Source organism: Pseudomonas sp. P1_F1_2 (genome assembly GCF_056405815.1).
The window spans coordinates 1-52,596 of record NZ_JBFUBK010000038.1 but is presented as its reverse complement, the minus strand read 5'-3'; the positions used below and the strand labels follow the sequence as shown (position 1 = coordinate 52,596).

Below are 52,596 nucleotides of genomic sequence, written 5' to 3'. Positions count from 1 at the left end.
AGTGCGCTTCGACACCTATTCCTGTGGGAGCCGGGCTTGCCCGCGATGAACGATGACGCGGTCTCGGTCAGAACTCCAAAGTGCTGGAAAACAACACCTGCCGCGAATCGCCCATCGACACAAAGAACCGGCTCGCCGCCGAGGTGTAGTAGGTGCGGTCGAACATGTTCTTCACGTTGAGCTGGAACTTGACCTTCTGCCCTTCGACCTTGGTGTCGTACGTGGCGAATGCATCGGCCACGGTGTAGGCCGGCAGGTCGAAGTCGTTGACGGCGTTACCCGCCCGCTCGCCGACATATCGCGCACCCGCGCCGACGCGCAACTGATCGCCACCGACGATGGTGCCGAAGTCATAGACCGCCGACAGCGAGCCGCTGTTCTTGGCGACGTTTTGCAGTTGCTTGCCTTTGTAGTCCGGGTCTTCGGTGACTTCGGCATCGGTGTAGGCGTAGCTGCCGATCATGCTCCAGCGGTCCGTGAGCTGGCCGGTCAAATCCACTTCCAGGCCTCGGGAACGCACTTCGCCGGCAGCACTGTAAATCGTCACCGGGCCTTCGGCGTTGGCCACCAGTACGTTGCGTTTCTTGATGTCGAACAGCGCGATATCAGCCGTGATGCGGCCCGGCATGTCGAGCTTGGCCCCAACCTCCCAGGACTTGGCTTCTTCCGGCGCAATGCTGCCGTCGAGCACGATGCTGCTGCCGCTCAAAGGCGCAATGGTGGAGTTGGGTTTGAACGATTCGGTGTAGCTGCCGTAGAACGACAGTTCGTCGGTGTAGCGGTACACCAGGCCCGCACGCGGCACCCATTTCTGGCCGTTGTTGTCCGTGTTGGCCTTGAACGGCACACCTTTGCCGGCGTACTGGTCGTATTCCTGGAAGCGCCCGCCCGCGACGAAAATCCATTGGTCGGTGAGGTGGATCGAGTCCTGAAGGAAGATCGAGTTGCTGCGCAATTCATCAGTTTGATTACTGTCGGCCGCACTGACGGTGGTGCCCGGCACTTCAAGGCCGTAGATCGGGTCGACGTAGCTGAAGATGCTCCGGCTTTTCTGGCGGATCAGGTCTTCGCGGTAAATCTTGCGGTACTCGTCATCGAGGCCGAACACCAGGTCGTGTTTCATCCCGGACCATTCGACATTGCCTTCGAGGTCGACGGTGGTGAAGCGGTCGGTGCTGATGGCGTTTTGCGTGCCGTCCATGCTGCGGGTCAACGTGCCTTTGTCGGTGTCGATGGCGGTCACGCGCACCTGGCTGGCGTCGTAGGTTTCACGGTTCCAGCTGTAGCCGAAGTGAGCTTTCCAGTTGTCGTTGAGCTCGTGATCGGCCTCGAAGTGGTAAAGGTCCGAACGGCCTTCCATGTTGTTGAACGGCTCGTCGAGGCGCAGGTTGCGCGAGATGTCCAACGGATGATTGGTGTTCGGATCGATGACTGTGCCACGGTCAAACGGGGTCAGAAACTCACGGTGTTCATAGGAGAACAACAGCGTGGTGCTTTCGCCGAACCAGGCCAGCGACGGCGCGATCATCGACTCGCGGTGGGTGCCGAAATTGCGCCAGTAATCTTCGTCTTCATGGTCCAGCACCATGCGATAAGCGAGGCCCGATGTGCCCAGTGCGCCGGTGCTGTCGAGGGTGCCACCGCTGCCGTTCTTGCCATCGTCGTAGGTCGAACCGCGCAGAGTCAGGGCGTTGTACTGTTCCAGTTCCGGCTTCTTGCTGACCATGTTGACCACGCCGCCCGGGTCCTGGATGCCGTACAGCAAGGACGCCGGCCCCTTGAGCACTTCGACGCGTTCGACACTCTCACTCAGGCCACGCCCCTGCACGATCGGCATGCCGTCGCGCATGATCGAGCCGTTGCGGTTGTCACCGAAACCACGCGTCATCACCGAGTCCTGGGTGCTCGCCAGTGTGTTGCCCTGGGTGATGCCGCTGACGTTGGCCAGCGCGTCATCCAGATTGCGCGGCACCTGATCGCGAATGACTTGGGCCGGGACCACATTGACGGTCTGCGGGACTTCCTGGAGCAAGGCCGAAGAACGCATCACCGAACTGGTGGGCGGCGGCTGATAACTCATGGATTGATCGGCCACCGAGGTGATGGTGGTGGCGCCCAGGTTCAGGGTGCCCGCCGTCGGCACCGGCTCAAGGATCAGGGTGTTGGGGTCGGTACGGCGGAAGGTCAGTCCCGAACCGCTGAGCAAACGCTGCAGGGCTTGTTCGGCGCTCAACGGGCCGTTGATCGCCGGGGCGGTGACGCCGTAGGGCGCTTCATCGGTGTAGACCACACTGATGCCGGTCACCCGGCTGAAGTCGCTCAGGGCCTGGGGCAGCGGTTTGGCGGCAATGGCGAAGTTGAACGGCGCCCGCTGTTGCGTGCTGCCCGTGTCAGCGGCCGAGGCGATGCTCAAGGGCAGCAACGCCAGCGCCGACATACTCAGTGCCGAGGCACCCAACCACTGTTTGACCCAACCCGATTTTGCCCTGGACTTCATTGCTCGATAGACCTGTGTAGAACCGCAACGGATGCGAATGACTCGCAGTTTCAGTCACTACACGGATGGGGCTTGGTTTTACCTCATCAAAATGTTGAAAATAATTTTTGTTCTGAAAGATGCGGTGTCTGATCGGTCCTCATCGCGGGCAAGCCCGGCTCCTACAGGGATCGGGTTCCTTCATGAGAATGCGGTCAAGTGTGGGAGCCGGGCTTGCTCGCGATGGGGCCAGCAGCTTTAACGCAAAATAATCAGCTGCCCCAACACGCTGTGCTGCTCAAACCCCAACACCCCTTGCAACGAACTCAACACGACCTGCGGATCCCTGCTCGGAAAGCTGCCACTGATTCGCCGCGCCGCCAGTTCATCATTGAGCAACACGATCCGCCCCGGGAAGTAACGCCCCAAATCCTGCACCACCTCGGCCAGCGTCGCCTTGTAGTAATTGAGCCAACCCTGGCGCCAGGCCAATTGCGCTTCGCTGTCCACCGCATGGGATTGTTGCGTTGCGCCGTTGCCATAGGCCACTTGCTGGCCGGCGGTGAGGATTTGCTGCTCCGCGTGCTTGTCCGCAGTCACGCCCACCCGTCCGGACAACACCGTGACTTGCGCCCCCTGCGGTTGCAGGCGCACTTCAAACTGCGTGCCCAGCACTCGCGCCTGCCCCTGTTCGGCATCGACCACAAACGGGTCGCCGGTGTGCGTCACGCTGAAAAATCCGGCGCCGCGTCGCAGCTGGACGCGCCGTTCACCGCGACTGAAATCCAYGGCAATGGCGCTGTCGGCATCCAGCGTGACTTGCGATTGATCGGCCAGTGTCACGGTGCGAATTTCGCCCGGTGCCGAGACATAATCGGCGCCCAGATCATCGACCCAACGCATCGGCTGCCAACCGACCCCTACGCCGATCATCAGCACCAGACACGCCGCCATGGCCAGCGCACCCGACCAGCGCCGCACGCTGTTGCGAGGCGATTGATTCATCGCATTGAGATAACCCTGCAAGGCCAATGCATCTTCATCGGCCAGGGTTCGCGCCGGCGCTTCGCTCAATTCCCACACGACTTGCGCCTGTGCATAAGCCTCGGCGTGGGCAGGATCAGCCTGCAGCCAGTGACTGAACGTAAGTTGATCGCCACTGCTGGGCTGGTCATGCAACAAGCTCAGCCAAGTGTAGGCGGCCTGCTCCTGAGCGGGCGTCGGGGTGACGCGTTCGGGCTGATTCACGGTGCTTTCCCTGGCGTGCGCATGGGCGATTCCTGCAGGCTGGCCTTGCAGGCATCGAGGGCGCGCATCATATGTTTTTCCACGGCGCTTTGGGACAAGCCCATGGCCTTGGCGATTTCGGCGTATTTGCGACCGTGGATGCGGTTGAGCAGGAAGATCTGCCGCGTGCGCTCCGGCAAGGCACGCAAGGCCGCTTCGACGTGACGCAAATCATTACCGGCTTCCAGCGCGGCTTGCGGTTCGCTGCCGTGGCTGTCTGGCGCCTCCGGCATCCAGCCTTCGTTGACCCGCACCCGCGTGCCTTCGCTGCGCAAATGGTCAATGGCGATGTTGCCGGCGCAGCGCAGCAAGTAAGTGCTGAGCTCTTCGACTTGTACCAGCGGCCGCCGCCAGAAACGCAGGAACAAGTCTTGCACCAGGTCCGCAGCCGTCGCCCGACACCCCACGCGCCGGTTCACCAAGGCTTCCATCTGCGAACGCTGGGAAAGGAACACCTGCAGGAAATGCGCGCGCGCCCCGCGATGTTCTTCGTCGTGTGGTTCGGGTGGGAGGGTGATCATCGGCTCAGCTCTGCGCAAACGTGGTGACGATAGAGGCACCAACGAGGGCGAGATATTAATGATAAATATTCTCATACGCAAAGAGACCCGATTGCCGGATCCCGTTTTACCGAGGAGGCATGAACCTGTTTCTGATGGTTCCCACACCTGCATGGGAATGCAGCTTGGGACGCTCCTCGTCCCAACAGCGGACGCAGAGCGTCCATCGAGGCGTTCCCACGCAGAGCGTGGGAACGATCAGTATCTGCGTGGGAACGATCAGAAATCAGTGCTCAAACAAAAACGGGCCTGCAATCGCAGGCCCGTTTTTTGGGGAGGGTAAAAGTGAATCAGGCTTCAGCCGTTTTGCGCTGCCTGTTCGTTCTCGAGAAATTCGTCTTCCAGCAGCGCATCGGCTGCGTTTCTCTCGAACGGCACCACCACGGCACGTGGTTTGCCTCGCAGTTTGCCGAACAGGTGCTCTAGCGCGTGTTCGAGTTTTTCGGCTGCACCGTCGATCGCCAGTTCCAGATTGGCGGCTTTATGGGTGACAGAAATCGGTTGGTGGCCTTTTGGCCTCGCTTCCAGTTGGCAGCGTATGTCGTGCGGTCCGGGCTTCTCGCCGTTTTCGTCCCGCAGGTGAACCTCGACGCGGGTCAGGTCCTCTTCATATCGTTCGAGCGTGCTCTCAATGGTCGTACGTACCCACTCCTCCAGTCGTTTACTGCCTTGAATATGGTTATCGCTATTGACTTGGATTTGCATAGTTCTTCCCTTATTTCAGCTAGCTCGCGAGAGGCCGGTCAGCTAAGCCCTTGGGCGTCATCACCGTGACCTCTTAACTACACAATCGGTCTGTACGCTGAACAATTCAACCCCTTAAAAAAGATAAATATCTAATCGCAAAAAAAGCCGGACAACGGCTAAAAGCGCTGCTAAGGTCGGGAGTTGGGTCGCTTCACTTCTTTGTCACAATTACTCACATCTGCTGCTCCGCCAGCGGGTGCACACTTCGAAATATTCCCGCCTCCTCCACCAGCCAGTCATGCACCGCGCGCACGCCCGGATGGCTCAAAGCGCCCGGCGTATACAGCAGCATATAGCGCTTGTGATTGGGCACCGTCAGCCCGAACGGCACGATCAATGTCCCTCGCTCCAGCTCATCGTTGAGCAGCGTACGCCGCGCAATCGCCACGCCCATCCCGGCGATGGCGGCTTCGATGGTCAGGTGATTGCGATTGAAGGTGTGCCCGCGCCGCACGTCCGCGCCCTCGAAGCCGATGGCATTGAGGTAGAACTCCCATTCCGCGTATTCGTAACTGCCGCGCCAGGCGGTGATGTCGTGCAGCAACGGGAAATGCATCAGGTCCGCCGGGCCATGCAGCGGTGGCCGCCCTCGCAACAGGCTGGGGGCACAGACCGGAAAGATCTGTTCGTCGAGCAAGGCTGTGGATAACAGGCCGGGGTAGCTGCCATCGTTCAGGTCGATGGCCAGATCGAAATCCCCCTCGTGCAGCGGCACGCTGCTGTCCTCGGCCACCAGGCGCAATTGAATGTCCGGAAAGCGCTGCTGCAAACGTGGCAGGCGCGGGGTCAGCCATTTACTCAGGAATGACGGAATCGAGCGTAACCGCAAAGTGCCGCTGATCATTCCGGCGTCCAGACGGTGTAATTCGGCATCGATGCTGCCGTACGCCTCGTTGACCGTAATGGCCAGACGCTGGCCTTCTGCACTCAGTTCCACACCGCGAGCGCGACGATGAAACAGGCGAAAACCCAAGCGTTCTTCCAGCTGCCGAATTTGCTGACTGACCGCCCCCGGCGTGATGTGCAGTTCTTCGGCGCAACGGGTGAACGACAAGTGCCGCGCGGCACAGGAAAACACGTGCAGCCAGACGTAGGTCTGGGCATGCAATTGACGACTCATCGTTTAGTCCTGCTAAAGGCTRTCTTAGGAAGTTTCGTTGGTCACGATGGACCGAGGGAGTCAGTATCGCCGAGATTGCGCTTGTCCTACAAAAATGGCAGCGATTTCTCCTCCATTACTTGTATAGGCTTTAGCATGGCTATCAGTGTTTTCGATCTCTTCAAAGTCGGCATCGGTCCGTCCAGCTCCCACACCGTCGGCCCGATGCGCGCCGCCGCGACCTTCGCCCAGACACTGATTGACCACGGTTTGCTGGACGCCGTGCGCCGGGTAGAAATCCGCCTGTATGGTTCGCTGTCCGCCACCGGCGTCGGCCACGCCACCGACCGGGCCTGCGTTATGGGCTTGATGGGTGAATGGCCGGACAGCATTGATCCGGGCAGCATCGACAGCCGAATCAACACGTTGCTCGAAACCGGTGAACTCGCGCTGGCCGGCAAAAGAACCATCGCCTTCAACTGGCAGCGCGATCTCTTGTTGCTCGATGAGAGCCTGCCCTATCACCCCAATGCCATGTCCCTGACAGCCTTCGGCGAAACCGGCGAATTGTCGGAGCAAACGTATTACTCCGTTGGCGGCGGTTTTATCATCGAAGCGGCGCAAGCCGAGTCCGGCATCGCCCCTGCCAGCGATGTGGTGCTGCCGTATGATTTTTCCAGCGCCGCCGAACTGCTCAGACTCTGCAACCAGCACGGCTTGCGTGTGTCCGAATTGATGATGGCCAACGAATTGGCCTGGCGCAGCGAAGCCGAGATCCGCCAGGGTCTGCTGCACATCTGGTCGGTGATGCGTGAGTGCGTCGAGCAAGGTTTACGTCACGAAGGCATCCTGCCAGGTGGCCTGAATGTGCCACGTCGTGCCGCGAAACTGCACCGCAGTCTGTTGGAAATCGGCAAACCGAATGTCATCACGTCCACCCTGTCGGCCATGGAGTGGGTCAACCTGTTTGCCCTCGCCGTAAACGAAGAAAACGCCGCAGGCGGGCGCATGGTCACGGCACCGACCAACGGCGCGGCGGGGATTATTCCAGCAGTGCTTCATTACTACATGAAGTTCAACCCGGATGCGTCGGACGATGACGTAGTCGCGTTCTTTCTGGGCGCGGCGGCGGTCGGGATTCTGTGCAAGAAAAACGCCTCGATCTCCGGCGCTGAAGTCGGTTGCCAGGGCGAAGTCGGTTCCGCCTGCGCGATGGCCGCTGCCGGCCTGGCCGACGTGCTCGGCGCCACCCCGGAGCAACTGGAAAACGCCGCCGAAATCGGCCTGGAACACAACCTTGGCCTGACCTGCGACCCGGTCGGCGGCCTGGTACAAGTGCCGTGCATCGAGCGCAATGCGATTGCCGCCGTGAAAGCGATCAACGCCACACAAATGGCCCTGCGCGGCGACGGTAAACACTTCATTTCCCTGGACCGGGTCATCCGCACCATGCGCGATACCGGCGCCGATATGCATGACAAGTACAAAGAAACTTCACGGGGCGGCCTGGCGGTGAGCTGGGTAGAGTGCTGATTGCACTGTCTGCGGTCATCGCTTCATTCTTGCCCTGAAACGGGCACACGCAATCGCACTTCGTAGCAGCTGGCGCAGCCTGCGTCCGGCTGCGAAGCAGTCGTTAAATCAGACGACGCGGTGTTTCAGAAAGACCGCATACCCAGGTTTTACGACTGCTGCGCAGCCGGACGCAGGCTGCGCCAGCTGCTACAGAGAACGGTGTGGTTTAGTGAGCTTGGATGAGCCAGGACGTCCGTCGCTTTTTTGCCGAGATAGTTGTTCGACAACTTTGTGCGRCATGCCCCTTGCTACGTCACCGATGAGGCAAATGGACTTTTGAAACCTCAGCGAGCGATCTGCCGATGGTCTGGTGGTGCGAACCAACCCGGACATGGCCGGTCAACAACTGCACGTTCAATCAAGCRGTGACGCATCATGGACAACCCCTTTCAGGTCATTACCGATGCCTTTGCACCGGATTACCAGATCAACCTGAGCATTCAGGGTCTGGACGGCAGCATCATGCTGACCCTTTCCAACGCGGGCCGCGTGGTCGCCAAACGCATGATCAGCGCCGACCAGCGCAATGACCCCAAACGCCTCAAACGCCTCGTGCAAAGCATCCAGTTCGGCATTGCCATCGAACAGGGCCACAGTGCCATGGCCATCCTCGAAGCCATGACCGACGGCGACGATCACACTTTGCCGCCGCCCTACATCAATGGCCAGCCCCGACACGCGGTCCGGCTCTAAAGCTCGCCCTTCTCCACTTCCGGATGCTCACCGGACCCCGCACCGATCTTGCGTTGCGGGTGTTCGATTTTCACCGAAGGAAACTGCGACGAAGCGTAACGCACCACCAGGATCGAAAACGCCAGCAGCAAAATCCCGCCGCACAGGTAGATGATCCCCAGGTCCGGCGGGTTATGGTGCGAGACGTTGGAAATCAGCAAGCGCGTCAGCGCGGTGATCGCCACGTAGATCAGGAAACGCACCGGCATGTGGTTGGTCTTGAAATAAATCCCGACCATCGCACCCAGTTCCAGGTAGATGAACAGCAGCAAGATGTCATCGATCTTGATGTGCCCTGCTTCGATCATCCCCATAAACTCCATCACCGCGGCATACGCGGTCACCGCACCGATGGCGAACAGCGCCAGGTAATGGAAGGTTTCGACGAACAGGTTGCCCAGGGATTCGGCCAGTTGGTGCACGTTCTGCCGCAGGTTTTCGGCCCAGTTGATTTTCACGATGATGCTTCCTTAGCTCGGTTCGAGCGGATGATGCGCGATTGACGTGACGGTTGTTCTGCATGCAGAAAAAAGGCCAGCCGCTCTCGGTGAGAAGATGATGAGTTGTTGCTGGACACTTTTGTGGTGAATTCACTGACGCCATCGCGAGCAAGCTCGCTCCCACAGGGGATCTGTGGTGTTCACAAAACCACTGTGGGAGCTTGCTCGCGATTGGGGACAACACGGTTCACCTGACAAACGCCAATTTCGGTCTACATTAAAAAGCCACTACCCAAAGCGCAGGGATTCGCTTATCCTTTTCGCTGTATATAAATACAGTGGTCGAAACAGACAACTATTGTGAAGGCATGTGAGGTGGTGAATGGCCGTCGAAGTGGTATACCGCAGCAGCCGAGATCTGGAGCGCTTGTTCATGGATAAAGCCGAAGCTGACCGTCATGACAAAATGCTCGAACTGGCTGAATTGCTGGCTGAAGTGTTGCAAAAAGCCGTTCCGTCCCTGACCGAGCAGCAAGTGGAAGAAGCCGGGATTTACATGGCGAAGAATCGCGATGTATTTGCCAAGGCGTTCAAGAGCCAGCCGGATGCCTTGTCCGAGCTGCTGAATGCGCCGGCTGAAGTCATTGAAACGGCCGAAGCTGTCGAAGTGGCTGTTGAAGCGCCTGACGCTGCGCCGACCAAGCCAGCCAAAGCGGCCAAGGCACCGAAGTAAGAAACACCCGAATTGAATAGGCCCTGAGTCGAATGACTCAGGGCCTTTTTCATGTCTTGGGCAATAGCAGAATTCAGCGGTACAACACTTTCTCCGCCAGTTCGTCCGCCACCCGCGCAGGCGAGCGTTTTTCCGCCTGGGCATGGGCGAAGACTTCGGTCAGTCGCGAGGCGATTTTCGACAGGTGCGCGGTGATGGTCGTCAGCTCTTCGCCACGGTGCTTGAGCGAAACGTAGATCAGCCCGCCCGAATTGATCACGTAGTCCGGCGCATACAGGATGCCGCGTCGCTCCAGTTGATCGGCGACTTCCAGGTGCGTCAGTTGATTGTTGGCAGAGCCGGCCACCGCCGAGCAGCGCAGTTGTGTCACGGAGTGGCTGTTGAGCACGCCGCCCAGGCCACACGGCGCGAGGATGTCACACGGCGTGCTGAGCAGTGCGTCGTTGGCAATCGGGTGCGCGCCCAATTGTTCCATCGCCAGTTGCACCTTGCCGTGATCGATATCGCTGACCAGCAGTTCAGCGCCTGCCGCATGCAGTTGTTCAGCGAGCGCGTAACCGACATTGCCCAACCCTTGGATGGCCACACGCAGGCCCTCCAGATTATCGCTGCCCAGACGGGCCATCGCGGTCGCTCGAATGCCGGTGAACACGCCCATGGCGGCATGCGGTGCTGGGTCGCCCGCTGACGTGGTGCTGGTGACGTGTTGGGTTTGCTGGGCGATGCAATCCATGTCGGCGACTGAAGTGCCACTGTCGATAGCCGTGATATAGCGGCCGTCGAGCTGGTCGATGCAGCGCCCGAAAGCTTCGAACAATGCACCGCGATTTTCCACATGGGCCGGGCGAACAATCACCGCCACGCCGCCGCCCTGGGCCAGACCGGCCAGCGCAGCTTTGTAACTCATGCCTTGTGCCAGGCGTATGGCATCCTCGACCGCCGATTCGTCGCTGGGGTAGGCAAGGTAACGACAGCCGCCCAGGGCAGGTCCCAGCCGGCTGTTATGAATGGCAATCACCGCCTTCAACCCGGTGACCGGGTCGACGCTCAGATGCAGCGATTCAAGGCGAGTGCTTTGCATGAGAGCGAACATCGTGGGGCTCCCGAATCACTTCTTGTAGTCGCCAGTATAGGCTTGCGCCCAAAAATTGCAGAAGCGCACCGGAATAAGCGGCGCTACTTTGCAGGCTTTCGGACATAACCTGAAACCGCATGTGTGCAGCACTGGACGAATGCCGGAGACGGGGCTAAAACGAGGCATCCGCCGGAGATTTTGATGACGCCCCGACAATGCTTCTTCGATTGCCTGCAACGTTCACCGCCCGCGCTGTTCGAGGCAGGGCTGTGGATGGCGGTCGAGCACGATGCCAGGCTGGCCCCCGAGGCAGTACTGGCCGACCTCAACGACCTGACACAGCAGGTCAGCCAGGGTTTGCCGATGTTGCCGGTCGCCGAACTGGCCCAGCCGTTGTTGCGGCGGATGAATGACCTGGGGTTCGCCCAGGACGACTTCACTCCGTTACGCCCTCAAGTCGCCTTGCTCAACAGAGTGCTGGAGCTGCGACGTGGCCAGCCGTTGTCCCTTGGGCTGATTGCATTGGAGTTGGCCAAACGACTGGAAATCCCGCTGGTGGGCGTCAACTTCCCCGGGCACTTCCTGTTGCGGGTTCCCGGTGCCGATCATCTGCTCGACCCTTGTGGCGGGCGCCGGTTATACCCCAACGACTGCCGTGAACTGCTGCATCGACAGTACGGCCCGAACATGAAACTCAGCGCTGACCATTTACTGACGGCTGACCCGGTGCAGATGATGCAGCGCCTGTCGCGAAACCTGCGTCAGCTGCACCTGTCCCACGATGACTACATCGGTGCCCTGATCGACGCCGAACGCGTACTGGAACTGGGCAACGCCAACGCCGCCGACTACCTGGCCAGGGCCAGCCTCTATCAACGGCTGGACTGTCCGAATGCCGAGCGATTTGATCTGGAGCATGCGCTGTTGCTCAGCGACGACCCGATCCAGCGGATTCGCCTGACGGAACGGCTGGGGCATTTGCCGCCCAACTCGATCGTCCATTGATTAATCGCCGGCTCCTACAGGGGTCAACATGAGGCTTTATGGGGTATCAGGCTGGTTGGCCGGGTGCGCCGTGATGAACGCTGGATGGGTGGCTGCCAGTGCCGCTACTCGGCGAATTCGTGGATACGCTTCGAGGGAAATATTGAATCGCTCGGCCGCGTACAGCTGCGGAATCAGGTAGACATCCGCCAATCCCGGTTCATCGCCAAAGCAATACCCTTCATCACCGATCAACCGTTCCACCGTCGCCAGCCCCTGGCTGATCCAGTGCCCGATCCACTCCACCACTTGCGGCTCGTCATGACCCAATTGGCGCAGCTTGTTGAGCACGCTGACGTTATGCAATGGATGCACGTCGCAACCAATCACCGCCGCCACACCGCGTTCATGGGCGCGGGCGGCAAGGTCTTTGGACAGCAGCGGCACCTGTGGATAACGTTCTTCCAGGTACTCGATGATCGCTGGCGACTGAATCAACAGATCGCCTTCGTCCGTGCGCAGAGCCGGCACCCGACCCTGCGGGTTGATGCCCAGATAAGGCGGCTGCCGATGTTCGCCACCTTGCGGTGCAATCAGGTTGATCGGCAGCGCCTGGTAGTCCAGGTCCTTGAGCGCCAATGCGATTCGCACCCGAAAAGACGAGGTCGAACGGTAGTAGGTATAGAGTTCCATGACCCGATCCTCTTAGCGAGCCGACAGCACTTTGCCGCGGCATTCGCCGAAACCGATAGAGGCAAAACCTTCACGGCTGCAACGGGCACGCAGGATGATTTCGTCGCCGTCTTCCAGGAATTTACGCACCTCACCCGACGCCAGTTCGATCGGCTTTTTACCGCCCTCGGTGATTTCCAGCAGGCTGCCGAACTGACCGCTTTCGGGACCGGACAAGGTGCCCGAGCCGAACAGGTCACCGGCCTGCAACTGGCAACCATTGACGCTGTGGTGCGCGACCATTTGCGCCACGGTCCAGTACATGTGTTGGGTGTTGCTGAGCGTCAGGCGATGGGCCGGCAACTTCTGCTCGCGCAGGCCTTCGGTGAGCAGCAGCACTTCGAGTTCGATGTCGAAACCGCCAGCGGCTTGATCGCGTTTGTCGAACAGGTACGGCAGCGGCTGCGGATCGCCTTCAGGGCGCGCAGCTTGCGGGCGACGGAACGGCTCCAGCGCTTCGGCCGTCACCACCCACGGTGAAATGCTGGTGATAAAGCTTTTCGACAGGAACGGCCCCAACGGCTGGTATTCCCACGCTTGAATGTCACGTGCCGACCAATCGTTGAGCAAGCAGAAACCGGCGATGTGATCAGCGGCATCACCGATGGCGATCGAGTCGCCCATCTCGTTGCCTTGGCCAATCCAGATGCCCAGTTCCAGTTCGTAGTCCAGACGCGCGCACGGACCAAATGTCGGCTCGGTCTGACCGGCCGGCAAGGTCTGGCCTTTCGGACGGCGAACGTCGGTACCGGACGGACGAATGGTCGAAGCGCGGCCGTGATAACCGATGGGGACGTACTTGTAGTTCGGCAGCAGCGGGTTATCGGGGCGGAACAGTTTGCCGACGTTTTGCGCGTGCTCGATACCGACGTAGAAGTCGGTGTAATCGTTGATTTTAGCTGGCAGGTGCATCTCGCAATTCGCCGCCAAGGGCAGCAGTTTTGCGCCTTGGGCTTCGATTTTTCCGTGCAGGGTGCTGCCTTCGGTGAACAGTTCCAGCAGACGTTGGCGCAAGGTAACGCGAGCGTCGCGGCCCAGTTCGAAAAACGCATTCAGTTGACCGCCACGGGTCGCTTCGACGGCCGCTTTCGCAGTACCATCGAACAGCCCGGCCTCCAGCGCCGCCTCCAGATCAAAAATATGCTCGCCGATCGCCACACCGCTGCGCGGGGCTGAACCGTTCACGCTGAACACACCCAACGGCAGGTTTTGCAGCGGGAAATCGGTGTGGCCGTTGGCGGAGGCAACCCAGCTACGAGTGATGGAAGTCTGAGTCATGGGTTATCTCCGGGTCGGGTCGAAAGTGGCAGGCAGCGTGGCCCAGCAGGCATCGTAGTTTGTTTGCAGTTGCGGGCAATCCAGGGCGAAACGGCTCGGGCGTAATACCTGGCTGGTCTCGAACATGAAGGCCATGGTGTTGTCGATTTTCGCTGGCGCCAGTTCCGCGTTGATCGCCTTGGTGCAGGTTTCACCGTCGGGACCGTGTGCGCTCATGCAGCTGTGCAAGGACGCACCGCCGGGCACAAAGCCTTCGGCCTTGGCATCGTATTCGCCTTTGATCAGCCCCATGAACTCGTTCATCAGATTGCGGTGGAACCACGGTGGACGGAAGGTTTTCTCGGCGACCATCCAGCGTGGCGGGAAGATCACGAAGTCCAGGTTGGCCAGGCCATGCACACTGGTTGGCGACGTCAGGACGGTGAAAATCGAAGGGTCCGGGTGATCGAAACTGACCGTGCCGATGGTATTGAAACGGCGCAGGTCATATTTGTACGGCACGTTATTGCCATGCCAGGCGACCACGTTCAGCGGCGAATGATCCAGCTCGCAGCCCCACAATTGACCAAGGAACTTCTGCACCAGCGTGGTCGGTTGCTTGAGATTTTCGTAATGCGCAACCGGCGTCAGGAAGTCCCGCGGGTTGGCCAGGCCATTGCTGCCGATCGGCCCCAGGTCCGGCAGACGCAACGGCGCGCCGTGGTTCTCGGCGATGTAACCGCGCGCTTGCGGGTCGAGCAGTTCGACGCGAAATTTCAGCCCGCGTGGCAATACGGCGATTTCCAGTGGTTCCAGATCCAGCACGCCGAGCTCGGTAGCAATTCGCAAGCGCCCCTGCTCTGGCACCAGCAGCAGTTCGCCGTCAGCGTTGAAGAAAACGCGCTCCATGGAGCGGTTGGCGCGGTAGCTAAGGATGCTGATCCCGGCAGGTTTTTCCGCGCCCGAGTTGGCGGCCATGCTCACCAGCCCATCGATGAAATCGGTCGGCTCGGTGGGGATGTCCAACGGGTTCCAGCGCAGGCGGTTGGGCGTCACTTCACCCAATGGGCCGCCGGCCAGTTGCCGATCCAGTTTGACGAACGCCGGATGATTGGCCGATGGCTGAATGCGGTACATCCATGTGCGCCGCGCTTCACTGCGAGCCATGGTAAACGCGGTGCCGGAGAACAGTTCGGTGTAGAGGCCATAGGGGGCTTTTTGCGGGGAATTCTGGCCGACGGGCAGTGCGCCGGGCAACGCTTCACTGCTGAACTCGTTGCCGAAGCCTGACTGGTAAGCCAGCGCTGGCGCGGTTGAATCAGGGTTCATGGAGCCTCCTGAACAGGGAGTAGGCAGTGGCCTGTCACTCTGTTGCAGAGGTTCGGCACGCCTGGGTTATTTTTATCGTAATTTGATTACGCATAACGTAATTTGATTGGTATTGACCGTCAAGCTATAAAGACGCCCATTCGTCCCGGGATCAGACCGCCTCCATGGAAACGCCGCGCAACAACGACAAGCAGAAAGTCCGCTCGGCCGAGGTCGGCACCGACATCCTCAAGGCCTTGGCACAGTTGTCGCCATCGACCTCGCTGTCGCGCCTGGCCGAACACGTGCAGATGCCGGCGAGCAAGGTCCATCGCTATCTGCAGGCGCTGATCGCCAGCGGCTTTGCCGAGCAGAACACCGCCACCAACCACTACGGCCTCGGGCGTGAAGCCTTGCGCGTCGGTCTTGCCGCACTCAACAGTATGGATGTGCTGAAAGTCGCTGCCCTGCCGTTGGCCGAACTGCGCGATGAACTGAACGAAACCTGCTTTTTGGCGGTGTGGGGCAATCAGGGTGCGACCGTGGTTCACATCGAACCGGCGGTGCGCGCGGTGACGGTGGTGACGCAGTTGGGTTCGGTGTTGCCATTGCTCAGTTCATCCACCGGTTTGGTGTTCGGCGCGTTTCTGCCAAAGCGTGAAACCGTCGACTTGCGCGAGCAGGAACTGCAAACCGCCAACGTTCATACGCTGGCGGACGATCAGGCCTACACGGCATTGTGCGAACAGATCCGCGAGCGCGGTCTGCATCATGTGCACGGCTTGCTGATGCCCGGTGTCGATGCGTTGTCAGCGCCGGTATTCAATGCCGTCGGGAATGTTGCAGCCGTCATGACCATTGTTGGCCCGGCGTCGTTGTTTTACGCAGACGAAAACGGCCCGGCGGCGCAGCGATTGCTGGCGGCGACGCGGGCCGTGAGTTGGCGGATGGGGTATGAGCCATCCCGTTCTATCTGATCTCTGTCGACCTCAGTATCCAGCCTGCACAGAGTAAAGAGAAAAATTAATGCACTGTGGTTTTGCTGGTATTGACGTCTTGTTCACCCAGCACGTCTTGAACGATTTCGAGCAGTCTTTCATGACCGAGTTTCTGCCCCGTGGCCTTAGATACCATGCTCACAACGGTTTTTGCATCACCAAACAACTGGATCAAACTCTTCTGGGCATTGGTGACCTCTTTTGCACCCCGAGTTGCCTGCCCCAGGCTCACCAGTCCGATCAATGCGTCCTTGAAGTATTTAAACGAGGCATCGTAATCGCCATAGTAATGTGCCTTTACGCCATCGTAGAAATTTTTACCCAGTTCTACAATCGTCACCAACACACCAACAGGAGGAATAACTAAACTAATAACAGTGGCAGCCAACATCACATTATCATAAATCAGGCCCGCAATAATCTCATTAAGACTGGTGGTTTGTTCATCGACATCATCAATGACCCGATTCACTTTGATTTCATATGAAGCTCGCAGATCCCTGACCCTGGACATGTACGAAGGCACAGGCGCCGCAACTGTGTCAGCACGACTCTGAAGCAGATCAAAATAGTCGTTGACCACCTTTTTATCTGCGACTTTTATTCGATTGATGTAATAACTCCTGAACGGACCAAAACGAAGCCTGACAGCGGAAGCAAAATGACCGATGGGGCGAAACGCCGCACCATCCGGTGCATCCGGAGTATAAAGAAAATCTTCAAGTCCTTTAGCGGTCTTAATCCTGAATATATAAACACCCGCCACCTCACGAGTTTTTAAAATATTAAATCTATAGACACTTTCCTCATTGACCACAGGATTCTCATACAATTGTCCTTGCGGAACTTTCAGATCAAGAATAAGTTTTTCAATACTTCTAAACTGATCACCGTCCAATCCAACATCAAAGAACTGAGTCAGTAAAGCCTGATGCATCTCACAGTGCACACGTTTGAAGTTTACTTCTCGTCTGAAGGTGTAGGATGAATGACGCTCAGCCAGATAATCAGATTTCAGAAAGTCAATATATTTTTCTCCCGAGCGAAGTGTTTTAGACCACGAGGCAATATCTCGTATATCGAGCTTGTCGAGGGGTGGGTGGACAGCTCTCCAATAAAATTTAGGATACTGCCCTGGAACGGGTTGAGGACTATTATTAGGCTCAAAGCTACGCCCCTCGACAATCAGTTCCGTCAGACTCATCTGCTCATCCGAGCTTATTTGCACATAAACCATATCGGGATCGACATTGACGTAACTCCCGCGAGAACGAAGTACCGCCTCTACCCTTTCTTTAATAAGCTCTCGGGAATATTCCTCAAAGGAAGGAAACGCCGTTTCGCGGGACTCTACAGTGTAAAGCGCTTTGAGCTCTGTATTTAGACGAGCATGTTGCTGACGCAACAGTCGCGGCACATTTCGGTAATAGGCCGGAGCTGCCTGATTGATTTTCGCTAACGACCAATCATAATTCAGCCCCACAAAACGGGTCAGTGGTATTCGCGTCTCTCTATTTAAAACTATGGACTTGAGGTTACTCAGAATCGGTTTTATAACGTGCTGACGCAGCCTTTCCCCCACACTTGGAACATCATTGGCATTCATAAGCGAAGCCGCATAACCAGAATCGCTATTCATCCATTCCCCAAGTTTTTCCTTAAAGGCATTAAACTCAGCAAAACGAAGGACCTCATATTCCCCTTTTGGGGTTTTCAAGAAGACCAGTTGTGTACCAAACGATTTTTGCGCCCCCCAGAACAGCATGACATCATTCAAACAATGGGACGCTCCGTCGAAGTACACGCCATTAATCTCAACCGCCAATTCACCTTGCAATCCACGCTCAACCAACCGGACATCGTTATCGTTGATCTTTCCGGTGTATCGAGCTATCCACAGTGCGAGTTCCAATTTACTCGACAATCGATTGAGACAGGCATCGTGATAGGCCTGTGACGGATAAAAGGGCGCCGCCTCCACAAAATCGCGTCGTACATCGACAGTCTGCAACCAGTATTCAAGCTTTTCGGGAGTCAAGCCAGGAATTGACTGAGCGCCCTCGAAACGCATCTGGACCCTGTGTCCACCATCGTGCAATCCGAAAATAATCTGTTCTGTCAGGGTCCTTGCGTCCTCCTGAACGATCGTCCGACCACCGATTTTGAGCTCATACCGGCTATGAACTTTTATCGTATCGGGGTTGATTTCAACGCCGAACGCACTGCGGGCCCAATCTTTAACCTTTCTGCGAGCATACAAGGTCAGGGAAAAATGCTCATCGGACTTAACTTGAAACTCGGCGTCGTAATTATCCGCCGATTCTTCAAGTTCCTCATACCGCAGCTGAACGTTCTTGTCCGACGCTTTTAACCAGTCCGGCCAACCGGCACGATTGACTGCCGCCTTCAACACCTCGAATTGAGCTGACCAGTTTGATTTCACCGCGTCCAGTCGCTGAATCGCTTCCAACTCAACGAGCAAATTCGGGCTATGGCTATCACCAAAGTTTAAAAGCCTCGAAAAATCATCGCGCTGTTGCTTTAGACGACTATCGATACAAAAATCGAATATATCCTCTTGCACATTCTTATAGGACACACTGGTTTTCGAGACAGACCATCGCGAACACAATGCCGCATGCATATCATTACTCGTGACGAAAAATTCGAAACCGCTTTCTGGCGTGTACACCACACAAGTGTGCCAGTCGTCATCCAGAGAAAGTTCTGAAGGTGTCAGCCCGTTCATATTGACTACAAAGCTGGAAGGAAACGTCGCCGGAATTTTGTTTGGTACTTCCAATACGATGCGGTATAAAGCAGTACCCTTTCCCGACAGCAGGAGTTCCGAAACCCGTCGCCCTTGGGAAGAGTCCAATACTCCTCCAATAGTACTCAGCGACAGTTGGGCCATCAACGCATGCGCCTGTAATTGCTTCAAGACATCTTTGTTCGTCGAAGCCGGATTATCAATCACTCCGGCATTGGTCAGCCAGTATCGATCAACGCTTGCGCGATGCTCCGATCTGAGATCACTTATTGCTTTTACCAGAATGCGTTCGACCGATTGAATACTGAGGCCTTGAACAGCGTATGCATTATTTGTAGTGTTCGGTCGTGTGTATACACCATCCACCCCAAAAATATAGTTAGGAGATATATTTTTTTCCAAACACTCGAAAAAAACATCCAGCAAAGTACCTGATGGACGAGTTTTCTGCTCAGCTGTGTAAGCACCTCTGGTAATAAAAATATTTTCAGCATTCAGCGCCACATTATACTCATGTACTTTCAGCGCTAACCGGTCACGGGTCATTTCCTTAAATGAAGGAACATCACCCAGAAACGCCAAAAGTTGCTCCCCCACCTGCCGAACCTTCGCCAACTCAGTGGAAGCCTGCACGGTTCCTTGCGGAGCATCGAGCATCAAACTGTTATAACTTGCACTCATCTTAGTTATCCTTGATAGAGACAGACCAGAAGCAACTTCATGTCACTTCACCTGCAGAGGCCCAACCCTAATAACTTTTCACCGCGCTGAAAACACCAAATCCATTTCAAGTAATTTAGTCATCAAACAATAATATTAAAACAACCACCCCCCCACATTTAACACAACCTTAATAACTTCGCCTTTGCCACTGCTTGCGTTCTCCGGGCAACACCCAACTTCCCATGAATTCGGCGCGCATGAGTCTTAACCGTATGTAAGGAGATATAAAGCTGCTCAGCTATTTGCTGATTGGAATTCCCTTGAGCAATTAACGCGAGCACTTCCAACTCGCGTCGGCTGAGCGGGCCTGCGTCCACGACAGACGGCAAATCGCTTACTTCACGTTCAAAATCCGGTTGTCGCAATTTCAATTCACGCAACGCTTGGTGGAGACCATGACGCTTAACCAATTGCTGACCGCACTGTAAAGCACGCTCAGCAAGGGAACTATCCCCCATCAACCAAGCGACTTGCCCCAGTGCCAACTGCAGTTCTGCCTCCAGGCTTAACATGCCTCTCTGTTGCGCCTGATCTATCAATCCAAACAGTTGAATTTGCGGCTGGTTTGCTTGGTGCAAACAGGTTTGCGCTAAAATCAGCAGGTATTCAATGCGTGGTATGAGATCAAGGGTGGCGGGGGGCGCCTGTCGCGCCTGAGGCCCACGATAATGACGCAAGACCCGCGTCAAGGCCTCAACCGCTAATTCGGGACGGCCCTGCTGGAGCCAGATTTGACTGCTGATTTGCAACAGCACACCGCGGTAAACAGTGTCGGGAATCTGCCGCTGTTGCATCAAGCGTTCGGCGTCGCGCAGATGGGCAAACGCCTGGGCATAGTCGCTCTGATTGGCCGCCACCTGAGCCAAACCGAGGAACCCATAAAGCACCCGTTTGTCGTGACTGCGCAGACAGATCTGCATCCCGGCTTCGAAATATTCGGCGGCCTGTGCATCCAGGCCCTGAGACAAGTTCAAGCGCCCACGGCGCAAGGCAATTCGCCCAAGCAAGGGCCCGGCGATCTGCTGCTGTTGAGTGAGTAGGCCATGTACATTCGCGAGCAAACTTTCGGCACGTTGAGGAGCGCCACGTTGCTCCAGTAATTGCGCGTGATCGAGTTCAAGCAGACCTTCGAACACCAGCGAGCCTTGTGCTCGTGCCAGGCACAACGCATCGCGGTTTATCGCCTGCGCCAAATCGAGTTCGCCCCTGAGCAGGGCTTGTTGCGTCAAACCCGACAGGCACATCAAACGTACGGGCCAGAGTTCAGCACCGAGCACGCTTAGCGCGTCGAGAAAATGCGCGCGTGAACCCTCCATGCGCCCTTGCAAATGCAGTAGCCAGCCTTGCTGGGCCTGCCAGCGCGCAATCAATTGCCGCTGAAGGAGCGCCGACGGTTGAGGGGTGAATCGAGACAGATGTTCGATGCATTCGGCCGCTTGCTCGAATCGACCGGCAAACAGCAAGGCTGCGGTGATCAACCCGACCAATTGCGGCGAGCCGAGCGTCAGTTCGTCGCCGTGCTGCTCATGCAAACGCAGCAACAGGACCACTGTCTGCTCCTCGAATAGATGCTCGAAACTGAAGTGCTGCAGCAGGCTGACCGCGACTTCGAATTCTTCGGCCAGCAAGGCCTGCTCGAAGGCGGCTTTCCAGTCCTGTTCAGCCGTGAACCATTGGCAGGCACGTCGATGCCAGGAACGACCGGCTGGCCATTGCTCATTGCGTATCGTGTGAGTGAGCGGAGCGAAAATTTGCAGCCAGTCTGCCGAGTCCTGCCAAGGCTCGATAAAACAGCCCAGTTCCTGCAACACCTTCAGGTACGCGCAGCCTTCACCGGCCCCAAACAGGTGATCGCAAAGGCTTGCATTGAAACGTGGCAAATGCGCCAGGACCCGCCAGACCTCCGCCAATTCCGGGGTCAGCACAGCGAACAACTCGTGCTGCAGGTAATCAAGCAACGTGTCCGTTTGCCCTTGAAGTGTGTTGTTGCGCGACCAATCACATTTTTGCAGCAGCGCAATCCGTACGCCCGCACACCAGCCGCCACTGCGCTGGATGATTTTACTGGCGGCGTTGTTGGCGTCTGCCTGCGGCAGATGGCGCAACAGTGCGGCGATCTCGGTTTGATTGAAGGCCAGCGTCGAGTGCTCACATTCATACAATTCGTCATCGAGCAGCAACCGCGGCCAGTTGCATTGCGGGCGCCGACGAGCGCCCATCCACCAGGTCAACATCGGGCTGCTGACCGCCAGCATGCGATCCAGCAACAAGTCCAGTTCGGGGTTCGGGACGCGGCAATAGTCGTCGAGAAACAGCCAGGTCGGCGTCTGCAATCGCGCCAGTTGCCCCAGCAATTCAGTTTCGCCTGACGAGGCCAGCCCTAGCGTCTCGGCCAGACGTTGTCGAAAATCAGCGGTGCTCATTGCCACGCCAGACAACGGCAACCAACACACACGACACTGCGGCGGTGCCTGCAACAGGCATTCGGCGAGCAGTGCGGTCTTGCCACTGCCCGCTGGTGCGCAGAGCAATTTCACCCGCGCCGTGGAGGCCAGCAGCGGCTCGGTCAAACGCTCACGCGACAGATGATGGGAGGACAGTCTGGGCAAAAATCCAGAACGGTCCAGACACGGAGTCATGGCGGTCATTGCGGCGTGCCTTTTTATAATTGTCCGCCAACCCTAGACCTGTCCAAGCCGCTTGTTGAGAAGTATTCAGCACGCTGATTGGCGCCCATAAAAAAGGCGACCGAGCGGTCGCCTTTTGTCCTGCGAAGGTATCAGCCCCGTTACCGAACCCCTTCGGCACGCAACGCCGATGGCGTGAAGTCGTTAACCTTGGCTTCAAAGGCAAACTCAAAACTGTGTTTCTCTTCGTTCTTCATGCCCAGTGCAATGTACCGGCCGGCAATGATGTCGTAGAGCGCTTCCAGCGTGTAGGCCTGGGCCTGGTGATCGTAGTAATACTGAGCGTGACCCTCCGCCACTCGCCACAGTTGCCCGCGACCGTCGTAGTGATCCACCAGCGCCACTTGCCAGCTGTCTTCGTCGATGTACATGTGGCGCTTGGCGTAGATGTGGCGCTCGCTCGGCTTGACCGTGCCGATCACTTCCCAGACGCGGTGCAGCTCATATCGGGTCAGGTCCTGGTTAATGTGGCCGGCCTTGACGATGTCGTCGTACTTGAGGCTCGGCGAATCCAGTTTGTAGCTGTTGTAAGGGATGTACATCTCCTTCTTGCCGACCAGTTTCCAGTCGTAGCGATCCGGTGCGCCGGAGAACATGTCGTAGTTGTCGGAGGTACGCAGACCGTCAGCAGCGGTGCCCGGGCCGTCATAGGCCACTTGCGGGGCACGACGCACACGGCGCTGGCCGGCGTTGTAGATCCACGCCAGACGCGGCTCTTTCACCTGATCGAGGGTTTCGTGCACCAACAGTACGTTACCGGCCAGACGTGCCGGTGCGGTCACCGACTGTTTGAAGAAAGTCAGCACGTTGGCGGCTTTGTCCGCGTCCATGTCCTTCATCAGTTGCGGGACGGCGATTTCTTCCTCGAAGCGGATCGGCGTGTAGCTGCCGTTGGTTTGCGGGGTCACCTGGGTGATGATGCGTTTGAGGTTGCCGCCGTGGTAACGGGTGATGTGGTTCCACAACACTTCGACGCCATTCTTGGGAATCGGGAATGCGTAGTAACGGTTGCCGGTGAAACCCGCCAATCCGTTACCGTCATTGATGGTGCTCACGCTCAGTGCACTGCGCTTGGCTGACTCGTAGATCTCTGGCGGCACGGCCACAGTACGGTGGGTCGGGTAGACCGGAATCTTGTAGGTTTCCGGGTAGCGTTTGAACATCGCCACCTGGCCTTCCGACAACTTGTCCTTGTACTTGTCGACCGTCGCGGGGGTGATTACAAACAGTGGTTTTTCGTTGCCGAACGGGTCAGCCAGAAAACCTTTGCTGTCCACTGCACCGGCGTTTTTCGGGATGCCGCCGGTCCAGGCCGGAATAGAGCCGTCAGCGTTGCCGGCCTTCTCGGCGCCCAGCGGCGTGAGGCTGGTGCCCAGTTTGTTGGCTTCTTCCGGCGACACCGCCGCCATCACGTTGACAGCCAGCAAGCTCAGGGCCAGGGCGCCACATTGCAGAATCATCTTGCGCATTGAAATCATCCTTTCTCAGCCAGATCAGAAGTTCACGCCGAAGCTCAGCGCCACGAAGTCGCGGTCTTCGAGGACGTTGAAGTCACCACCAAAAAAGTCGGTGTAGCTCAGGCTCGCGGTATAGGTGTTGCGGTAGTCGGCATCGACACCGACGCTGACCGCTTTGGCGCCTTCGTTGAACAGCCCGTTGGGGCCGTAGCCGGCGACATCGTGCGACCAGGACAGGTTGGGTTTGAGGTTGATCCCGGCGAACACGTCGGCGTAATCAAGGATTGCCCGCGCGCGGTAGCCCCAGGAGGTCGAAGTGACAAACCCGTCAGTTTCGCCACCAAAACCGTATTGCCCGTAGACCGAATCACGGCCGTAACGCAAGTGGCTGCGTCCCTCCAGGCCACCGACATGAACCACCGCCGCTTCGCCGACCACGGTGAGCCGCTGAGCCCCCAGTACCTGATCGAAGAACTGCGTCAGCGAGCTCTGGATTTGCGTGACTTCCTTGCGACGGTAGCCTTTGTTGTCGGCACCGGGCGTCGAGACGATCGGCGATGCCAGACCACCGGCAATCGGGTTGAGCATCGCCAGTGTCAGGTCGTTGGTGTTGACCTGTACGGGCGCGTTCGGGCGATAGCTGATCTCGCCACTCCACGCGGTACCGGTGGACAATGTGGTGGAGAAACTCGCGCCATAAAGACGAATGTCCTCCGGATAATCGAGGTAATACTGACCGCGTCCCAGCATCACACTTTGCGCCAGCCCCGAGCCGCTGCCAGGTGCCAGCCGGTTTGCGGTGGCGACCATGCCCGGCAGGCTGGCCAGCGTCGAGGCGCCTGCGGTGACGGTGCCCACCGTCGGTGAGCGGCTGTGGTAGTTCATGAAATACAGGCCGTACTCGGTGTCATCACCGAGCCAGCGCAATGCCGTGCCCCACTGCCCGGAATCCCGCGCATCGCGGTCGCCGCCACGGGGAACGACCACACCTTCGCGAGTCACCAGAATCGGTTGGCCGAACGCAGCGGCCAGCGGTGCCAACGGGGCAATCGCGGGATTGCCGACGGTGTAATTGTTGTTGCAACCATCGGCCGCCACGTCGACCGCGAAGAACGTGCCGCAGTTGTCGAGAACGGTCTGGTCCCACTCCAGTTGGTAGAAACCTTCGACCGAGAGCTGATCCGTCAGGCCTTGGGAAACGTACAACATGTTTACCGGGATCAGGCCTTCCTTGATCTCGGCGCCCGGACGACGAAACGCAGAGACGTCGATCGGGTTGATGCTGTTGATCGAGTTGCCGATGAAGGTACTTTCCCCCCAACTGACCACTTGCTTGCCGGCGCGCACGCTGCCTGGGCGGTCGACAATGTTGTAGTTGTGATAAACGAAGGCGTCGAGAATTTGCCCGCCGGAAGACTTGGCGCCTTCCTTGCGACCCTTGTTGCTGATCGGCTTGAAGTCGCGGTCTTCATCTTCCAGTTCAAAGTCGTACCAGTACTTGCCTCGAACGAACACACCGGTGTCGCCGTATTTCAGTTCGAGGTCGTGAATCCCTTTGAAGATTTTGGAAAAGGTTTCACCCTTGCTGAAGTTCAGCCGCCCGTCATCACCGGTCGATGACTGCCCGGTCCCGCCGTTCACGGTGCCGACCAAAGACTTGTCGGCATCGCGCATGCCCCAACTCGCGCCGATGGACAGCGAGGAGTCAAACGTCCCCTCGATCTCCCCAATGTTGAATGAAACAGCCTGCGCCTGGGCACAGCAACCCAAGGCCACCGCAGCGGCCAGCGCTTGCGGCGTGAAGATGGCGCGCATTGTTGTTTTTGTCATGCGTCTTCCCCGGTGAGTGACAGAAGGCCCCACCCTACTGCCGCAACCCGAGAGCGATAAGCGCACCAAGGAGGTATTCGGGATGTACCTCTAAAGGATGAATGGCCCGCAGGGACGCGGGTTTGCGCAGGGTATGGATGGGCTGGATGGCGGGTTATCAGTCAGATGCATGCGACCACGTAGCCGCCATGAAAATCCGGGACTGTTGCTGGGGCTGCAACACTGCATGTCGCGAATCGCTATTTTTCCTTTTAGGTCAGGGGCTTATTCTTGCCGGGCTTTCAGGGRCAACCCGCTGAAGCACGAATCCAGATGAATCGATGCTTATCGATTGATCGCCCTGTGTACACAGACGTTGTTTTGTAGCTCCTGATCCAACGTCTTATTTGGCCGCTGCGTTTGCAGCGGCCTTTTTTATGTCTGTTGAAAAGCCGATCGTCCTGTTCTACGAGAAACATCCGAAAACCACATGGGAAATTTCTTCTTGTACAGAAGTATTCCGACTCGCTTGCTTTAGCCTGCCGAAACTTCACTCAATCTCACACACACTTACTTACAGCCCAATCAGAATCATGCACCAAAGTTTTGCTGTAACTTGAAACAAGTCGACCGTAAACCGACAAACAGAAATCAGTACAAACCGAATATTTTCACCACCCCATCAATCCCCCATTCAACAAGCACGTTCAAAAGGATATGAATATGCAAAAACCCCCAACATGGGAGTTGACCGAAGCTGTTCACACGACTGCAATTACCCCTTTACACATGCGCATCGTCCCTGCTACTTCATCAGTCATTCCCCACAGCGGCACGTTTGGCCCTCACAACCCCCAACATATTGTAATTGCGAACTCAGATAAAATAGAAACCACCAAAAAGTCGCTTGAACAAGCACATCAAACCCGCACTCGCCAACTACCACAAACCATCGAACATGAACTCGCCACCACAAGACTAGAGTTTTCAAATCAACCTCTTTCTCCAGCAGACGCGATCATTCGTGAACTAGGTGCTCGGAACACTCTTCTGCATCGAAAGACCACTGACTTCCATCAAAAAATAAATCTCGCCAATCAGTTTTATGGCGGTGATCCGCTAGGCCGTAGCTTGGTTGAGTTCTATCAAAAAGCAACGACCATGGAACAACGGGTCATGCCCAGTGGTATTGCAATGAACACTTGGGCTGCCTCGTACGCCGCGGCACACGAGGCCAGGCTACTCGCGCAATCCATTCAGATACTGAACCAGCAACACGTGCAGGTACTTAATTGGCTGGCTGCAGTACAAGCTAATGACCAAACGCAAGCGGCGGCGGCAGAAGCCCAACGAGTAGCTGCCGAAAGCACCAGGATCGTAGCCGAACAGCAACGCCTGAAAGCAATAGCTGATGCAGCACGCCGGGAACAAGAGCAAGTCAGGTTGCACGAACAGGCTCGGCTTGCAGCAGTTGCGGAAACCGAACAGTTAGCTATCGAGCAAGCTAGAAAGGCTGCCGATAAGGCGCGCGCCGCGCAACTTAAGGAGCAGGCCCAGGCTCAAGAAAATGCACGAATCGCAACATTGATAACAGCGTTGGCCGAGGCGCAAGCAAATGCACAAGCTGCCGCAGAGCATTTCGCAGCCGAACAGGCTCGTCTACAAGATGAAATGGAGCAGCGAATCGAGCAGATACAAAAGCAACTAGAAACAAAAAGGCAGAGCCTGGAGATTCGCTGGAAAGTCACTGACAYGGATCTGCGCTACTACACTCATGAGATACGAGAACTAGATCGTTACAGGGCATTCGGATATAGCGACAGCGCATCCCCTTCCGACGAGTCTCAAATATGGAACAATGCACATACGGCTACTCTTGAGGACTACAAGCCAGGAAGCGAACTGTCAATTTTGTATAACGAAGAAGCTATTGCAGCAATGAATGCACAAGACCAAAGAGAGTACGAAAAAGACATGAGGAGTTTCGAATGATGAACACTGTCGAACAAATCATCAAAAACGAATCGGTAGAAGATGTAGTTTCGTTTTTCGCACTTTTCAGATCTGCCCAAGATGTCGACAGAATGTATAGTCGCCACCGTCAGGAGATAGTTTTAAACGGCGAACTGGTAAACACTTACAACTCGCTTTTCAGCAATGGCGTACTGATTAGCGACAAAAATGGAAAAACCGTTAAGGGACCTAACTGGAAGACCCCAAAATTTATGACCGAAAATAAATACTCTTAACAAGCGATTCAGCCACCAAGCCTGAGCTTGGTGGCTCCACGAATTAAAGCGAATACTTCTGCAAATTCCCCATCATTTCCTTCAGCGCCTCAATATTGTCCTTCGGATGCGCCGCGCCCTCGAAATCACAAATCTGCTCCCACTGCGCCGCCACATCTTCCGGAGAGAAACCCACTCGCGGATCAAAACCCGCACCCAGGCTGCGTTCCCAGCGCACCTTGCCCATCCAGCCGCCACCCACTTCAAACAACCCGGAAGTTTCCTTGCAGTTTTCACTGGCCAGATACACCACCAGCGGGCTGACCAATTCCGGTTTGAGTTGCTCGAACACTTGCGGCGGGATCAGTCCTTCGGTCATGCGCGTGCCGCCGGTAGGCGCGATGGCGTTGACGAGGATGTTGTTCTTGCGACCTTCGATGGCGAGGGTTCGCGTCAGGCCGTACAGGCCGAGTTTGGCCATGCCGTAGTTGGACTGGCCGAAGTTGCCGTAGATGCCCGAGGTCGACGCAGTGAAGATCACGCGGCCATAGTTTTGCTCGCGCATGTGCGGCCAGGCGGCGCGGGTGACTTTGTAGGCGCCTTCGACGTGGACGCGGTAAACCAGGTCCCAGTCGGCGTCGTCCATTTTGTGGAAGGTCTTGTCGCGCAGGATCCCGGCATTGTTGACCACCACATCGATACGGCCAAAAACGTCGAGCGCGTGCTGGACGATTTTGTCGCCGTCGGTAACGGAGTCATGGTTGGCTTCGGCGGTGCCGCCCGCCTCGCGAATTTCGGCAACCACGCGGTCTGCCGCCGACGCGTTGGCGCCTTCCCCTTGCGCCGAACCGCCGAGATCGTTGACCAGCACTTTGGCGCCCTGTTTGGCAAACAGCAGCGCGTGTGCCCGGCCCAAGCCGCCGCCAGCGCCGGTAACGATCACGACTTTATCTTCGAAGCGCACAGACTCATTCATTGGAAAACTCCAGCAGGCCAAGGGGACAATGAGTCCGAGTGTCAGGCACGGCGCTGCTGGTCACAATAAACAGGGGTGAGGCTGAATGGTGCTCGATAAGGCAGGGGGATAATCAGGACCACGCGACCCTGCGCGGCGGCAAAATCAGCCGATCGCGAAACTCCAGGTAATGCTTGAGCACTTGCGTCGGCGCCTCGGTCTGCGGGTAATGGCCAATCTCGGCCAGCAGGACCGTGTCCGGATTGGGGATCAGCTCCCGATAGCGTGTGACCATGTGCGCGCCGGAAATCGGATCGACCTCGCCATCAATGACGCGCAGCGGTACTTCACCGCGTTGCATGGCCGCGACCCAACGCTCGCGCTGGACACGCCGCTCCGGAATATAGGCGATAAGCTTGTGCATGATCCGCGGGCCGTGATTGCTCTCGACCAAACTCCAGAAATCATCTATTTCACTTTCAGTTGGCCGGGTCATCCGCCCGAAAATCTGCCGAAAACTCTTCACCAGCGCATCTCGCGTGAACGCGCGGCCAATCATCCAGCCCAAAGGGCTGAGCAACAGTTTTTGCGCCAGCAGCGGGCGATGGGTTTCGGGAAACAGGCCGCCATTGAGGAACACACAACTGGCAATGTGAATGCCGGTTTCGTAATGCCGGGCCAACAGTTCCTGCGCCACGCTGTCGCCATAGTCGTGGGCCAACACATGCACGGGCTGCGTAACGCTCAAATGCGCCAGCAATGCTTGCTGCAAGTCGGCCTGTTCGAGCAGGCTGTATTCGTGATCCACCGGTTTGGACGAGTCGCCAAAGCCGAGCATATCGCACGCGATCACCCGATAGCGCTGCGCCAGTGGCTGCCAGAGGTAATGCCAGTCCCAACTGGCGGTCGGGAAGCCATGAATGAGCAACAGCGGCTCACCCTGCCCCGCCGTCCAGTAGCGGATAGTCTGACCACGAAAGATGAACGTCTGGCCGCGTTTGCGCCAGACACACAGGGGGATCTCGGCGAGTGGCATTAGAGTTTATAACCCGGGTCTTGTTGATCGAGTTTGCGTAGCAGCGCCGGCCAGGCCAGCGCGCCACCCATCCCTTGAGCACTTTTGGTAACACCGGCAATCATCGCCTTGGCACCCGCCAGAATCTGCGGTTCGATGGCGATCAATTCGGCACCGCCGTTTTGTGCCAGCACCTGGATATCGCAGGCGCGCTGGAAGGTAAACATCATCAGGAACGTGTCGGCGATGGTGCTGCCACAGGTCAGCAGACCGTGGTTGTGCAGCATCAGGAAATTGTTTTCACCGAGGTCGGCTTGCAGGCGCGCTTTCTCTTCATGGTTCAGCGCAACGCCTTCATAAGCGTGATAAGCCAGGCTGGACAGCACAAACAGGGACTGCTGACTGATCGGCAAAATGCCCTGCTTCTGCGCCGACACCGCCACGCCGGCCGCCGTATGGGTGTGCAGCACGCAGACCACATCGTGGCGAACTTCATGCACGGCGCTGTGAATGGTGTAACCGGCGGGATTGATCTCGTAGGGACTGTCCATCAGTTTGTTGCCGGCTTGATCGACCTTCACCAGACTTGATGCAGTGATCTCATGGAACATCAGTCCAAACGGGTTGATCAGAAAGTCTTCAGTGCCCGGCACCTTGGCCGAGATGTGCGTAAAGATCAGGTCGTCCCAGCCATGGGCGGCGACCAAACGATAACAGGCGGCCAGATCGACGCGGGTTTGCCATTCGGCGGCGCTGACCTTATCTCTGACACTGTGGGGCGACTGGACGGGGGCAACATTCACGGCAAGACCTCCTGTTCTTATTGTTGTGCTGTCGTTACACCAGTCTAGTCAGCCCCCGGGCTTCGTGTAGTTGCATTGGCAGCCAGCTTGATGGCCGTGCGAGTCAGTGACGCAATGAGCTTGGATCCATGTCAAAGGACCGACGCTGGTAACCCTGTAGTGAACAGATTCAGCGATCTCGTCAGAAGTATGACGAGCTTCATCTTCAGCGCAAAACGCTGACCAATTCCGCCAGCCACGGCTCGGCGTCGGTTTCCGGGGTCACCGTTTCGCTGGCGTCCAGACGCAGCATCGGCAGCACTTCGCGCAGCCCCAGTTCACCGAACAGTTCGCGCATTTGTTCGCCGCCGCCACAGAAAGTATCGCCATAGCTCGCATCGCCCAGGGCGATGACTGCTCCCGGCAGACCGCGCCATGCTGCGGGCAATTGATCGCGAATCATCGAATACAACGGTTGCAGGTTGTCCGGCAATTCACCCATGCCGGTGGTCGATGTCACCGCCAGAAACGCTTGCGGTTCGAAAGCCAGGACATCGGCCAGTGACGCACGCGGGTTGTGCAGGGTTTCGAAACCGGCGGCTTTCAAAATATTCGCGGCGTGACGGGCAACTTCTTCAGCCGTGCCGTAGACCGAGCCGGAAAGGATGGCGACTTTCATCAATCTGATCCTGAAACTGAGTGAAAGACCGGATATTAACAGCACGACCTGTATTGTTCTTTTAGAATGCAGGCTCAATCAAACCGGAAAGGATTCTCCGATGATCAATGCTCAACTGCTGCAAATGGCAATCAACGCTTCCAACGACGGCATCGTGATTGCAGAAAAGGAAGGCGACCAGGACAACATCCTGATTTACGTCAACCCGGCGTTCGAACACCTGACGGGGTACACCAGCGAGGAGATCCTCTACCAGGATTGCCGTTTCCTGCAGTCAGGCGATCGGGATCAGCAAGCGCTTCCAACCATTCGCGAGGCGCTGAGCACGAAAGGCTCCTGCCGGGAAATCCTCAGGAACTACCGCAAGGACGGCACGCCCTTCTGGAACGAACTGTCGCTTTCGACGGTGAAAGATCCGGGCAATGGGCAGGTTTATTTTGTCGGGGTGCAAAAAGACGTCACGATTCAAGTCAAAGCGCAGCAGCGTGTTGCACAGCTGGAAACACAGCTGGCCGAGGCACTCGCCGAACTTGCTGCGCTGAAAGCGACGAACGGTGCAAACAAAACTTCGAATTAGTGGTCATTAACTACAATCACCAATGACTTTGTAACTACTACTTTCGAGCAAGCCATGCAACGTGACGCACTCCTGACCCAGGATGAACTGGACTTCATCCAGACCATGCAACACAACCCGCAACTCAATGTGCGGGATGCGACGTCGAGCTTGCTCGTTAATGGTGGATCGCAGATCCGTGATTTGCTCACGCGCCTCGCGGCTCATGAGCAAGTCACCATCCAGGCCAATTTTGAAAATCAGCAAATGACCTTTCCGCTGCATCTGGTGGAAGACGAGTTTCATGCGCTGCATTTGCGCTTGGGTGTGCCGAGCATTTACGAAGACGGGCCGATGGTCCGACCCTGGCGCCTGGTGCTCGATGAGCCGGTGGCGCTGGAGAATGCCAAAGGCCAGCCCGGCACGATGTATGTGCACGAAGTCTCTTGCAAAGGGGTTTTGCTGGAAGTTCGCAACAAGACCAAACCACCCAAGCACTTCGCCTTGTGGTTCAGCCCCTCAGGCTATGAACGGATTGCGTTGCGCGGCACGTTTGAGCGTGAAACCGAGCACGGTTTCTATGCCTATGAACTGGGCCAGTCCGACAAAGATGAAACCGAGCGCCTGCGCCAGTTCATCCTTCAGCAGCATCGCCTGACACACCCTGCGTTGCATGTCTGAACCTCAGGTATCGAGGTTGCCCGCCAGGAACTGTTTCAGACGCTGGCGCATCACCGCGCCTTCATTGCCCAGACAGCCAATCGACGAACCGGCCAGGCTTTCCTGAGCCAGTTCCGACGTATCCCCGGCAAGAAACAACTGGCAATCCAGGCTCATCGCCAGACGATTGAGCCGTCGTGGCAGATCAGTTGAAGGCACGTGATTGGAAAAAAGCACCAGCGCTTTCGGTTTTAGCTGCTGGCATACCAGCGGCAACTCATCGAATGGCTGACCAATCGTCAGCAGCCGAACCCCCATTTCATTACTGCTCACGAACAGAGCGGCCACCAACAACTCTAGTTCTCGGCACTGACCTGCCAATGCACTGACGATCACCCGCCGGGGTTGCGCGTTACGCATCAGCAGCAAACGTTGCAATACGCGAACTCGCAGAAACCCATCAAAAAACAGCCATTCGCTGGTGCAACCGAATTGATCCTGGCGTTGTAACAACAACTTCCAGAGCGGCATCAGAATGTCCTGAAAAACGACTGCCTGGGAGTAGGTGGAAAAAATCTGCCCGTAGACTTGATCCAGTTGAACATCATCAAAGGAACTCACCGCCGCTTGGACCTGTTGCTGCCAATGGGCGTAATCGGCCTGAACGACTTCCTTGGGAATGAACTGCGCCAGTGCCTTGGGAGGTTCGGTCCTGGCCAGAATCTTGCCAACCTTGCTGACCGCGACACCGCGGTCAATCCAGCCAAGGATGCTGCGAACCTTCTCGACATCGACCATCGAGTACAGCCGATGCCCACTTTCGGTGCGGGTGGGCTGAATCAGGCCATAACGTCGTTCCCATGCCCGCAGCGTGACGGGATTGATGCCCGTCAGGCGCGCCACCTCACGAATGGGAAACAGCTCTTCGCGATTGATGGAAGGATCTGCCTCAGCGGCAGGAGGAGCGTCAGTCAGGACAGGCATTGGATGATGTACGTCCGGTGCGCAAAATTGGATCCCATTCTAACTCCATTACCCCCTGCATGTTCAACACATGCAAACCATGAAAGTCTCTGGTGTATTGGTCAGATTCAGGAATAATCCTTGCTTGTCTCAAGACGCAGTCCGACACCCTGGTGCTGCGTCTGGCGAAACGCCTATCCGGTGTAACGCAAATGCCCTACGGAGATACAAAATGTCTACCTCCCCCGTCACGCTGATGGTGGCGCGTCGCGTCGCCGATGGCCGTTATCAAGACCTGATTGCCTGGCTGCGCGAAGGCGAACAACTGGCCACCGATTTTCCCGGTTATCTCGGCTCTGGCGTGCTCGCTCCGCCAGCCGGTGATGACGAGTTCCAGATTATCTTCCGCTTTGCCGATGAGCAGACCCTGCACACCTGGGAGCATTCCGCCTCGCGTACTGCATGGCTAGGCCGTGGCAGCGATTTGTTCGCCCATCCAACCGAGCATCGGGTCAGCGGCATTGAAGGCTGGTTCGGCGCAGTCGGACAGCGCCCACCACGCTGGAAACAGGCAGTGGCGATCTGGTTGGCATTCTTTCCGGTGTCCTTGTTGTTCAACTTTGTACTGGGGCCTTTGTTGAGCGAACTGAGCCTGCTGTCGCGGGTTTTCATCAGTACGTTGTGCCTGACGCCGTTGATGGTCTACTTCTTCATTCCCTTGTCGACCCGCCTGTTGGCCAACTGGCTGAACACCACACCGACACGGCCGTTGCCCGCCCGGCCGTCCACGCAAAACCGCTAAGCTCACTACCACAATAGGTGCATGCCTCCCGTCACTGGTATAGTTTTGCTCTTACCGCGACGCGAGCCGTTCATGACCCCTTCCGCAGCCCCAATCCTCATCACCGGTGCCGGCCAGCGTGTCGGCCTGCATTGTGCGCAGCGTTTGATTGAAGACGGCCATCGGGTGATCTTCAGCTACCGCAGCGAGCGCCCCGGTGTCCAGGCATTGCGTGATCTGGGCGCCATCGCGGTGTTTGCCGACTTCTCCACTGAAGCCGGGATCCTCGCGTTCATCAGCGACCTGAAAACCCATACCGACAGCCTGCGGGCGATTGTCCACAATGCTTCCGAATGGCTGGCCGAAACGCCGGACACCGAGGCCGAAGCCTTCAGCCGCATGTTCAGCGTGCACATGCTTGCGCCCTACCTGATCAACCTGCACTGTGCCGACTTGCTGCAACGCTCAACTCCGGCAGACATTGTGCACATCAGCGATGACGTGACCCGCAAGGGCAGTAGCCAGCACATCGGTTACTGCGCCAGCAAAGCCGGGCTCGACAGCCTTACCCTGTCCTTCGCCGCGAAATATGCGCCGACAATCAAGGTCAACGGTATCGCCCCCGCCCTGCTAATGTTCAATCCCGAGGACGACGCGGCCTATCGCGCCAAGGCGCTGGCCAAATCCGTCCTGGGCATTGAGCCCGGCAGCGAAGTGATCTACCAGAGCCTGCGCTACTTGCTCGACAACCCGTATGTCACCGGCACCACCCTGACCGTCAACGGCGGACGGCACATCAAATAAGAGGCCTCGCGAGGATATTTCATGACGTTATCCCTGTCCCAGAGCTATCGCGAGATCCTCATCGGTCTCGGTGAAAACCCGGATCGCGAAGGCCTGATCGACACGCCGGCGCGTGCGGCAAAAGCCATGCGCTACCTCTGCCATGGCTACGAACAAAGTGTCGAAGAAATCGTCAACGGGGCGCTGTTCGCCTCCGACAATGATGAAATGGTCATCGTCGACAACATCGAGTTGTACTCGCTCTGCGAGCATCACATGCTGCCCTTCATCGGCAAGGCCCATGTGGCTTATATTCCTACGGGCAAGGTGTTGGGCCTGTCGAAAATTGCGCGACTGGTGGACATGTTTGCCCGGCGCCTGCAAATCCAGGAAAACCTTACCCGGCAAATCGCCGAAGCAGTACAACAGGTGACCAATGCCGCCGGTGTTGCGGTGGTCATCGAAGCGCGACACATGTGCATGATGATGCGCGGCGTCGAGAAACAGAATTCGACCATGAACACCTCAGTGATGCTCGGCGCCTTCCGCGAGTCGAGCAATACCCGCCAGGAGTTCCTGCAATTGATTGGACGGAGCAAGTCGTAATGCCACAACTTCAACCAGGTATGGCGCGCATCCGGGTCAAGGACCTGTGCCTGCGGACCTACATCGGAATCAACGAGGATGAAATCCTCAACAAGCAGGATGTGTTGATCAACCTGACCATCCTGTATGCGGCCCAGGAAGCGGTGCGCGACAACGATATCGATCACGCGCTGAACTACCGCACCATCACCAAGGCGATCATTGCCCACGTGGAGGGCAATCGTTTCGCCTTGCTCGAACGGCTCACCCAGGAACTGCTGGACCTGGTAATGACCAACGAATCGGTGCTGTACGCCGAGGTTGAAGTCGACAAGCCTCATGCACTGCGATTCGCCGAATCAGTGTCGATTACCCTGGCGGCGAGCCGCTGAGTGCGTCTGGCGCATTGGCCGTCAGACTTTTATCATCCGCGCCACGATTTGACCGACAGAGCTCGCCATGAACGATCAACAACGCCTGGAACTTGAAGCTGCCGCCTTTCGCCGGCTGGTGGCCCATCTGGACAGCCGCAAGGATGTACAGAACATCGACCTGATGAACCTCTCCGGTTTCTGCCGCAATTGCCTGTCCAAGTGGTACAAGGCCGCCGCCGACGAACGCCAGATCGACGTCAGCCTCGATGACGCCCGCGAAGTGGTCTACGGCATGCCGTACGCCGAATGGAAAGCCCAATACCAGCAAGAAGCCAGCGCCGAACAACAGGCGGCGTTTGCCAAAGGAAAACCCAATGAGTGATTTGAACACCCTGCGCGCCAGCCTCAAGAGCGGCGAACACGCTTTTGCCGACACCCTGGCGTTCATCGCCGCCGGCTACGACTACCAGCCTCAGGCATTCAACAACGGCGGTGTGGAAAACGCGGCCGGTCAGAACGAAGGCTCGTGCAAGACGCTCGGCCTGTCGCTGCTCGAAGGCCTGAGCGATGAAGAAGCGCTGCTGGCGTTCGGCGAGCACTACCGCTCAGTTGTGGCAACGCCTGAGGGCAGTGATCACGGCAATATCCGCGCACTGATTGCCCATGGGTTGGCCGGCGTGAAGTTCACTCAGCAACCGCTCACTCGCCGCTAAACGCTTTTTCTGTGGGAGCAAAGCTTGCTCGCGATGGCGATCACAGAGACGCCATCGCCGGCAAGCCGCGCTCCTACAAGAGCCACAACACATCCCGACTTTTAAGATTGACCCGGCAACTTTATTTCGTTTGCCGGGCAGCGCTGCTCACGGCTTAGATAAAAAGAAGCATCCCTTCTTCAGAGTCGGTCATCCATGAGCAGCGAATCCATCAGCCGGTCGATCAACATCGTTCATCCTGTCACGCTCAGCCACGGCAAAAATGCCGAGGTCTGGGACACCGATGGCAAACGCTACATCGACTTCGTCGGCGGCATCGGCGTACTCAACCTCGGCCATTGCCACCCGCGCATCGTCGACGCCATTCGCGAGCAAGCCACCCGGCTGACCCACTACGCCTTCAACGCAGCACCGCATGTGCCCTACATCGAACTGATGGATCGCCTGACTGCGTTCATTCCCGTGGACTATCCGGTCAGCGGCATGCTCACCAACAGCGGCGCGGAAGCGGCGGAAAACGCCCTGAAGATCGTTCGCGGCGCCACCGGCCGCACCGCCGTGATCGCGTTCGACGGCGCCTTCCACGGCCGCACGCTGGCCACCCTGAACCTCAACGGCAAGGTCGCGCCCTACAAACAGAAAGTCGGCGTATTGCCGGGGCCGGTGTATCACCTGCCCTTCCCGAGCCAGGACAACGGCGTGACCTGCGCCGAAGCCTTGAAGGCCATGGACCGCCTGTTCAGCGTCGAAATCGACATTGATGACGTGGCGTGTTTCATCGTCGAACCGGTACAGGGCGAAGCAGGCTTCCTGGCGATGGACGTGGAGTTCGCCCAGTCGCTGCGACGGTTGTGTGATGAAAAGGGCATTGTGCTGATCGCTGACGAAATCCAGTCCGGTTTTGGCCGCACCGGCCAGCGTTTTGCGTTCTCGCGGCTGGGCATCGAACCGGACCTGATTCTGCTGGGCAAAAGCATCGCCGGCGGCGTACCACTGGGTGCGGTGGTTGGGCGCAAGGCATTGCTCGACACCTTGCCCAAGGGCGGACTGGGCGGCACCTATTCGGGAAACCCCATTGCCTGCGCCGCCGCGCTGGCGACCCTGGATGAGATGACCGACACACAGTTGCAAGCCTGGGGCGCGCAGCAGGAAGAAGCGATTGTCAGCCGCTACAAAGCTTGGTGCGACAGCAAACTTTCACCGTATCTGGGTCGTTTGACCGGTGTTGGCGCGATGCGCGGAATTGAACTGGCCCATGCCGATGGCACACCGGCACCCGCCCAGTTGACGCAACTGCTGGCGTTGGCGCGAGACGCCGGTTTGCTGCTGATGCCCAGCGGCAAGTCGCGCCATATCATTCGACTGTTGGCGCCATTGACCACCGAAGCGGCGGTGCTGGAGGAAGGCCTGGATATTCTTGAAGCGTGCCTGAACAAATTGGCCTGAACCCAAAATCCCTGTGGGAGCGAGCTTGCTCGCGATGGCGGAGTGTCAGTCAACATCAATGCTGAATGATTAACTGCTATCGCGAGCAGGCTCACTCCTACAGGTTCTTTGATTGGTCACTGAATCGCGGGCATAAAAAAACCGGCTGCGAAGCCGGTTTTTCATTTCAACGATCTCAGAACTTGGCGTTCTGCAGGTCGTCCAGGTAACGCTCGGTGTCCAGAGCGGCCATGCAGCCAGCGCCGGCCGAGGTGATGGCCTGACGGTAAACGTGGTCAGCCACGTCACCGGCGGCGAAGATACCTTCGATGCTGGTCGCTGTTGCGTTGCCTTCACGGCCGCCTTGCACCACCAGGTAGCCGTCTTTCAACGTCAGCTGACCTTCGAACAACGACGTGTTCGGGGTGTGGCCGATGGCGATGAACACGCCGTCGACTTTCAGTTCGTCGAAGCTGCCATCGTTGTTCTTCAGGCGTGCACCGGTGACGCCCATGTTGTCGCCCAGTACTTCGTCCAGGTTGGCGTTCAGCTTCAGGATGATCTTGCCTTCGGCAACCCGGGCATTGAGCTTGTCGATCAGGATCTTCTCGGCGCGGAAGGTTTCACGACGGTGGATCAGGGTCACTGTGCTGGCGATGTTGGCCAGGTACAGCGCTTCTTCAACCGCGGTGTTGCCACCGCCGACCACAGCCACCGGCTTGTTGCGATAGAAGAAACCATCGCAGGTCGCGCAGGCCGAAACGCCTTTGCCCATGAACGCTTCTTCGGACGGCAGGCCCAGGTAGCGAGCGCTGGCACCGGTGGCGATGATCAGCGCGTCGCAGGTGTACTTTGCGCTGTCGCCGATCAGGGTGTAAGGCTTGGAAGCAAAGTCCACGGCATTGATGTGATCGAAAACGATCTCGGTCTCAAAGCGCTCGGCGTGTTCTTTCATGCGTTCCATCAGCGCCGGGCCGGTCAGGCCGTGGACGTCGCCCGGCCAGTTGTCGACTTCGGTGGTGGTGGTCAGTTGACCACCGGCCTGCATGCCGGTGATCAGCAGTGGCTTGAGGTTGGCACGGGCGGCGTAGACCGCAGCGCTGTAACCGGCAGGGCCGGAACCGAGAATAATCACTCGCGAATGACGGACTTCAGACATGACCTGCTCCTGTTGACCGGCCCTGAACATCAGGCGCGGAACGCCGGGTTGCCGGCGGGAATAAAAAAGGACCGTGGTTACCTTGGGGAAGGCTTGAGTTCGACAGTCCTGCAAAAAGATTGGGTGCAGCGTATCGAGGGGGCGAAGATTAAGGAAATACGGTTTAACAATCCAGCTCATAGGTGGTCTCTATCCCACCGCAGCGACTATATAAACGTCTTTGTTACAGTGAATGTCGATTCAGCGACCGCGCTTTCCCCCTTCCGACAAAGCCGGTAAGGTCGGCGCGTTTCCCTCTGCCCGGAGCACGTTATGCCCGCACCCGCCCTGTCCGGCCCGCAATACCTGCGCGAAGGCCTCAAGCTGGTCCTGAGCCCCAGCCTGCGTTTGTTTGTCTTGTTGCCGCTGGCAATCAACCTGGTGCTGTTCGTCGGATTGATTTATCTGGCCGGCCATCAGTTCAGTCTGTGGGTCGATACGCTGATGCCGACCCTACCCGACTGGCTGAGTTTTCTCAGCTACATCCTCTGGCCGATTTTTGTGGTGCTGGTGGTGTTGATGGTGTTCTTCACCTTCACCATGCTCGCCAACGTCATCGCCGCGCCGTTCAATGGCTTCCTTGCGGAGAAAGTCGAAGTGGTGGTGCGTGGCACCGACGACTTCCCGACTTTCAGCTGGGGCGAACTGATCGCCATGATCCCGCGCACCCTCTCCCGGGAAATGCGCAAACTCGGCTACTTCCTGCCACGGGCAATCGGGCTGTTTATCCTGTCCTTCATCCCGGTGGTGAACATCATTGCAGCACCGCTGTGGCTACTGTTCGGGGTGTGGATGATGGCGATCCAGTACATCGACTACCCGGCGGATAACCACAAACTCGGCTGGAATGAAATGCTCGCCTGGCTGCGGCAGAAGCGCTGGCAGAGCATGAGTTTCGGCGGCAGCGTGTATCTGGTGCTGCTGATCCCGGTGGTGAACATTTTGATGATGCCGGCCGCCGTGGCCGGGGCGACGCTGTTCTGGGTGCGTGAGCGCGGGGCGGAAAATCTGGTGGCCCAGCGCTGACCGAGTCACAAATCCATCATCAAAGCGCCACAATGACGACATGGCCTCAGCCGACACTGAGGTCATGACGACAGCTCTGCATATCACTCTGATCACCGAAACATTCCCTCCGGAAATCAACGGCGTGGCCAACACCCTTGGCCGTTTGTGCGACGGTTTGCGCGCGCGCGGGCACCAGGTGGAATTGGTGCGGCCTCGCCAGGGGGGGGATCAGCAGTTGAGCAGTGACGATGATTTGCTGTTGTGTCGAGGCTGGCCGCTACCGGGCTATCCCGGCCTGCAATGGGGCCAGTCGTCGATGCATAAACTGTTGAGGCGCTGGACGCGTCATCGCCCCGACGTGCTGTACATCGCCACCGAAGGGCCTCTGGGCTTGTCCGCATTACGCGCAGCACGGCGATTGGGGATTTCGGTGGTGAGCGGCTTTCACACCAACTTTCAGCAGTACTCCAGCCAATACGGGCTCGGGTTGTTGACTCGTTTGCTGACGCACTACCTGCGCTGGTTTCACAACCGCTCGACCCTGACCCTGGTGCCGAGCCCCAGTCAGCGACTGGAGCTTGAACGCCGACATTTCGAGCGTCTGGCCTTGCTTTCCCGGGGTGTCGACAGCCAATTGTTTCATCCGAGCAAAAGGCAGGTATCGCTGCGCGAACAGTGGGGCTTGGCCGAGGATGACATTGCGGTCATTCATGTCGGGCGCTTGGCTCCCGAGAAAAACCTGGGCTTGCTCAAACGCAGTTTCGACTCGCTGAAAGCCACTTATCCACAGCGCAACATACGCTTGATCGTCATCGGTGACGGCCCACAACGAGCAGCGCTGGAGCAGGACCTTCCCGAGGCGGTTTTCTGTGGCTCACAACGCGGTGAGGCGCTGGCCAGTCATTACGCATCGGGGGACGTATTTCTATTTCCAAGCATGACCGAAACCTTTGGCAATGTGGTGCTTGAAGCATTGGCGTCGGGATTGGGCGTGGTGGCGTACGACCAGGCGGCAGCGGCGCAGCATATCCGCCATGGCTACAACGGCGTGCTGGCGATGCCGGGGGATGAAGAAGCCTTTTGTGATGCTGCGGCGTGGTTGCTGGAAGAGCGCGAAACCTTGCGGTGTGTGCGGCTCAATGCGCGCCAGCATGCGAGTCGCCAGGGCTGGGCCGCGATTATCGAGCAGTTTGAAGGGCAGTTGCGCGGGGCTTGCATGCAGGGGCAACCCCTACCCGATGCAGCGTTTTTGCCTTAAAAGCATCTTGGGCAAGCCTTGCTCCTACGGTGTTGTGTCGATTCACACATTGGTATTCGACAAAGAACCGTAGGAGCAAGGCTTGCCCGCGATAGCGTCAGTGCGGTCGCTGCTTAAACCAGCGACATCAACGCTTCGCGGCTGAACGGCAGGATGTCTTCTTCACGACCGTCGCGTACTTTCTGCGCCCAGTCCGGGTCGACCAACAATGCGCGCCCCACGGCCACCAGGTCGAATTCGTCGTTGTTCAAACGCTCCAGCAGCTTTTCCAGACTGGCCGGTTGAGCGATCTTGTCGGTGTTGACCATGAACTGCAGGAACTCGCCGTCCAGGCCAACGCTGCCCACGGTGATGGTCGGCTTGCCCGTGAGTTTGCGGGTCCAGCCGGCCAGGTTCAGCTCGGAACCGTCGAATTCCGGCTCCCAGAAACGGCGCGTCGAGCAGTGGAAAATGTCCACGCCAGCGTCGGACAATGGCTTGAGGAACTCACCCAACGCTTGCGGGGTTTGCACCAGGCGCGCGGTGTAATCCTGCTGTTTCCACTGCGAGAAGCGGAAGATGATCGGGAAACCTTCGCCGACCGCTGCACGCACAGCCTGAATCAGCTCGATGGCAAACCGTGAACGGTTGGCCAGGCTACCGCCGTATTCGTCGGTGCGCTGGTTGCTGCCTTCCCAGAAGAACTGGTCCACGAGATAGCCGTGGGCGCCATGGATTTCCACGCCGTCCATGCCAATGCTCTGGGCATCTTTGGCCGCTTGAGCGAACGCGGCGATCACGTCCTGGATATCTTGTTTAGTCATGCCGTGAACCACGACCTGACCGTCCTTCAATTTTTCCGATGGGCCGTAACCCGGGACGCTGGCGTCCGGCTCAGTGCCAATACGACGCACACTGCCGACATGCCACAGTTGCGGAACGATCTTGCCGCCTTCGGCGTGGACCGCATCGACCACTTTCTTCCAGCCGGCCAATGCGGCATCGCCGTAGAAATGCGGCACATTGGGGTAGCCGTTCGACGCCTTGTGGCCGACGGTCGTGCCTTCGGTGATGATCAGACCCACGCCGGCCGCAGCACGACGACGGTAGTATTCGATCACTTTGGAATTGGGTACGCCACCCGGCGAAAACGAACGGGTCATCGGCGCCATGACAACGCGGGTCGGCAGCTCAAGGGTGCCGAGGTGGAACGGTTTGAACAAGGCTTTGACGGACATGGGGCACTCCACGAAAACGATATCGACGGGACGTAATTTTATGACGACGATAATATGCGGAGTTGCCAGCGATGCACAGCACTATTGATCTGGGTGATTAAGGGTCAAAAGGCAGGMATAAAAAAACGCAGCCGAGGCTGCGTTTCTTGTGAGTTCAGCTCAACGCTTTTTCGATCGCATGAACGATCGTCGGATCATCCGGCGCCGTGCGCGGGGAAAACCGCGCCAGCACACGACCGTCCTTGCCCAGCAGGAATTTTTCGAAGTTCCAGGTAATGTCACCCGGGAATTCCGCACCCTCGCCCGCCAGCAGGCGATACAACTGATGACGCTCATGACCGTTGACTTCCAGCTTGCTGGACAACGGAAAAGTCACGCCATAGTTGAGGCTGCAAAACTCCTGGATCTCTTGCTCGGAACCCGGCTCCTGCCCGGCAAACTGGTTGCACGGCAGACCCAGAACGCTGAAACCTTTGGCTTTGAACTGCTGATAAAGGTTTTCCAGCGCCGCGTACTGTGGGGTCAAGCCACATTTGGAGGCGACGTTGACCACCAGCACGACTTGCCCCTTGAAGGGCGCCAGCGGTAGGTCTTGTCCATCCAGGGCTGTCAACTTAAGGTCGTGAAAAGCACTCATGACGAACTCCAAATTCCCGTGTTCTTCTCGAAACAGCCACTTGGCAATGCCGCCAAGGACAGCCGCGGACTAAAAAGGCGCCCTAGGGCGCCTCTCCAGTACTCTGAGCTTAGCGCAGAAAATCAGTGGTGATGGCCACCTTCGCCATGGACGTGACCATGAGCGATTTCTTCTTGGCTGGCATCACGGATGTCGATGATCTTGACCTGGAAATTCAGGCGCTGACCGGCCAACGGGTGGTTGCCGTCAACGGTGACGTCGTCGCCGTCCAGATCGCGAATGGTGACGATCTGCATCTGGCCGTCCGGAGCGGAAGCGTGGAACTGCATGCCCACTTCCAGCTCATCAACGCCTTCGAACATGCTGCGGCTCAGGGTGCTGACCAGTTCGGCAGCGTATTCGCCGTAAGCGTCTTCAGGTTCAACGGCTACGGTCAGCTCGTCGCCAACGGTTTTGCCTTCCAGAGCCTTTTCCAGGCCCGGGATGATGTTGCCTGCGCCTTGCAGGTAGACCAGCGGCGCGCCGCCGGCGGAGCTGTCGATGACCTCACCAGCGTCGTTGGTCAGGGTATAGTCGATGGAGACAGCCTTATTGGCGGCGATCAGCATGGGGCGAGACCTTTTGCATAAGAATGATGAAAGGCCAAGTTTAGCGAAGCAATCGCGCGAAAGCGAACACAACCCGGACGGAAGGTTCGCGGCGCAGGGCGTAACGGTCACAGGTTTCCATCAGGATGAGGACGGGCATTGGGTGGCCGAGCTTTCCTGCGGCCACACCCAGCACCTGCGTCACCAGCCGCCGTGGCAATCGCGTGCCTGGGTGCAGGACCCCGCGCAACGTATTGAAAAAATAGGCCAGCCCTTTGATTGCGGTTGGTGCGCACAAGGCTCGGTTAGCGATAACCTTGGCGACTGAATTGCGGCAGATCGTCAGATATAGATGATCGCCATTGCCATGCACCCTTAGAGAATTCGCATGCAAACTTTTTTTATCGCGCCCACCGACTTTGGTGTGGGTCTGACGTCTATCAGCCTCGGGCTGGTGCGCACGCTTGAGCGTGCCGGTCTCAAGGTCGGCTTTTTCAAACCGATTGCCCAGCCCCATCCGGGTGATACCGGGCCGGAACGCTCCACCGAACTGGTAGCGCGCACCCACGGTTTGAAGCCACCGCAACCGCTGGGCCTGGCGCATGTCGAGCGCATGCTCGGCGATGGTCAACTCGATGAGTTGCTCGAAGAAATCATCACCCTCTACCAGCAAGCCGCTGTCGGCAAAGACGTGCTGATCGTCGAAGGCATGGTCCCGACCCGCAGCGCCAGCTACGCCGCACGGGTGAATCTGCACCTGGCGAAAAGCCTCGACGCCGATGTGATCCTGGTCTCGGCACCGGAAAACGAAGTGCTGACCGAGCTCTCCGGGCGCGTGGAATTGCAGGCGCAATTGTTCGGCGGCCCAAAAGACCCGAAAGTCCTCGGCGTGATCCTCAACAAGGTCAAGACCGACGAAAGCATGGATGTCTTCGCCACGCGCTTGAAAGAACACTCGCCATTGCTGCGCAGCGGTGATTTCCGCCTGTTGGGGTGCATCCCGTACCAGCCGGAATTGAACGCCCCGCGCACCCGCGATGTGGCTGATCTGATGGGCGCGCAGATTCTCAATGCCGGTGACTACGAAACCCGGCGCATGACCAAAATCATCATCTGCGCCCGCACCATGCGCAACACCGTGGAACTGCTCAAGCCCGGCGTGCTGGTGGTCACCCCCGGCGACCGCGATGACATCATCCTGGCCGTCAGCCTCGCGGCCATGAACGGCGTGCCCTTGGCCGGCCTGCTGCTGACCAGCGACACCCTGCCCGACCCGCGCATCATGGACCTGTGCCGTGGCGCCTTGCAGGCGGGGTTGCCGGTGTTGTCGGTGAGCACCGGCTCCTACGACACCGCCAACCAGCTCAATGGCTTGAACAAGGAAATTCCTATCGATGACCGCGAGCGTGCGGAGATCATTACCGACTTCGTCGCCAGCCACCTCGACGCCAACTGGTTGCACCAGCGCTGCGGTACCCCGCGTGAGATGCGCCTGTCGCCCGCCGTATTCCGCTATCAATTGATCCAGCGCGCCCAGGCTGCCAACAAGCGCATCGTGCTGCCAGAAGGCAGCGAGCCGCTGACCGTGCAAGCGGCAGCGATCTGTCAGGCGCGTGGCATTGCCCGTTGCGTGTTGCTGGCCAAACCGGCGGACGTCGAAGCCGTCGCTCGCGCCCAAGGCATCGAGCTGCCACCCGGGCTGGAGATTCTCGACCCGGACCTGATCCGCGAGCGCTATGTCGAGCCGATGGTTGCCCTGCGCAAAAGCAAAAGCCTCAACGCACCGATGGCCGAGCAGCAACTGGAAGACACTGTTGTGATCGGCACCATGATGCTGGCGCTGGATGAAGTCGACGGTCTCGTGTCCGGTGTCATCCACTCCACCGCCAATACCATCCGACCGGCCCTTCAACTGATCAAAACCGCGCCGGGCTGCACGCTGGTGTCGTCGGTGTTCTTCATGCTGTTCCCTGAAGAAGTGCTGGTCTACGGCGACTGCGTGATGAACCCGCACCCGAGCGCCATCGAACTGGCCGAGATCGCCCTGCAAAGCGCCGACTCGGCGGCCGCGTTCGGCATCACCCCGCGCGTGGCGATGATCAGCTACTCCAGCGGTGAATCGGCCAGCGGCGAAGAAGTCGAGAAAGTGCGCGAAGCAACGTTGCTCGCCCACGAGCAGCAAAACTCGCTGTTGATCGACGGCCCTCTGCAGTACGACGCCGCCGCCAACGAAACGGTGGCCCGACAACTGGCCCCCAACAGTCAGGTCGCCGGTCGCGCCACAGTGTTCGTGTTCCCCGACCTCAACACCGGCAACACCACCCACAAAGCCGTGCAGCGCAGCGCCGATTGCGTCAGCCTCGGCCCGATGTTGCAAGGCCTGCGCAAACCGGTGAACGACCTGCCGCGCGGTGCGCAAGTCGACGACATCGTCTACACCATCGCGTTGACCGCGATCCAGGCTGCCAACCGACCTATGGATGTTTAAATGCTGGATTTCCTGCCTGCCGCCGTGCGCGGCGTGATTGCATCGTTGTTGTTGGCACTGAACACGATTTTGCTCTGCTCCTTTCTGTTCTGCGTGGCACTCGTCAAGGTTTTGCCGTTTGCCTTCACGCAGCGGATTGCGGGCTGGTTGATGAGCCATACCCATGAAGCCTGGATCAGCCTCAACAAAGGCTGGATGAATCTGGTCCGCCGCACGCGCTGGCACCTCAGCGGCCTGCAAGGTCTGGACTATCAACATTCCTACCTGATCACCAGTAACCACCAGAGCTGGGTCGACATTCTGGTGCTGCAATACGTGCTCAACCGACGTATCCAACCGCTGAAGTTCTTTCTCAAGCAGGAGCTGATCTGGGTGCCGGTCATTGGTCTGGCCTGGTGGGCGCTGGGCTTTCCATTCATGAAGCGCTACTCCAAGGCCTATCTGGAAAAGCACCCGGAGAAGAAAGGCAAAGACCTGGAAACCACCCGCAAGACGTGCGCGAAGTTTCGCAATAATCCGGTGGGGATTTTCAACTTTGTCGAAGGCACGCGCTTCACCAAGGCCAAGCACGCGCAGCAGCAATCACCGTTTCGCTACCTGCTCAAACCCAAGGCCGGCGGCATTGCCTTTGTGCTGGACGCCATGGGCGAGCAACTCGAATCCATCGTCAATGTGACCATCCACTACCCCGCGGGGCGTCCCGGTTTTTGGGACCTGTTGTGCGGGAACGTGGCGGACGTGGTGGTGCATTTTCAGGAACTGAAAATCCCGCCGCAGTACATTGGCAAGAATTACGATCAGGACGGCGATTACCGATTGCAGTTTCAGGGCTGGATCAATCAGCTGTGGCTGGACAAGGATGCGTTGCTGGAGCAGATGCATCGGGAGTATCCGGCCAAGTGAACCAGGTTCCGGAAGGGCCTCATCGCGGGCAAGCCATGCTCCTACAGTTTTTCGTCGTGCCATATGGCGCGGCCACCCGAAATCCGTAGGAGCAAGGCTTGCCCGCGATGGCGATCTTGGGGACACAAAAAAACCCGCCGATGATCACTCATCGGCGGGTTTCTTTTTTGCGTTTAGCGCTTAGATCGCGCCGCGCTGACGCAGCAGGTCCAGCACTTGCTTGACGCTTTCTTCCAGCGACAACGATTGGGTGTCGACCACGAGGTCGGCATCCAGCGGCACGTCGTACGGGAAGGAATCGCCCGGGATGTTGTCGCCAGCCGCCGCGTAAAGGCCTTGTGGATCACGCTCGGCACACACGGTCGGCGAGGCCTGGACGTAAATCGTCAGCAGACGCTCTTTGCCGATCAGTTCCTTGGCCTGTTCACGCCCTTCGGCACTTGGGGCAACGAACGCCGCCAGGGTCAGCAAACCGGCTTCGTTGAACTGACGCGCAACGTGCGCGGCACGACGCCAGTTCTCGGTACGCCCGGCGCGGTCCTGTGGCAGACCTTTGTTCAGGTCGTGACGCAGGTTCTGGCCATCGAGCACAAACACTGCACGGCCCAAGTCGAACAGCTTGCGTTCAACCGCGTAGGCCAGGGTGCTTTTGCCAGCGCCTGACAAGCCGCTGAACAACACGGTGGCCGGTTGCTGGCCGAAGCGCTGGGCGCGTTCTTCGGTGGCGACGTGTGCGAGTTTGCCGTGATGCGTGCTGCTGCCCGGCGCCACTGGCTGAGCGATGATCATGCCAGCGGCGACGGTGCCATTGGTCAAGCGATCAATGACGATGAACGAACCGGTGGTGCGGTTGCTCGCGTAACCGTCCAGCGCGATGGCCGCGTCGAGACTGATCTTGACCCGACCGATCTCGTTCAGTTGCAAGGCACTGGCAGGGCCTTCTTCCAGGGTGTTCACGTCAACGCGGTTGACGATGCTGGTGATCGAACCCGGCACGTATGTCGTGGCGCGCTTGATGTCGTACTTCTTGCCCGGCAGCATTGGCTCTTCGGCCATCCACACCAGCATGGCGTCGAAGCCGTCAGTCACTTGCGGCAGGTTGTCGGCGTGTACCAACAGATCGCCGCGGGAGATGTCGATCTCGTCTTCCATGGTCAGCGTCACCGCTTGACCCGGACCTGCATGCTCCAGCTCACCTTCGAAAGTGACAATGGATTTCACGCGGCTGCTCTTGCCCGACGGCAGCACAACGACTTCGTCGCCCTTGTGCACAACGCCGCTGGCCAGGGTGCCGGCGAAACCACGGAAGTTCAGGTTCGGACGGTTGACGTACTGCACCGGGAAACGCAAATCGGTGTAGTTGCGATCGCTGGCGATCTCGACGGTTTCCAGAATTTCCATCAGCGACTGGCCGGTGTACCACGGCGAGCGCTCGGATTTGTTCACCACGTTGTCGCCCTTGAGGGCCGACATCGGCACGAAGGCCATGGTGGTCGGCTTGAAGGCGATGCCTTCAGCGAACTTCAGGTAATCGGCCTTGATCGACTCGAAGATGCTTTGGTCAAAGCCATTGATGTCCATCTTGTTGACGGCCACCACGATGTGTTTGATACCCAGCAACGAGGCGATGAAGCTGTGGCGACGGGTCTGGGTCTGCACACCGTAACGGGCGTCGATCAGGATGATCGCCAGGTCACAGGTAGACGCACCGGTGGCCATGTTGCGGGTGTACTGCTCATGGCCGGGGGTGTCGGCGATGATGAATTTGCGTTTGGCGGTGGAGAAATACCGGTAGGCGACATCGATGGTGATGCCTTGCTCGCGCTCGGCCTGCAGGCCGTCGACCAGCAATGCCAGGTCGATGTCATCGCCGGTGGTGCCAACTTTCTTCGAGTCGCGGGTAATGGCTTCCAGGTGATCTTCGTAGATCATCTTGGAGTCGTGCAGCAGGCGCCCGATCAGGGTGCTCTTGCCGTCGTCGACGTTGCCACAGGTCAGAAAGCGCAGCATTTCCTTGCGTTCGTGCTGGCCCAGGTAGGCGAGGATGTCCTCGCTGATCAAATCAGATACGTGCGACATGACAACCCCTTAGAAATAACCCTGACGTTTCTTTTCTTCCATCGAGCCTGCGCCATCGTGATCGATGACCCGGCCCTGGCGTTCGGAAGTTCGCGTCAGGAGCATTTCCTGAATGATGTCGGTCAGCGTGACAGCCTCGGACTCGACCGCACCGGTCAACGGGTAGTCGCCCAGCGTACGGAAACGGACCTTCTTCTTGACGATACGCGCCTTGTCTTCATCGCTCAGGTGATTGAGCAGGCGATCGTCGTCGATCATGATCCAGGTGCCATTCATCTCGATGACATCGCGCTCGGCGGCGAAATACAGCGGCACGATCGGGATGCCTTCGAGGTAGATGTACTGCCAGATGTCCAGTTCGGTCCAGTTCGACAACGGGAACACGCGAATCGATTCGCCCTTGTTGACGTTGCCGTTGTAGACGTTCCACAGCTCCGGGCGCTGGTTTTTCGGGTCCCAGCGGTGCTTGGTGTCGCGGAAGGAATACACGCGCTCTTTGGCACGGGACTTCTCTTCGTCACGACGGGCACCACCGAAAGCGGCGTCGAAACCGTACTTGTCGAGAGCCTGCTTGAGGCCTTCGGTTTTCATGATATCGGTGTGTTTGGCACTGCCGTGGGTCAACGGGTTGATGCCCTGCGCGACGCCATCGGGGTTAACGTGCACCAGCAGGTCAAGGCCGAGTTCTTCAACCATGCGGTCGCGGAACGCGTACATTTCCTTGAACTTCCACTGGGTGTCGACGTGCATCACCGGAAACGGAAGTTTGCCCGGGAAGAATGCCTTGCGCGCAAGGTGCAGCATCACGGCGGAGTCTTTACCGACGGAGTACAGCATCACCGGGTTATCGAACTCGGCGGCGACCTCGCGGATGATGTGGATGCTTTCGGCCTCCAGCTGTTTCAGATGCGTCAGTTTGTCGACCATGGCTACTCACGAAAACGATCTTATGGACGGCCAGCGGGCCGTGTTCGAGCGAGGAATCCTAGCACAGCGACCTCTTCTAATCAGGACGCCAACTAGATCGAAAGGGTATATGAATATACCCCCTCGTTTGGGCTGGTGAATGGCGATCTCCTGTAGGAGCACGGCTTGCCGGCGATGGCGTCCTTGAGATCGCTATCGCGGGCAAGCCTTGCTCCTACAAGGGAGGCAGGTCATCAGATGGGATTGGGGCAATCGATGAAGATGTGTTCCAGCGCAAAGCRTCGCGCCAGATAGTCCCCCAGCGCCTGCACGCCATAACGCTCGGTGGCGTGATGGCCGGCGGCGATGAAGCTGATGTCGTTTTCCCGCGCGCTGTGGAACGTCTGCTCGGAGGCTTCGCCACTGAGGTACAGGTCGACACCGGCGAGCACCGCCTGATCGATGTACCCCTGGCCACCACCGGTGCACCAGCCAACCCGGCGAATCATCTCGCTACCTTCGATCAGCAGCGGCTCGCGGCCCATGACTTCCTGGACACGGCGGGCGAAATCACGCGGCGTCATCGGTTCACTCAACGAGCCGACCAGGCCGACGACTTTCAGATTGTCCGGATCCAGCGGCCCTTCGACCGTAATGTCCAACTGCCTGGCCAATTGCACGTTATTGCCCACGTCCGGGTGCAGATCCAGCGGCAAATGGTAGGACAACAGGCTGATGTCGTGCTTGAGCAAGGTTTTCAACCGACGCTGCTTCATGCCGGTGATGCACGGGTTCTCGCCCTTCCAGAAATAGCCGTGATGCACCAGTACCAGGTCGGCCTGAGCTTCGACGGCGGCGTCCAGCAGCGCCTGGCTGGCGGTGACACCGCTGACGATACGCATCACTTGCGGCCGGCCCTCGACCTGCAAACCGTTGGGGCAGTAATCAGCAATCTTGGCGCTGGAGAGGTAACGGTCGGCTTCTTCAACCAGGGTGCTCAGGGCGACGGCCATAAAAGACTCCTAAATATCCCGTTCAGAGGCGTGCTCGGCCTCGTATAATGCGCGACATTATGGGCGGTCTCATACCGCCTGCAACCTTTCAGGACGTGCTTAATGCTCAAGGCGCTGCGTTTTTCCGGCTGGCCGCTGTTGGCTGGCGTGCTTATCGCTCTTTTGATAATTCAGCGTTACCCGCAGTGGGTCGGGCTTCCGAGCCTAGACGTGAATTTGCAGCAAGCACCGCAAACGACCGGCGTGCAACAGGGGCCGGTGTCCTATGCCGACGCCGTGGTCACCGCCGCGCCAGCCGTGGTCAACCTGTACACCACCAAAGTCATCAACAAACCCAATCATCCGCTGTTCGAAGACCCACAGTTCCGCCGCTTCTTCGGTGATAACTCGCCCAAGCAAAAGCGCATGGAATCGAGCCTGGGCTCCGGCGTGATCATGAGCCCGGAAGGCTACATCCTGACCAATAACCACGTGACCACCGGTGCCGACCAGATTGTCGTGGCGCTCAAGGACGGTCGTGAAACCCTGGCCCGAGTGATCGGTAGCGATCCGGAAACCGATCTCGCGGTCTTGAAGATCGACCTCAAGTCCCTCCCGTCGATCACCATCGGTCGTTCCGACAACATCCGCATCGGCGACGTCTCGCTGGCCATCGGCAACCCGTTCGGTGTCGGCCAGACCGTAACCATGGGCATCATCAGCGCCACCGGGCGTAATCAGCTAGGCCTGAACAACTATGAAGACTTCATCCAGACCGACGCCGCCATCAACCCCGGCAACTCCGGCGGTGCACTGGTGGATGCCAACGGCAACCTGACCGGCATCAACACCGCGATCTTCTCCAAGTCCGGCGGCTCGCAAGGCATCGGTTTCGCGATCCCGGTCAAACTGGCGATGGAAGTGATGAAGTCGATCATTGAACACGGCCAGGTGATTCGTGGCTGGCTCGGGATTGAAGTGCAACCGCTGTCTCAGGAACTGGCCGAGTCGTTTGGTCTGTCGGGGCGTCCGGGGATTGTGGTCGCGGGGATTTTCCGTGACGGTCCGGCGCAGAAGGCCGGCCTGCAACTGGGTGACGTAATACTTAGCATCGACGGCGAACCGGCCGGCGACGGTCGCCGCTCCATGAATCAGGTCGCGCGGATCAAACCGACCGACAAGGTCACGGTTCAGGTGATGCGTAACGGCAAGGAACTCAAGTTGACCGCAGAAATCGGTCTGCGTCCGCCGCCTGCGCCAGTCAAAGAGAAAGAAGAAGAGTAAGTGATTGATCGTTCCCACGCTCTGCGTGGGAATGTATCCCGTGACGCTCCGCGTCACAGTGGACGCAGAGCGTCCTAAGAGGCGTTCCCAC

General features: G+C 58.0%; 47 protein-coding genes and 1 pseudogene. 22 read left to right on the top strand and 26 right to left on the bottom strand.

The window, feature by feature from the left end; translation table 11 throughout:
- Positions 1-67: 67 nt before the first annotated feature.
- The 5 genes from AC1D2P_RS13680 to AC1D2P_RS13660 form a co-directional block, all read right to left on the bottom strand.
- Positions 68-2,497 carry a TonB-dependent siderophore receptor gene (locus AC1D2P_RS13680; RefSeq protein WP_477757740.1) on the bottom strand — a complete coding sequence of 810 codons (2,430 nt, stop codon included), beginning with the start codon at positions 2,495-2,497 and terminating at the stop codon, positions 68-70.
- A 237-nt stretch (positions 2,498-2,734) separates the two neighbouring features.
- Positions 2,735-3,724 (bottom strand): FecR family protein, encoded by a 990-nt coding sequence (locus AC1D2P_RS13675; protein WP_477811466.1) that lies wholly within the window; start codon positions 3,722-3,724, stop codon positions 2,735-2,737.
- Entirely contained in the window at positions 3,721-4,284 is a 564-nt protein-coding gene (locus tag AC1D2P_RS13670; RefSeq protein WP_046026757.1) for an RNA polymerase sigma factor, read from the bottom strand. Before AC1D2P_RS13670 ends, AC1D2P_RS13675 begins: the two co-directional genes overlap by 4 nt.
- 336 nt (positions 4,285-4,620) lie before the next feature.
- Complete coding sequence (locus tag AC1D2P_RS13665) at positions 4,621-5,028, bottom strand: HPF/RaiA family ribosome-associated protein (RefSeq protein ID WP_046026758.1); 408 nt, start codon at positions 5,026-5,028, stop codon at positions 4,621-4,623.
- Between the two features lie 214 nt (positions 5,029-5,242).
- Positions 5,243-6,190, bottom strand: a complete 948-nt coding sequence (locus AC1D2P_RS13660) for a LysR substrate-binding domain-containing protein (protein ID WP_477757738.1) — start codon at positions 6,188-6,190, stop codon at positions 5,243-5,245.
- A gap of 135 nt (positions 6,191-6,325) precedes the next feature.
- On the opposite strand from AC1D2P_RS13660, the gene AC1D2P_RS13655 reads away from it, so the two are divergent.
- Both AC1D2P_RS13655 and AC1D2P_RS13650 read left to right on the top strand, forming a co-directional pair.
- Positions 6,326-7,702, top strand: coding sequence for an L-serine ammonia-lyase (locus tag AC1D2P_RS13655; protein ID WP_046026760.1), 1,377 nt, complete (start codon positions 6,326-6,328; stop codon positions 7,700-7,702).
- Between the two features lie 417 nt (positions 7,703-8,119).
- Entirely contained in the window at positions 8,120-8,437 is a 318-nt protein-coding gene (locus AC1D2P_RS13650; protein ID WP_046026761.1) for a DUF3509 domain-containing protein, read from the top strand.
- On the opposite strand, the gene AC1D2P_RS13645 is transcribed toward AC1D2P_RS13650, so the two are convergent.
- A complete protein-coding gene (locus AC1D2P_RS13645) occupies positions 8,434-8,934 on the bottom strand; it encodes a phosphate-starvation-inducible protein PsiE (protein ID WP_109786087.1) in 501 nt (166 codons plus the stop codon). The two genes, AC1D2P_RS13650 and AC1D2P_RS13645, sit on opposite strands and share 4 nt — an antisense overlap.
- A 364-nt stretch (positions 8,935-9,298) precedes the next feature.
- On the opposite strand from AC1D2P_RS13645, the pseudogene AC1D2P_RS13640 reads away from it, so the two are divergent.
- A pseudogene (locus AC1D2P_RS13640) lies at positions 9,299-9,553 on the top strand (YebG family protein); the annotation flags it as partial.
- Between the two features lie 169 nt (positions 9,554-9,722).
- On the opposite strand, the gene AC1D2P_RS13635 reads toward AC1D2P_RS13640, so the two are convergent.
- Complete coding sequence (locus tag AC1D2P_RS13635) at positions 9,723-10,742, bottom strand: Glu/Leu/Phe/Val dehydrogenase family protein (RefSeq protein WP_046026764.1); 1,020 nt, start codon at positions 10,740-10,742, stop codon at positions 9,723-9,725.
- 183 nt (positions 10,743-10,925) lie between these two features.
- Between AC1D2P_RS13635 and AC1D2P_RS13630 the strand changes: the two genes are divergently transcribed.
- Positions 10,926-11,729: a SirB1 family protein gene (locus AC1D2P_RS13630; protein ID WP_109786089.1), complete on the top strand. Its 804-nt coding sequence runs from the start codon at positions 10,926-10,928 to the stop codon at positions 11,727-11,729.
- Positions 11,730-11,765: 36 nt separating this feature from the next.
- Here AC1D2P_RS13630 and maiA read toward each other — a convergent pair whose 3' ends face one another.
- Genes maiA through hmgA form a run of 3 tightly spaced genes read right to left on the bottom strand, consistent with a single transcriptional unit; the run spans position 11,766 to position 15,026 of the window.
- Positions 11,766-12,401 carry a maleylacetoacetate isomerase gene (gene maiA / locus AC1D2P_RS13625; protein WP_477757737.1) on the bottom strand — a complete coding sequence of 212 codons (636 nt, stop codon included), beginning with the start codon at positions 12,399-12,401 and terminating at the stop codon, positions 11,766-11,768.
- A 12-nt stretch (positions 12,402-12,413) separates the two neighbouring features.
- On the bottom strand, positions 12,414-13,718 hold the full coding sequence (gene fahA / locus AC1D2P_RS13620) for a fumarylacetoacetase (protein WP_477757736.1): 1,305 nt from the start codon (positions 13,716-13,718) through the stop codon (positions 12,414-12,416).
- 3 nt (positions 13,719-13,721) lie between these two features.
- Positions 13,722-15,026, bottom strand: a complete 1,305-nt coding sequence (hmgA, locus tag AC1D2P_RS13615; RefSeq protein WP_223523751.1) for a homogentisate 1,2-dioxygenase — start codon at positions 15,024-15,026, stop codon at positions 13,722-13,724.
- 164 nt (positions 15,027-15,190) lie between these two features.
- Between hmgA and AC1D2P_RS13610 the strand changes: the two genes are divergently transcribed.
- On the top strand, positions 15,191-15,982 hold the full coding sequence (locus AC1D2P_RS13610) for an IclR family transcriptional regulator (RefSeq protein WP_109786093.1): 792 nt from the start codon (positions 15,191-15,193) through the stop codon (positions 15,980-15,982).
- A 46-nt stretch (positions 15,983-16,028) separates the two neighbouring features.
- On the opposite strand, the gene AC1D2P_RS13605 is transcribed toward AC1D2P_RS13610, so the two are convergent.
- The 4 genes from AC1D2P_RS13605 to AC1D2P_RS13590 form a co-directional block, all read right to left on the bottom strand.
- On the bottom strand, positions 16,029-19,454 hold the full coding sequence (locus AC1D2P_RS13605) for a hypothetical protein (RefSeq protein ID WP_477757735.1): 3,426 nt from the start codon (positions 19,452-19,454) through the stop codon (positions 16,029-16,031).
- A gap of 158 nt (positions 19,455-19,612) precedes the next feature.
- Positions 19,613-22,144: a LuxR C-terminal-related transcriptional regulator gene (locus AC1D2P_RS13600; RefSeq protein WP_477757734.1), complete on the bottom strand. Its 2,532-nt coding sequence runs from the start codon at positions 22,142-22,144 to the stop codon at positions 19,613-19,615.
- A gap of 140 nt (positions 22,145-22,284) precedes the next feature.
- A complete protein-coding gene (locus tag AC1D2P_RS13595) occupies positions 22,285-23,652 on the bottom strand; it encodes a DUF1329 domain-containing protein (RefSeq protein ID WP_077430861.1) in 1,368 nt (455 codons plus the stop codon).
- Positions 23,653-23,676: 24 nt separating this feature from the next.
- Positions 23,677-25,470, bottom strand: a complete 1,794-nt coding sequence (locus AC1D2P_RS13590; RefSeq protein WP_477757733.1) for a DUF1302 domain-containing protein — start codon at positions 25,468-25,470, stop codon at positions 23,677-23,679.
- A 702-nt stretch (positions 25,471-26,172) separates the two neighbouring features.
- On the opposite strand from AC1D2P_RS13590, the gene AC1D2P_RS13585 reads away from it, so the two are divergent.
- Both AC1D2P_RS13585 and AC1D2P_RS13580 read left to right on the top strand, forming a co-directional pair.
- Positions 26,173-27,441, top strand: coding sequence for a hypothetical protein (locus AC1D2P_RS13585; protein ID WP_477811465.1), 1,269 nt, complete (start codon positions 26,173-26,175; stop codon positions 27,439-27,441).
- Positions 27,441-27,698, top strand: a complete 258-nt coding sequence (locus AC1D2P_RS13580) for a hypothetical protein (protein ID WP_046026861.1) — start codon at positions 27,441-27,443, stop codon at positions 27,696-27,698. The genes AC1D2P_RS13585 and AC1D2P_RS13580 overlap by 1 nt, the downstream gene beginning before the upstream one ends.
- Positions 27,699-27,741: 43 nt before the next feature.
- Here the strand turns inward: AC1D2P_RS13580 and AC1D2P_RS13575 are convergent, their stop codons facing one another.
- The 4 genes from AC1D2P_RS13575 to AC1D2P_RS13560 form a co-directional block, all read right to left on the bottom strand.
- Positions 27,742-28,653: an SDR family oxidoreductase gene (locus tag AC1D2P_RS13575; RefSeq protein WP_046026776.1), complete on the bottom strand. Its 912-nt coding sequence runs from the start codon at positions 28,651-28,653 to the stop codon at positions 27,742-27,744.
- A gap of 112 nt (positions 28,654-28,765) precedes the next feature.
- Positions 28,766-29,668, bottom strand: a complete 903-nt coding sequence (locus AC1D2P_RS13570) for an alpha/beta fold hydrolase (RefSeq protein WP_109787888.1) — start codon at positions 29,666-29,668, stop codon at positions 28,766-28,768.
- A complete protein-coding gene (locus tag AC1D2P_RS13565; RefSeq protein ID WP_046026778.1) occupies positions 29,668-30,450 on the bottom strand; it encodes a class II aldolase/adducin family protein in 783 nt (260 codons plus the stop codon). Before AC1D2P_RS13565 ends, AC1D2P_RS13570 begins: the two co-directional genes overlap by 1 nt.
- A gap of 205 nt (positions 30,451-30,655) precedes the next feature.
- Positions 30,656-31,108 (bottom strand): flavodoxin, encoded by a 453-nt coding sequence (locus AC1D2P_RS13560; RefSeq protein WP_477757731.1) that lies wholly within the window; start codon positions 31,106-31,108, stop codon positions 30,656-30,658.
- A 100-nt stretch (positions 31,109-31,208) separates the two neighbouring features.
- On the opposite strand from AC1D2P_RS13560, the gene AC1D2P_RS13555 reads away from it, so the two are divergent.
- Together AC1D2P_RS13555 and AC1D2P_RS13550 are read left to right on the top strand one after the other, a co-directional pair.
- Positions 31,209-31,685 carry a PAS domain-containing protein gene (locus tag AC1D2P_RS13555; RefSeq protein WP_077430867.1) on the top strand — a complete coding sequence of 159 codons (477 nt, stop codon included), beginning with the start codon at positions 31,209-31,211 and terminating at the stop codon, positions 31,683-31,685.
- 54 nt (positions 31,686-31,739) lie between these two features.
- The gene (locus AC1D2P_RS13550) at positions 31,740-32,345 is read left to right on the top strand and encodes a hypothetical protein (protein WP_046026781.1); all 606 of its coding nucleotides are present in this window, start codon (positions 31,740-31,742) and stop codon (positions 32,343-32,345) included.
- 3 nt (positions 32,346-32,348) lie between these two features.
- Here AC1D2P_RS13550 and AC1D2P_RS13545 read toward each other — a convergent pair whose 3' ends face one another.
- Complete coding sequence (locus AC1D2P_RS13545) at positions 32,349-33,308, bottom strand: MerR family transcriptional regulator (protein WP_477757730.1); 960 nt, start codon at positions 33,306-33,308, stop codon at positions 32,349-32,351.
- A 211-nt stretch (positions 33,309-33,519) separates the two neighbouring features.
- Here AC1D2P_RS13545 and AC1D2P_RS13540 point away from each other — a divergent pair, with 211 nt between their 5' ends.
- The 7 genes from AC1D2P_RS13540 (at position 33,520) to AC1D2P_RS13510 (ending at position 37,969) form a co-directional block, all read left to right on the top strand.
- A complete protein-coding gene (locus tag AC1D2P_RS13540) occupies positions 33,520-34,089 on the top strand; it encodes an antibiotic biosynthesis monooxygenase (protein WP_109787885.1) in 570 nt (189 codons plus the stop codon).
- Between the two features lie 72 nt (positions 34,090-34,161).
- Entirely contained in the window at positions 34,162-34,872 is a 711-nt protein-coding gene (gene folM / locus AC1D2P_RS13535; protein ID WP_109787884.1) for a dihydromonapterin reductase, read from the top strand.
- 21 nt (positions 34,873-34,893) lie between these two features.
- Positions 34,894-35,457 (top strand): GTP cyclohydrolase I FolE, encoded by a 564-nt coding sequence (gene folE, locus AC1D2P_RS13530; protein ID WP_046026785.1) that lies wholly within the window; start codon positions 34,894-34,896, stop codon positions 35,455-35,457.
- Entirely contained in the window at positions 35,457-35,828 is a 372-nt protein-coding gene (gene folX / locus AC1D2P_RS13525) for a dihydroneopterin triphosphate 2'-epimerase (protein WP_046026786.1), read from the top strand. Before folE ends, folX begins: the two co-directional genes overlap by 1 nt.
- Positions 35,829-35,895: 67 nt before the next feature.
- Positions 35,896-36,192 (top strand): DUF1244 domain-containing protein, encoded by a 297-nt coding sequence (locus AC1D2P_RS13520; RefSeq protein WP_140666726.1) that lies wholly within the window; start codon positions 35,896-35,898, stop codon positions 36,190-36,192.
- Entirely contained in the window at positions 36,185-36,523 is a 339-nt protein-coding gene (locus AC1D2P_RS13515; protein WP_109787883.1) for a HopJ type III effector protein, read from the top strand. The genes AC1D2P_RS13520 and AC1D2P_RS13515 overlap by 8 nt, the downstream gene beginning before the upstream one ends.
- Positions 36,524-36,718: 195 nt before the next feature.
- Entirely contained in the window at positions 36,719-37,969 is a 1,251-nt protein-coding gene (locus AC1D2P_RS13510; RefSeq protein WP_477757729.1) for a 2-aminoadipate transaminase, read from the top strand.
- Positions 37,970-38,144: 175 nt separating this feature from the next.
- On the opposite strand, the gene trxB is transcribed toward AC1D2P_RS13510, so the two are convergent.
- Positions 38,145-39,107 carry a thioredoxin-disulfide reductase gene (gene trxB / locus AC1D2P_RS13505; RefSeq protein ID WP_109787881.1) on the bottom strand — a complete coding sequence of 321 codons (963 nt, stop codon included), beginning with the start codon at positions 39,105-39,107 and terminating at the stop codon, positions 38,145-38,147.
- A gap of 312 nt (positions 39,108-39,419) precedes the next feature.
- Here trxB and cysZ point away from each other — a divergent pair, with 312 nt between their 5' ends.
- The gene (cysZ, locus tag AC1D2P_RS13500; RefSeq protein WP_077430868.1) at positions 39,420-40,172 is read left to right on the top strand and encodes a sulfate transporter CysZ; all 753 of its coding nucleotides are present in this window, start codon (positions 39,420-39,422) and stop codon (positions 40,170-40,172) included.
- 40 nt (positions 40,173-40,212) lie between these two features.
- Positions 40,213-41,412: a glycosyltransferase family 4 protein gene (locus AC1D2P_RS13495; RefSeq protein ID WP_223523732.1), complete on the top strand. Its 1,200-nt coding sequence runs from the start codon at positions 40,213-40,215 to the stop codon at positions 41,410-41,412.
- 113 nt (positions 41,413-41,525) lie between these two features.
- Here the strand turns inward: AC1D2P_RS13495 and AC1D2P_RS13490 are convergent, their stop codons facing one another.
- The 3 genes from AC1D2P_RS13490 to AC1D2P_RS13480 all read right to left on the bottom strand — a co-directional run bounded on the left by AC1D2P_RS13490 (position 41,526) and on the right by AC1D2P_RS13480 (position 43,874).
- A complete protein-coding gene (locus AC1D2P_RS13490; RefSeq protein ID WP_046026792.1) occupies positions 41,526-42,629 on the bottom strand; it encodes an NADH:flavin oxidoreductase in 1,104 nt (367 codons plus the stop codon).
- A gap of 154 nt (positions 42,630-42,783) precedes the next feature.
- The gene (locus AC1D2P_RS13485; protein ID WP_046026793.1) at positions 42,784-43,266 is read right to left on the bottom strand and encodes a glutathione peroxidase; all 483 of its coding nucleotides are present in this window, start codon (positions 43,264-43,266) and stop codon (positions 42,784-42,786) included.
- A gap of 122 nt (positions 43,267-43,388) precedes the next feature.
- Positions 43,389-43,874 (bottom strand): FKBP-type peptidyl-prolyl cis-trans isomerase, encoded by a 486-nt coding sequence (locus AC1D2P_RS13480; RefSeq protein ID WP_008150718.1) that lies wholly within the window; start codon positions 43,872-43,874, stop codon positions 43,389-43,391.
- On the opposite strand from AC1D2P_RS13480, the gene AC1D2P_RS13475 reads away from it, so the two are divergent.
- The 3 genes from AC1D2P_RS13475 to AC1D2P_RS13465 are packed head-to-tail and all read left to right on the top strand — an operon-like array spanning position 43,843 to position 47,244.
- Complete coding sequence (locus tag AC1D2P_RS13475; RefSeq protein ID WP_109787879.1) at positions 43,843-44,181, top strand: DUF3565 domain-containing protein; 339 nt, start codon at positions 43,843-43,845, stop codon at positions 44,179-44,181. The genes AC1D2P_RS13480 and AC1D2P_RS13475 overlap by 32 nt on opposite strands.
- Positions 44,182-44,241: 60 nt before the next feature.
- A complete protein-coding gene (gene pta, locus AC1D2P_RS13470) occupies positions 44,242-46,341 on the top strand; it encodes a phosphate acetyltransferase (protein ID WP_046026794.1) in 2,100 nt (699 codons plus the stop codon).
- Entirely contained in the window at positions 46,342-47,244 is a 903-nt protein-coding gene (locus AC1D2P_RS13465; protein WP_109787877.1) for an acyltransferase, read from the top strand. It abuts the gene before it with no gap.
- Between the two features lie 180 nt (positions 47,245-47,424).
- Here the strand turns inward: AC1D2P_RS13465 and cysN are convergent, their stop codons facing one another.
- The 3 genes from cysN to AC1D2P_RS13450 all read right to left on the bottom strand — a co-directional run bounded on the left by cysN (position 47,425) and on the right by AC1D2P_RS13450 (position 51,242).
- Positions 47,425-49,323, bottom strand: a complete 1,899-nt coding sequence (cysN, locus tag AC1D2P_RS13460) for a sulfate adenylyltransferase subunit CysN (RefSeq protein ID WP_077430870.1) — start codon at positions 49,321-49,323, stop codon at positions 47,425-47,427.
- Between the two features lie 9 nt (positions 49,324-49,332).
- Positions 49,333-50,250 (bottom strand): sulfate adenylyltransferase subunit CysD, encoded by a 918-nt coding sequence (cysD, locus tag AC1D2P_RS13455; protein WP_077430871.1) that lies wholly within the window; start codon positions 50,248-50,250, stop codon positions 49,333-49,335.
- 233 nt (positions 50,251-50,483) lie between these two features.
- Positions 50,484-51,242, bottom strand: a complete 759-nt coding sequence (locus AC1D2P_RS13450) for a Nif3-like dinuclear metal center hexameric protein (RefSeq protein WP_477811464.1) — start codon at positions 51,240-51,242, stop codon at positions 50,484-50,486.
- A gap of 102 nt (positions 51,243-51,344) precedes the next feature.
- Between AC1D2P_RS13450 and algW the strand changes: the two genes are divergently transcribed.
- Positions 51,345-52,505 carry a Do family serine endopeptidase AlgW gene (algW, locus tag AC1D2P_RS13445; RefSeq protein ID WP_109787876.1) on the top strand — a complete coding sequence of 387 codons (1,161 nt, stop codon included), beginning with the start codon at positions 51,345-51,347 and terminating at the stop codon, positions 52,503-52,505.
- The last annotated feature ends 91 nt before the right edge of the window (positions 52,506-52,596 follow it).

What these genes read in the sequence shown, in the direction of transcription:
- AC1D2P_RS13680 (WP_477757740.1), bottom strand. Translation starts at nt 2,497, where the DNA reads ATGAAGTCCAGGGCAAAATCGGGTTGGGTCAAACAGTGGTTGGGTGCC.
- AC1D2P_RS13670 (WP_046026757.1), bottom strand. Translation starts at nt 4,284, where the DNA reads ATGATCACCCTCCCACCCGAACCACACGACGAAGAACATCGCGGGGCG.
- AC1D2P_RS13665 (WP_046026758.1), bottom strand. Translation starts at nt 5,028, where the DNA reads ATGCAAATCCAAGTCAATAGCGATAACCATATTCAAGGCAGTAAACGA.
- AC1D2P_RS13660 (WP_477757738.1), bottom strand. Translation starts at nt 6,190, where the DNA reads ATGAGTCGTCAATTGCATGCCCAGACCTACGTCTGGCTGCACGTGTTT.
- AC1D2P_RS13655 (WP_046026760.1), top strand. Translation starts at nt 6,326, where the DNA reads ATGGCTATCAGTGTTTTCGATCTCTTCAAAGTCGGCATCGGTCCGTCC.
- AC1D2P_RS13650 (WP_046026761.1), top strand. Translation starts at nt 8,120, where the DNA reads ATGGACAACCCCTTTCAGGTCATTACCGATGCCTTTGCACCGGATTAC.
- AC1D2P_RS13635 (WP_046026764.1), bottom strand. Translation starts at nt 10,742, where the DNA reads ATGTTCGCTCTCATGCAAAGCACTCGCCTTGAATCGCTGCATCTGAGC.
- AC1D2P_RS13630 (WP_109786089.1), top strand. Translation starts at nt 10,926, where the DNA reads ATGACGCCCCGACAATGCTTCTTCGATTGCCTGCAACGTTCACCGCCC.
- maiA (WP_477757737.1), bottom strand. Translation starts at nt 12,401, where the DNA reads ATGGAACTCTATACCTACTACCGTTCGACCTCGTCTTTTCGGGTGCGA.
- fahA (WP_477757736.1), bottom strand. Translation starts at nt 13,718, where the DNA reads ATGACTCAGACTTCCATCACTCGTAGCTGGGTTGCCTCCGCCAACGGC.
- hmgA (WP_223523751.1), bottom strand. Translation starts at nt 15,026, where the DNA reads ATGAACCCTGATTCAACCGCGCCAGCGCTGGCTTACCAGTCAGGCTTC.
- AC1D2P_RS13610 (WP_109786093.1), top strand. Translation starts at nt 15,191, where the DNA reads ATGGAAACGCCGCGCAACAACGACAAGCAGAAAGTCCGCTCGGCCGAG.
- AC1D2P_RS13605 (WP_477757735.1), bottom strand. Translation starts at nt 19,454, where the DNA reads ATGAGTGCAAGTTATAACAGTTTGATGCTCGATGCTCCGCAAGGAACC.
- AC1D2P_RS13600 (WP_477757734.1), bottom strand. Translation starts at nt 22,144, where the DNA reads ATGACCGCCATGACTCCGTGTCTGGACCGTTCTGGATTTTTGCCCAGA.
- AC1D2P_RS13595 (WP_077430861.1), bottom strand. Translation starts at nt 23,652, where the DNA reads ATGCGCAAGATGATTCTGCAATGTGGCGCCCTGGCCCTGAGCTTGCTG.
- AC1D2P_RS13590 (WP_477757733.1), bottom strand. Translation starts at nt 25,470, where the DNA reads ATGACAAAAACAACAATGCGCGCCATCTTCACGCCGCAAGCGCTGGCC.
- AC1D2P_RS13580 (WP_046026861.1), top strand. Translation starts at nt 27,441, where the DNA reads ATGAACACTGTCGAACAAATCATCAAAAACGAATCGGTAGAAGATGTA.
- AC1D2P_RS13575 (WP_046026776.1), bottom strand. Translation starts at nt 28,653, where the DNA reads ATGAATGAGTCTGTGCGCTTCGAAGATAAAGTCGTGATCGTTACCGGC.
- AC1D2P_RS13570 (WP_109787888.1), bottom strand. Translation starts at nt 29,668, where the DNA reads ATGCCACTCGCCGAGATCCCCCTGTGTGTCTGGCGCAAACGCGGCCAG.
- AC1D2P_RS13560 (WP_477757731.1), bottom strand. Translation starts at nt 31,108, where the DNA reads ATGAAAGTCGCCATCCTTTCCGGCTCGGTCTACGGCACGGCTGAAGAA.
- AC1D2P_RS13555 (WP_077430867.1), top strand. Translation starts at nt 31,209, where the DNA reads ATGATCAATGCTCAACTGCTGCAAATGGCAATCAACGCTTCCAACGAC.
- AC1D2P_RS13550 (WP_046026781.1), top strand. Translation starts at nt 31,740, where the DNA reads ATGCAACGTGACGCACTCCTGACCCAGGATGAACTGGACTTCATCCAG.
- AC1D2P_RS13545 (WP_477757730.1), bottom strand. Translation starts at nt 33,308, where the DNA reads ATGCCTGTCCTGACTGACGCTCCTCCTGCCGCTGAGGCAGATCCTTCC.
- AC1D2P_RS13540 (WP_109787885.1), top strand. Translation starts at nt 33,520, where the DNA reads ATGTCTACCTCCCCCGTCACGCTGATGGTGGCGCGTCGCGTCGCCGAT.
- folM (WP_109787884.1), top strand. Translation starts at nt 34,162, where the DNA reads ATGACCCCTTCCGCAGCCCCAATCCTCATCACCGGTGCCGGCCAGCGT.
- folE (WP_046026785.1), top strand. Translation starts at nt 34,894, where the DNA reads ATGACGTTATCCCTGTCCCAGAGCTATCGCGAGATCCTCATCGGTCTC.
- folX (WP_046026786.1), top strand. Translation starts at nt 35,457, where the DNA reads ATGCCACAACTTCAACCAGGTATGGCGCGCATCCGGGTCAAGGACCTG.
- AC1D2P_RS13520 (WP_140666726.1), top strand. Translation starts at nt 35,896, where the DNA reads ATGAACGATCAACAACGCCTGGAACTTGAAGCTGCCGCCTTTCGCCGG.
- AC1D2P_RS13515 (WP_109787883.1), top strand. Translation starts at nt 36,185, where the DNA reads ATGAGTGATTTGAACACCCTGCGCGCCAGCCTCAAGAGCGGCGAACAC.
- AC1D2P_RS13510 (WP_477757729.1), top strand. Translation starts at nt 36,719, where the DNA reads ATGAGCAGCGAATCCATCAGCCGGTCGATCAACATCGTTCATCCTGTC.
- trxB (WP_109787881.1), bottom strand. Translation starts at nt 39,107, where the DNA reads ATGTCTGAAGTCCGTCATTCGCGAGTGATTATTCTCGGTTCCGGCCCT.
- cysZ (WP_077430868.1), top strand. Translation starts at nt 39,420, where the DNA reads ATGCCCGCACCCGCCCTGTCCGGCCCGCAATACCTGCGCGAAGGCCTC.
- AC1D2P_RS13495 (WP_223523732.1), top strand. Translation starts at nt 40,213, where the DNA reads ATGGCCTCAGCCGACACTGAGGTCATGACGACAGCTCTGCATATCACT.
- AC1D2P_RS13490 (WP_046026792.1), bottom strand. Translation starts at nt 42,629, where the DNA reads ATGTCCGTCAAAGCCTTGTTCAAACCGTTCCACCTCGGCACCCTTGAG.
- AC1D2P_RS13485 (WP_046026793.1), bottom strand. Translation starts at nt 43,266, where the DNA reads ATGAGTGCTTTTCACGACCTTAAGTTGACAGCCCTGGATGGACAAGAC.
- AC1D2P_RS13475 (WP_109787879.1), top strand. Translation starts at nt 43,843, where the DNA reads ATGGAGACAGCCTTATTGGCGGCGATCAGCATGGGGCGAGACCTTTTG.
- AC1D2P_RS13480 (WP_008150718.1), bottom strand. Translation starts at nt 43,874, where the DNA reads ATGCTGATCGCCGCCAATAAGGCTGTCTCCATCGACTATACCCTGACC.
- pta (WP_046026794.1), top strand. Translation starts at nt 44,242, where the DNA reads ATGCAAACTTTTTTTATCGCGCCCACCGACTTTGGTGTGGGTCTGACG.
- AC1D2P_RS13465 (WP_109787877.1), top strand. Translation starts at nt 46,342, where the DNA reads ATGCTGGATTTCCTGCCTGCCGCCGTGCGCGGCGTGATTGCATCGTTG.
- cysN (WP_077430870.1), bottom strand. Translation starts at nt 49,323, where the DNA reads ATGTCGCACGTATCTGATTTGATCAGCGAGGACATCCTCGCCTACCTG.
- cysD (WP_077430871.1), bottom strand. Translation starts at nt 50,250, where the DNA reads ATGGTCGACAAACTGACGCATCTGAAACAGCTGGAGGCCGAAAGCATC.
- algW (WP_109787876.1), top strand. Translation starts at nt 51,345, where the DNA reads ATGCTCAAGGCGCTGCGTTTTTCCGGCTGGCCGCTGTTGGCTGGCGTG.